The 50,603-nt window shown below is 69.7% G+C and carries 54 protein-coding genes; 46 read left to right on the plus strand and 8 right to left on the minus strand.

Annotation, left to right across the window (positions count from 1 at the left end; translation table 11 throughout):
• Positions 1-93 precede the first annotated feature (93 nt).
• Positions 94-1,152 (minus strand): tRNA (adenosine(37)-N6)-threonylcarbamoyltransferase complex transferase subunit TsaD, encoded by a 1,059-nt coding sequence (gene tsaD, locus ACE3OG_RS13945; protein ID WP_374309668.1) that lies wholly within the window; start codon positions 1,150-1,152, stop codon positions 94-96.
• Positions 1,153-1,329: 177 nt separating this feature from the next.
• Between tsaD and hemC the strand changes: the two genes are divergently transcribed.
• From hemC to ACE3OG_RS13975, 6 genes are all read left to right on the plus strand, one after another.
• Positions 1,330-2,250: a hydroxymethylbilane synthase gene (gene hemC, locus ACE3OG_RS13950; protein WP_374309670.1), complete on the plus strand. Its 921-nt coding sequence runs from the start codon at positions 1,330-1,332 to the stop codon at positions 2,248-2,250.
• 5 nt (positions 2,251-2,255) lie between these two features.
• The gene (locus ACE3OG_RS13955; RefSeq protein ID WP_374309672.1) at positions 2,256-3,026 is read left to right on the plus strand and encodes a uroporphyrinogen-III synthase; all 771 of its coding nucleotides are present in this window, start codon (positions 2,256-2,258) and stop codon (positions 3,024-3,026) included.
• Positions 3,027-3,094: 68 nt separating this feature from the next.
• Positions 3,095-4,357 (plus strand): ABC transporter substrate-binding protein, encoded by a 1,263-nt coding sequence (locus ACE3OG_RS13960; RefSeq protein ID WP_374309674.1) that lies wholly within the window; start codon positions 3,095-3,097, stop codon positions 4,355-4,357.
• Positions 4,354-5,364 (plus strand): YVTN family beta-propeller repeat protein, encoded by a 1,011-nt coding sequence (locus ACE3OG_RS13965; protein WP_374309676.1) that lies wholly within the window; start codon positions 4,354-4,356, stop codon positions 5,362-5,364. Before ACE3OG_RS13960 ends, ACE3OG_RS13965 begins: the two co-directional genes overlap by 4 nt.
• On the plus strand, positions 5,354-6,145 hold the full coding sequence (locus ACE3OG_RS13970; RefSeq protein WP_374309678.1) for an ABC transporter ATP-binding protein: 792 nt from the start codon (positions 5,354-5,356) through the stop codon (positions 6,143-6,145). The genes ACE3OG_RS13965 and ACE3OG_RS13970 overlap by 11 nt, the downstream gene beginning before the upstream one ends.
• The gene (locus ACE3OG_RS13975) at positions 6,142-7,005 is read left to right on the plus strand and encodes an ABC transporter permease (RefSeq protein ID WP_374309680.1); all 864 of its coding nucleotides are present in this window, start codon (positions 6,142-6,144) and stop codon (positions 7,003-7,005) included. The genes ACE3OG_RS13970 and ACE3OG_RS13975 overlap by 4 nt, the downstream gene beginning before the upstream one ends.
• Positions 7,006-7,032: 27 nt before the next feature.
• Here ACE3OG_RS13975 and ACE3OG_RS13980 read toward each other — a convergent pair whose 3' ends face one another.
• A complete protein-coding gene (locus ACE3OG_RS13980) occupies positions 7,033-7,431 on the minus strand; it encodes a cytochrome c family protein (RefSeq protein WP_374309682.1) in 399 nt (132 codons plus the stop codon).
• Between the two features lie 167 nt (positions 7,432-7,598).
• On the opposite strand from ACE3OG_RS13980, the gene ACE3OG_RS13985 reads away from it, so the two are divergent.
• Genes ACE3OG_RS13985 through ggt form a run of 5 tightly spaced genes read left to right on the plus strand, consistent with a single transcriptional unit; the run spans position 7,599 to position 13,837 of the window.
• Entirely contained in the window at positions 7,599-8,630 is a 1,032-nt protein-coding gene (locus ACE3OG_RS13985) for an ABC transporter substrate-binding protein (RefSeq protein ID WP_374309684.1), read from the plus strand.
• Positions 8,631-8,635: 5 nt separating this feature from the next.
• Positions 8,636-9,376 (plus strand): ABC transporter permease, encoded by a 741-nt coding sequence (locus ACE3OG_RS13990; RefSeq protein ID WP_374309686.1) that lies wholly within the window; start codon positions 8,636-8,638, stop codon positions 9,374-9,376.
• Positions 9,369-10,100, plus strand: a complete 732-nt coding sequence (locus tag ACE3OG_RS13995; RefSeq protein ID WP_374309688.1) for an ABC transporter ATP-binding protein — start codon at positions 9,369-9,371, stop codon at positions 10,098-10,100. Before ACE3OG_RS13990 ends, ACE3OG_RS13995 begins: the two co-directional genes overlap by 8 nt.
• 48 nt (positions 10,101-10,148) lie before the next feature.
• Positions 10,149-12,086: a DNA helicase RecQ gene (recQ, locus tag ACE3OG_RS14000; protein WP_374309690.1), complete on the plus strand. Its 1,938-nt coding sequence runs from the start codon at positions 10,149-10,151 to the stop codon at positions 12,084-12,086.
• A complete protein-coding gene (gene ggt, locus ACE3OG_RS14005; protein ID WP_374309692.1) occupies positions 12,083-13,837 on the plus strand; it encodes a gamma-glutamyltransferase in 1,755 nt (584 codons plus the stop codon). Before recQ ends, ggt begins: the two co-directional genes overlap by 4 nt.
• 113 nt (positions 13,838-13,950) lie before the next feature.
• On the opposite strand, the gene ACE3OG_RS14010 is transcribed toward ggt, so the two are convergent.
• The 3 genes from ACE3OG_RS14010 to ACE3OG_RS14020 all read right to left on the minus strand — a co-directional run bounded on the left by ACE3OG_RS14010 (position 13,951) and on the right by ACE3OG_RS14020 (position 17,601).
• Positions 13,951-15,477 carry an FAD-dependent oxidoreductase gene (locus ACE3OG_RS14010; protein WP_374309694.1) on the minus strand — a complete coding sequence of 509 codons (1,527 nt, stop codon included), beginning with the start codon at positions 15,475-15,477 and terminating at the stop codon, positions 13,951-13,953.
• A gap of 214 nt (positions 15,478-15,691) precedes the next feature.
• On the minus strand, positions 15,692-17,041 hold the full coding sequence (locus ACE3OG_RS14015; RefSeq protein ID WP_374309695.1) for a radical SAM/SPASM domain-containing protein: 1,350 nt from the start codon (positions 17,039-17,041) through the stop codon (positions 15,692-15,694).
• A 122-nt stretch (positions 17,042-17,163) separates the two neighbouring features.
• Positions 17,164-17,601, minus strand: coding sequence for a lysozyme inhibitor LprI family protein (locus tag ACE3OG_RS14020; protein ID WP_374309696.1), 438 nt, complete (start codon positions 17,599-17,601; stop codon positions 17,164-17,166).
• Between the two features lie 11 nt (positions 17,602-17,612).
• Here ACE3OG_RS14020 and motA point away from each other — a divergent pair, with 11 nt between their 5' ends.
• From motA to ACE3OG_RS14180, 32 genes are all read left to right on the plus strand, one after another.
• On the plus strand, positions 17,613-18,494 hold the full coding sequence (gene motA / locus ACE3OG_RS14025; protein ID WP_374309697.1) for a flagellar motor stator protein MotA: 882 nt from the start codon (positions 17,613-17,615) through the stop codon (positions 18,492-18,494).
• A gap of 3 nt (positions 18,495-18,497) precedes the next feature.
• Complete coding sequence (locus ACE3OG_RS14030) at positions 18,498-19,436, plus strand: flagellar motor switch protein FliM (RefSeq protein ID WP_374309699.1); 939 nt, start codon at positions 18,498-18,500, stop codon at positions 19,434-19,436.
• 28 nt (positions 19,437-19,464) lie between these two features.
• Positions 19,465-19,791: a flagellar motor switch protein FliN gene (gene fliN, locus ACE3OG_RS14035; protein WP_374309701.1), complete on the plus strand. Its 327-nt coding sequence runs from the start codon at positions 19,465-19,467 to the stop codon at positions 19,789-19,791.
• Position 19,792: 1 nt separating this feature from the next.
• Positions 19,793-20,821 (plus strand): flagellar motor switch protein FliG, encoded by a 1,029-nt coding sequence (locus ACE3OG_RS14040; protein WP_374309703.1) that lies wholly within the window; start codon positions 19,793-19,795, stop codon positions 20,819-20,821.
• Between the two features lie 15 nt (positions 20,822-20,836).
• A complete protein-coding gene (locus ACE3OG_RS14045; protein ID WP_374309705.1) occupies positions 20,837-21,916 on the plus strand; it encodes an EscU/YscU/HrcU family type III secretion system export apparatus switch protein in 1,080 nt (359 codons plus the stop codon).
• Between the two features lie 56 nt (positions 21,917-21,972).
• Entirely contained in the window at positions 21,973-22,338 is a 366-nt protein-coding gene (locus ACE3OG_RS14050) for a hypothetical protein (RefSeq protein WP_374309707.1), read from the plus strand.
• A gap of 62 nt (positions 22,339-22,400) precedes the next feature.
• The gene (flgB, locus tag ACE3OG_RS14055) at positions 22,401-22,781 is read left to right on the plus strand and encodes a flagellar basal body rod protein FlgB (RefSeq protein ID WP_374309709.1); all 381 of its coding nucleotides are present in this window, start codon (positions 22,401-22,403) and stop codon (positions 22,779-22,781) included.
• Positions 22,782-22,783: 2 nt separating this feature from the next.
• Complete coding sequence (gene flgC, locus ACE3OG_RS14060; RefSeq protein WP_374309711.1) at positions 22,784-23,206, plus strand: flagellar basal body rod protein FlgC; 423 nt, start codon at positions 22,784-22,786, stop codon at positions 23,204-23,206.
• Positions 23,203-23,505, plus strand: coding sequence for a flagellar hook-basal body complex protein FliE (locus ACE3OG_RS14065; RefSeq protein WP_374309713.1), 303 nt, complete (start codon positions 23,203-23,205; stop codon positions 23,503-23,505). The genes flgC and ACE3OG_RS14065 overlap by 4 nt, the downstream gene beginning before the upstream one ends.
• A gap of 19 nt (positions 23,506-23,524) precedes the next feature.
• Positions 23,525-24,313, plus strand: a complete 789-nt coding sequence (gene flgG / locus ACE3OG_RS14070) for a flagellar basal-body rod protein FlgG (protein ID WP_374309715.1) — start codon at positions 23,525-23,527, stop codon at positions 24,311-24,313.
• Between the two features lie 4 nt (positions 24,314-24,317).
• Complete coding sequence (flgA, locus tag ACE3OG_RS14075) at positions 24,318-24,776, plus strand: flagellar basal body P-ring formation chaperone FlgA (protein WP_374309717.1); 459 nt, start codon at positions 24,318-24,320, stop codon at positions 24,774-24,776.
• Entirely contained in the window at positions 24,773-25,894 is a 1,122-nt protein-coding gene (gene flgI / locus ACE3OG_RS14080) for a flagellar basal body P-ring protein FlgI (protein ID WP_374309719.1), read from the plus strand. The genes flgA and flgI overlap by 4 nt, the downstream gene beginning before the upstream one ends.
• Positions 25,895-25,981: 87 nt before the next feature.
• Complete coding sequence (locus tag ACE3OG_RS14085) at positions 25,982-26,539, plus strand: MotE family protein (RefSeq protein ID WP_374309721.1); 558 nt, start codon at positions 25,982-25,984, stop codon at positions 26,537-26,539.
• Positions 26,523-27,242 (plus strand): flagellar basal body L-ring protein FlgH, encoded by a 720-nt coding sequence (flgH, locus tag ACE3OG_RS14090; RefSeq protein ID WP_374309723.1) that lies wholly within the window; start codon positions 26,523-26,525, stop codon positions 27,240-27,242. Before ACE3OG_RS14085 ends, flgH begins: the two co-directional genes overlap by 17 nt.
• A gap of 50 nt (positions 27,243-27,292) precedes the next feature.
• On the plus strand, positions 27,293-27,787 hold the full coding sequence (locus ACE3OG_RS14095) for a flagellar basal body-associated FliL family protein (protein WP_374309725.1): 495 nt from the start codon (positions 27,293-27,295) through the stop codon (positions 27,785-27,787).
• A 2-nt stretch (positions 27,788-27,789) separates the two neighbouring features.
• A complete protein-coding gene (gene fliP / locus ACE3OG_RS14100; RefSeq protein ID WP_374309727.1) occupies positions 27,790-28,530 on the plus strand; it encodes a flagellar type III secretion system pore protein FliP in 741 nt (246 codons plus the stop codon).
• Positions 28,531-28,707: 177 nt separating this feature from the next.
• Positions 28,708-29,586 carry a flagellin gene (locus ACE3OG_RS14105; RefSeq protein WP_374309729.1) on the plus strand — a complete coding sequence of 293 codons (879 nt, stop codon included), beginning with the start codon at positions 28,708-28,710 and terminating at the stop codon, positions 29,584-29,586.
• 118 nt (positions 29,587-29,704) lie between these two features.
• Positions 29,705-31,351 carry a flagellar basal-body MS-ring/collar protein FliF gene (fliF, locus tag ACE3OG_RS14110; RefSeq protein ID WP_374309731.1) on the plus strand — a complete coding sequence of 549 codons (1,647 nt, stop codon included), beginning with the start codon at positions 29,705-29,707 and terminating at the stop codon, positions 31,349-31,351.
• Entirely contained in the window at positions 31,348-31,965 is a 618-nt protein-coding gene (locus ACE3OG_RS14115; RefSeq protein WP_374309733.1) for a hypothetical protein, read from the plus strand. Before fliF ends, ACE3OG_RS14115 begins: the two co-directional genes overlap by 4 nt.
• Before the next feature lie 3 nt (positions 31,966-31,968).
• Complete coding sequence (locus ACE3OG_RS14120) at positions 31,969-33,090, plus strand: flagellar motor protein MotB (RefSeq protein WP_374309735.1); 1,122 nt, start codon at positions 31,969-31,971, stop codon at positions 33,088-33,090.
• Positions 33,087-34,271, plus strand: coding sequence for a chemotaxis protein MotC (locus tag ACE3OG_RS14125; RefSeq protein WP_374309737.1), 1,185 nt, complete (start codon positions 33,087-33,089; stop codon positions 34,269-34,271). Before ACE3OG_RS14120 ends, ACE3OG_RS14125 begins: the two co-directional genes overlap by 4 nt.
• Positions 34,268-35,683, plus strand: a complete 1,416-nt coding sequence (locus ACE3OG_RS14130; RefSeq protein ID WP_374309739.1) for a flagellar hook-length control protein FliK — start codon at positions 34,268-34,270, stop codon at positions 35,681-35,683. The genes ACE3OG_RS14125 and ACE3OG_RS14130 overlap by 4 nt, the downstream gene beginning before the upstream one ends.
• Positions 35,684-35,732: 49 nt before the next feature.
• Positions 35,733-36,200 (plus strand): transglycosylase SLT domain-containing protein, encoded by a 468-nt coding sequence (locus ACE3OG_RS14135; protein ID WP_374309741.1) that lies wholly within the window; start codon positions 35,733-35,735, stop codon positions 36,198-36,200.
• Positions 36,201-36,362: 162 nt separating this feature from the next.
• Positions 36,363-37,037 (plus strand): response regulator transcription factor, encoded by a 675-nt coding sequence (locus tag ACE3OG_RS14140; RefSeq protein WP_374309743.1) that lies wholly within the window; start codon positions 36,363-36,365, stop codon positions 37,035-37,037.
• A 235-nt stretch (positions 37,038-37,272) separates the two neighbouring features.
• A complete protein-coding gene (locus tag ACE3OG_RS14145; protein ID WP_374309745.1) occupies positions 37,273-38,517 on the plus strand; it encodes a flagellar hook protein FlgE in 1,245 nt (414 codons plus the stop codon).
• A gap of 25 nt (positions 38,518-38,542) precedes the next feature.
• Positions 38,543-40,018 (plus strand): flagellar hook-associated protein FlgK, encoded by a 1,476-nt coding sequence (flgK, locus tag ACE3OG_RS14150; RefSeq protein WP_374309747.1) that lies wholly within the window; start codon positions 38,543-38,545, stop codon positions 40,016-40,018.
• A 10-nt stretch (positions 40,019-40,028) separates the two neighbouring features.
• Positions 40,029-41,069, plus strand: a complete 1,041-nt coding sequence (locus ACE3OG_RS14155; RefSeq protein ID WP_374309749.1) for a flagellar hook-associated family protein — start codon at positions 40,029-40,031, stop codon at positions 41,067-41,069.
• A 60-nt stretch (positions 41,070-41,129) separates the two neighbouring features.
• A complete protein-coding gene (flaF, locus tag ACE3OG_RS14160) occupies positions 41,130-41,477 on the plus strand; it encodes a flagellar biosynthesis regulator FlaF (protein ID WP_374309751.1) in 348 nt (115 codons plus the stop codon).
• Between the two features lie 9 nt (positions 41,478-41,486).
• A complete protein-coding gene (flbT, locus tag ACE3OG_RS14165) occupies positions 41,487-41,897 on the plus strand; it encodes a flagellar biosynthesis repressor FlbT (protein WP_374309753.1) in 411 nt (136 codons plus the stop codon).
• Positions 41,898-41,915: 18 nt separating this feature from the next.
• On the plus strand, positions 41,916-42,317 hold the full coding sequence (flgD, locus tag ACE3OG_RS14170; protein ID WP_374309755.1) for a flagellar hook assembly protein FlgD: 402 nt from the start codon (positions 41,916-41,918) through the stop codon (positions 42,315-42,317).
• Positions 42,314-42,580, plus strand: a complete 267-nt coding sequence (gene fliQ / locus ACE3OG_RS14175; protein ID WP_374309757.1) for a flagellar biosynthesis protein FliQ — start codon at positions 42,314-42,316, stop codon at positions 42,578-42,580. Before flgD ends, fliQ begins: the two co-directional genes overlap by 4 nt.
• Before the next feature lie 176 nt (positions 42,581-42,756).
• The gene (locus ACE3OG_RS14180; protein WP_374309759.1) at positions 42,757-43,071 is read left to right on the plus strand and encodes a hypothetical protein; all 315 of its coding nucleotides are present in this window, start codon (positions 42,757-42,759) and stop codon (positions 43,069-43,071) included.
• Between the two features lie 18 nt (positions 43,072-43,089).
• Here ACE3OG_RS14180 and ACE3OG_RS14185 read toward each other — a convergent pair whose 3' ends face one another.
• The 3 genes from ACE3OG_RS14185 to folE all read right to left on the minus strand — a co-directional run bounded on the left by ACE3OG_RS14185 (position 43,090) and on the right by folE (position 48,100).
• The gene (locus ACE3OG_RS14185; protein ID WP_374309761.1) at positions 43,090-44,835 is read right to left on the minus strand and encodes an MFS transporter; all 1,746 of its coding nucleotides are present in this window, start codon (positions 44,833-44,835) and stop codon (positions 43,090-43,092) included.
• A 113-nt stretch (positions 44,836-44,948) separates the two neighbouring features.
• Positions 44,949-47,297 carry a hypothetical protein gene (locus ACE3OG_RS14190; protein WP_374309763.1) on the minus strand — a complete coding sequence of 783 codons (2,349 nt, stop codon included), beginning with the start codon at positions 47,295-47,297 and terminating at the stop codon, positions 44,949-44,951.
• 230 nt (positions 47,298-47,527) lie between these two features.
• A complete protein-coding gene (gene folE, locus ACE3OG_RS14195; protein WP_374309765.1) occupies positions 47,528-48,100 on the minus strand; it encodes a GTP cyclohydrolase I FolE in 573 nt (190 codons plus the stop codon).
• Positions 48,101-48,271: 171 nt separating this feature from the next.
• On the opposite strand from folE, the gene ACE3OG_RS14200 reads away from it, so the two are divergent.
• The 3 genes from ACE3OG_RS14200 to rnhA all read left to right on the plus strand — a co-directional run.
• Positions 48,272-48,658 (plus strand): hypothetical protein, encoded by a 387-nt coding sequence (locus tag ACE3OG_RS14200; protein WP_374309767.1) that lies wholly within the window; start codon positions 48,272-48,274, stop codon positions 48,656-48,658.
• Between the two features lie 521 nt (positions 48,659-49,179).
• Positions 49,180-50,145 (plus strand): homoserine kinase, encoded by a 966-nt coding sequence (gene thrB, locus ACE3OG_RS14205; protein WP_374309769.1) that lies wholly within the window; start codon positions 49,180-49,182, stop codon positions 50,143-50,145.
• Positions 50,146-50,171: 26 nt separating this feature from the next.
• On the plus strand, positions 50,172-50,603 hold a 432-nt coding region (gene rnhA, locus ACE3OG_RS14210), incomplete at its 3' end, for a ribonuclease HI (RefSeq protein ID WP_374309771.1).

Genomic DNA, 50,603 nt, shown 5'->3' on the forward strand with positions numbered 1-50,603 from the left:
ATTCAGCGAAATCCAATTCGCTGAATGCGCTCTAACTATTTGTTTAAACGCATTCTCTCGACGCAAAAGTCTGCAACTTTTGCTGAAAATGCTCTAGGCCTTGCCGTGATGCGCCGCCTCCGCGTCGGCGTCGAGCGGCCAGCGCGCCCGCGCGGCGAAGGTCATGTCGTCGGAAAGGCCGAGAGACAGCCGCTCGATCCCGGCCCAGGCGATCATCGCCGCGTTGTCCGAGCACAGCTGCGGCGGCGGCAGCACGAGCTTCAGACCGGCCTCGCCGCAGAAGCGCGCCAGCGCGCGGCGGATCGCGCCATTGGCCGCGGCGCCGCCGGCGGCGACCATGGCGTTGGCCTCGCCGACGCGCTCGCGGAACAGCCGCAGGCCGGCGCGGCTGCGGTCGATCAGCGAATCGACCACCGCCGCCTGGAACGAGGCGCACAGGTCGGCGACGTCGCCGCGCGTCGGCGAGGCGATGCGCTGCGCCTCGATCCGCACCGCCGTCTTGAGGCCGGAGAGCGAGAAGTCCGGCTTGGCTCTGCCCAGCATGGGACGCGGAAAGGCGAAGCGGGTCGGATCGCCCTCCTCGGCGCGCCGCTCGATCTCCGGGCCGCCAGGATAGGGCAGGCCGAGCGTCTTGGCCACCTTGTCGAAGGCTTCGCCGACGGCGTCGTCGACCGTCGAGCCGAGGCGCAGATAGTCGCCGACGCCCCTGACCGCGACGAGCTGGGTGTGGCCGCCCGAGACGAGCAGCAGCAGGAAGGGAAATTCGACGCCGTCGGTGAGGCGCGCGGTCAGCGCGTGCGCCTCGAGATGGTTGACGGCGACGAAGGGCTTGCGGCTCGCGAGCGCCAGCGCCTTGCCCGTGGTGAGGCCGACGATGACGCCGCCGATGAGGCCCGGCCCGGCGGCGGCGGCGATCCCGTCGAGGTCGGACAGGGCGGTCCCGGCGCGCTCGAGCGCGCGCGCGACGAGGCGGTCGAGCACCTCGACATGCGCGCGCGCGGCGATCTCGGGCACGACGCCGCCATAGGCGGCGTGCTCGGCGATCTGGCTCATCACCTCGTTCGAGAGGATTTCGCCGGCGCCGCCCGGCTCGAGCCGCACGACCGCCGCGGCGGTTTCGTCGCAAGTGGTCTCGATGCCGAGAACGCGCATGGCGAGGTCCTGACGCGGGTGTGAAATCTGGCGGGAGGCGCGCGCGCCGTCGCCGCGTCGTTCCGCGCCGCCGGCGGCCTTGGCGGGCGTCCTCGACCAAGCTAAGGTGGCGCGCTTATAGAACCATAAGTTCCGGCAAGGAAACACGCGATTCTCAGTTCGAGCCGCCCGGGCGCCATGGACCTCAAACTCAGAATCGGCACGCGCGGCAGCCCCCTCGCGCTCGCCCAGGCGCGCGAGCTCAAGAGCCGTCTGCTCAAGGCTCACGGCGGCTGCGGCGAGGCGATCGAGACGGCGGTCATCCGCACCACCGGCGACGCGATCGTCGACCGCGCCCTCAGCGAGGCCGGCGGCAAGGGCCTGTTCACCAAGGAGCTCGACCTCGCGCTGATGCGCGGCGACATCGAGGCCGCCGTCCATTCGGCGAAGGACCTGCCGACCCACCTGCCAGACGAGATCGTCATCCTCGGCTACCTCCCGCGCGAGGACGTGCGCGACGCCTGGATCTCGCACAAGGCGATCCATCCTTCGGCCCTGCCGGAGGGCAGCGTCGTCGGCACCGCCTCGCTGCGCCGCGGCGCGATGATCCGGCGCCTGCGCCCCGACCTCTCCGTCACGCTGCTGCGCGGCAATGTCGAGACGCGCCTCGCCAAGCTCGCCGCCGGCGAGGTCGACGCGACGATGCTGGCGCTCGCCGGGCTGAAGCGGCTCGGCCTCGCCGATTCGGCGACCGCCGTGCTCGACACCGAGCAGTTCGTGCCGGCCGCCGGGCAAGGCGCGATCGCGGTGACCGCGCGGCGCGGCGACGAGGCGGCGGCCGCGGCCTTCGCGCCCGTCCTCGACCGCGACGCCGCCTTCGCCCTCGAGGCCGAGCGCGCCTTCCTCGCCGTGCTCGACGGCTCCTGCCGCACGCCGATCGGCGCCTATGCGCGCCTCGAAGACGACACGCTCTCCTTCCACGCGCTGGTGCTGAAGCCGGACGGCTCTTCCTGCTTCGAGGCCCGCGTGAGCGGCGACCCGAAGCATGCGGCGGCGCTCGGCGAAGGCGCGGGACGCGACCTCCTCGCGCGGATCCCCGCCGATCTCTTCGAGTTCTGATCTTCATGCTTGTGCTGCTGACGAGAGCCCTCGACGAAGCGATGCGCACGGCGGCGAAGCTGTTCGCCGTCGGCCATCACGCGATCCTGTCGCCCGTCCTTGAAATGACGCCCACCGGCGCGCCCTGGCCGCCGGGCGCGGTCGACGGGATCATCGCCACCTCGACGCAGGCGTTCGAGCTGCTCTCGGACGGCGAGGGCGCCCTCTCGCCCGAGGCGCGCCGCCTCGTCCCGGTCTATGTCGTCGGCGAGCGGACCGAGGCCGCCGCGCGCGAGCGCGGCTTCCTCGGGCGGATCGTCGTCGAGCAGGACGCGCGCGACCTCGCCGCCAATCTCGTCGCGGCGCTGGCCGTTTCTCCCGCCGCCCCGCCCGCGCGTTTCGTCTACCTCGCCGGGCGCGACCGCAAGCCCGACCTCGAGGCGGCCGTGCGCGCCGCGGGCCATGAAGTCGCGACCGTCGAGGTCTATGTCGCGCAGGCCGCCGAGGAGCTCGACGAGGAGGCGGCCGCCCTGCTCGAGGTCGACCGCATCGGCGCGGCGCTGCACTACTCGCGGCGCAGCGTCGAGATATTCCTGAAGCTCGCGGCGCAGGCGGAAATCGACGTCTCCGGCGCGCATCACGTCGCTATCTCGCCGGACGCCGCCGCGCCGCTCGAGGCTGCGGGCCTGCCGCATGTCCATGTCGCGGCGGCGCCCAGGGAGCAGGCGATGCTCGACCTCCTCGTGACGCTCGCGCCTCGCGAAAGCGTCAGCGGCGGGCGGAGCGGGGCGGCTTGATGCCGGCGGTCCGCCGCTCCATCATGGCGCCAAGGCGCGCCGCGACGCGCGCAGGACAGGGAGGCGCAATGGGGCCGCCGCAAGGGCCGCTGGCGCGCGCGCTGCGCGCGGCCGTCTGCGCGCTTTCGCTCGCGGGAGCGGCGCAGGCCGTCGCCGCGCAGGACGCAGCGCCCGCGCAGGGAGCGCAAGGGTCGTCGGCGCAGGAGGCGCAGCCGCTCGTCGTCAGGATCGGCTTCATCCGCCAGCGGCATTCGCGCGACGTGATCTCGATCCTTGACATTCCGGCCGAGGACGACGGGATCGCCGGCGCGCGCCTAGGCGTCGAGGACGACAACACCACCGGCGGCTTCCTTGGCCAGAGCTTCACGATCGAGGACGTCGTCGTCCGCGACGACGAGGACCCCGTCAAGGCGCTCGACGCGCTTCTCGCCAAGGGGATCGGCCTGATCCTCGCCGATCTGCCGCCCGAAAAGCTGCTCGCGCTCGCCGACGCCGCCAAGGCCAGGAACGCGCTGATCTTCAACACCTTCGCGCCCGACGACGAGCTGCGCGAGGAGAATTGCCGGGCCAACGTCGTGCATGTCGCGCCGAGCCGGTCGATGCTCGCCGACGGCCTCGCGCAATATCTCGTCTGGAAGCGCTGGCCGCGCTGGCTCCTCGTCAAGGGCTCGCATCCGCAGGACGAGGCCTTCGCGCAGGCGCTGCGCCGGTCGGCGAAGAAATTCGGCGCCAAGATCGTCGACGAGCGCACGTACGAGGACACGGGCGGCGGCCGGCGCTCCGATTCGGGCAGCGTGCAGACGCAGCGCCTGATACCGGCGGCGACGCAGAGCGCGCCCGCCTACGACGTGCTGGTCGCCGCGGACGAATCCAACGTCTTCGCCGGCTATCTGCCCTATCGCGCCTTCGATCCGCGCCCCGTGGCCGGCTCGGCCGGCCTGAAGCCGACGAGCTGGGACCCGACCCATGAGCAATGGGGAGCGATCCAGCTGCAGAACCGCTTCCACAAGCTCGCCGCGCGCGGCATGAACGACCGCGACAATCAGGCGTGGGTGGCCGTCCGCATGATCGGCGAGGCGGCGACGCGCGCGAACTCGGCCGACCCTGCGGCGCTGCGCGCCTATATCGTCGGCCCCGAATTCTCCATCGCCGCCTTCAAGGGGCAGAAGCAGACGGTGCGGCGCTGGAACCAGCAGCTGCGCCAGCCGATCCTCCTCGGCGACGGGCGGATGATCGTCTCGGTTTCGCCGCAGGAGGGCTTCCTGCACCAGACCTCGGAGCTCGACACGCTGGGCTTCGACCAACCTGAAACGAAATGCAGGCTGCCATGAGTTCTTCGCGGAGTTTTTGCAGTTCTTCGCGGAATTTTTCGCGCGCGCTGCGCCTTGCCGCCCTCTCGGGCGCGCTCCTGGCGAGCCTTGGCCCGGCGTTCGCCGCCACCGCTTACGTCTCGAACGAGAAGGGCAATTCGATCAGCGTGATCGACGTCGAGAAGCTCGCCGTCACCGACACCGTGAAGGTCGGACGCCGCCCGCGCGGCATCGTGCTCAACGGCGACAAGACGCAGCTGTTCATCTGCGCCGGCGACGACGACACGGTGCAGATCCTCGACCTCAAGACGCTGAAGGTCGTCGGCGACCTGCCCTCGGGCGCCGACCCCGAGCTGCTCGTGCTCGCGCCCGACGGCAAGCTGCTCTACGTGGCGAACGAGAACGACAATCTCGTCACGGTCATCGACGTCGCGAGCCGCAAGATCGTCGCGCAGATCCCCGTCGGCGTCGAGCCGGAGGGCATGACGCTTTCCCCGGACGGCAAGATCCTCGTCAACACCTCCGAAACCACCAACATGGCGCATCTGATCGACGTGGCGAGCCAAAAGATCTTCGCCAACGTGCTCGTCGACGCGCGCCCGCGCTCCGCCGCCTTCACGCCCGACGGCAAGGAGCTGTGGGTCACGGCGGAGGTCGGCGGCACGGTCAGCGTGATCGACGTCGCCGCGAAGAAGGTCGTGCAGAAGATCACGTTCGAGATCCCCGGCCTCGCGCGCGAGGCGATCCAGCCGGTCGGCATCCGCTTCTCGCAGGACGGCGCGCGCGCCTTCGTCGCCCTCGGCCCGGCGAACCGCGTCGCCGCGATCGACGCCAAGACCCGCAAGGTGGAGAAATACATGCTGACCGGCCAGCGGGTCTGGCAGCTCGCCTTCACGCCTGACTATGCGCGGCTGTTCGCCACCAACGGCGTCTCCAACGACGTCTCCGTCATTGACGTCGCCGCGCTCAAGGTGGTGAAGTCCATCCCCGTCGGCTCCTTCCCGTGGGGAGTGGCGATTGCGCCCTGAGCCCGCGCGGGGGGGCGCCGTCGCGGACGGCGCCGGGCCCGCGGCGCTCGCGGTTTCGCGCGTCAGCCATTCCTACGGCAAGCGCAAGGCGCTCGACGAAGTCTCCTTCGACGTGCCGCAGGGCCGCTTCGCGGTGCTGCTCGGGCTGAACGGGGCGGGCAAGAGCACGCTGTTCTCGCTGATCACCCGGCTTTTCGCCGTGACCCACGGATCGATCTCGATCTTCGGCTTCGACGTCTCGCGCGACCCCGGCGAGGCGCTGCGCCGGCTCGGCGTGGTGTTCCAGGCGCGCACGCTCGACCTCGACCTCACCGTCGCGCAGAACCTTTCCTATCACGCCGCGCTGCACGGGATCGGCGCGCGCGAGGCGAAGGCGCGGGCGCGCGACGCGCTGGCGCGAGTCGACATGCTCGACCGCCTCGAGGACAAGGCGCGCGCGCTGTCCGGCGGGCAGATGCGGCGCGTCGAGATCGCGCGCGCCCTGCTGCATCGCCCGCGCCTCCTGTTGCTCGACGAGCCGACCGTCGGCCTCGACATCAAGGCGCGCGCCGACATCCTCGCCCATGTGCGCGCGCTGGTGGCGGGCGAGGGGCTCGGCGTGTTGTGGGCGACGCATCTCATCGACGAGATCGAGCCGGGCGACGAAACGCTGGTGCTGCATCGCGGCAAGCTGCTCGCGTGCGGGACCGCGGAGGACGTGCGCGCGCAGGCGGGCGGCGACGACCTCACCGCCGCCTTCCGCCGGCTGACCGGCGAAAACGCAGGGGAGGCGAGGGGATGAGCCTGACGCCGACGCTCGACGTGCGGGAGGGCGGCCCGCAGGCGCCGCGCCGCGGCTTCGCGCTGCGCCAGTACGCCGTCTGCCTCAGGGGAATCGTGTGGCGCGAGGCGCTGCGCTTCCTGCATCAGCGCGAGCGCTTCGTCTCCGCGCTGGTGCGCCCGCTCGTCTGGCTGTTCATCTTCGCCGCCGGCTTCCGCTCGGTGCTCGGCGTGTCGATCATCCCGCCCTACGACACCTATGTGTTGTATGACGTCTACATCACGCCCGGCCTCGTGGCGATGATCCAGCTGTTCAACGGCATGCAATCCTCGCTGTCGATGGTCTACGACCGCGAGATGGGCAACATGCGCACGCTGCTGGTCAGTCCCCTGCCGCGCTGGTTCCTGTTGTCGTCGAAGCTCGTCGCCGGCGCGTCCGTGTCGATCCTGCAGGTCTACGCGTTCCTGGCGATCGCATGGTTCTGGGAGATCGAGCCGCCGACGCTCTGGGGCTATGTCACGATCCTGCCGGCGCTCGTGCTTTCGGGGCTGATGTTCGGCGCGCTCGGAATGCTGCTCTCCTCGCTCATCCGCCAGCTCGAGAACTTCGCCGGCGTCATGAACTTCGTCATCTTCCCGATGTTCTTCGCCTCGTCGGCGCTCTACCCGCTGTGGCGCGTGCGGGAGGCCAATCCGACGCTCGCCTTCGTCTGCGAGCTCAATCCGTTCACCCACGCCACCGAACTGATTCGCTTCGCCTTCTGGGGACAGGTCGAGCCGTTCTCGCTGCTCGTCGTCGCCGGCTGCGCGGCCGTGTTCCTCGGCGCGGCGATCATCGCCTACGATCCCTCGCGCGGCATGTTGATGCGGCGCGAGGGGTAGCTCGTGGCGGGCCTGTTTCTGGAAAGCCTACTTCTTCTTGCCGTCCGCGTCGAAGGACTCGACATAGGCGAGGACGTTGTCGCGGTCGTCCGCCTTCGGCAGGCCGGGGAAGATCATCTTGGTTCCGGGAACGAGCGCCTTGGGATCGGTCAGCCAGGCGTGCAGCTTTTCGTCCTCCCAGGTGATGCCGGAGTCTTTCAAAGCCTGCGAATAGTTGAAGCCGGCGACGCTGGCGGACTTGCGGCCGACGATGCCGTTGAGCTCGGGGCCGACCATGTTCTTGGCGCCTTCGCCGATCTTGTGGCAGACGGAGCACTTCTGCTTGAACAGGGTTTCGCCGGCCGCCGCGTCGCCGGCGGCGGAAGCGCCGGCCGTCTGACCGATGAAAGCGAGCGCGGCGATGAGCGGAACATATTTCAACGTCATAATGTGGTTTCCTTCCCCTTGGGCCACGTTAAGCTCCGGCGTCGCAGACAGAGCCTGGCTTCGCGGTCTTGATGCGCGCGATCCTGGAAAAGTGTCGCCCGCCCGCGAAAGCATGTATCCTCATGGCGCAAAAAAACACAACCGGCCAGATGAGAGCGGATGTAAAGTTGACGCAGGGCAAACGCGCTGGTGACGACGCCGCGCCGCGGCGCCTCGGCGGGGCGCTCGCGGCGGCGCTCCTCGTCGTTTGCTTCGTTCTGTCCGCCGCCGGCGCGCAAGCCGCGGCGACCTTGCGCATCGGCGCGCAGAAGACCGGCACGCTCGCCTGGGAGCTCGCCGTCATCAAGGCCGAGAAGCTCGACGCCGCCGCCGGCCTCGATCTCTCCGTCTCGTGGCTCGCTTCGCCCGAGGCCGGCAAGATCGCCCTGCTCGGCGGTTCGGTCGACGTGATTCTCGCCGACTGGCTCTGGGCGGCGCGCGAGCGGGCGCTCTCCGCCCCTCTCGCTTTCTCGCCGTATTCAACCGCGCTCGGCGCGGTCATGGTCGGCGCCGATTCGCCGGTCCAGAGCCTCGACGACCTCGCCGGCCGCACTCTCGCCGTCGCGGGCGGGCCGATCGACAAGAGCTGGCTGCTCCTGCGCGCCTATGCGCAACGCCGGGGCCTCGACCTCAAGGAGAAGGCGCGCGTGGTCTTCGGCGCGCCGGCGCTGCTCTACGAGAAGACGCTTTCCGGCGAAGTCGAGGCTTCGCTCGCCTACTGGAACTACGCCGCGCGGCTCGAAGCCAGGGGTTTCCGCCGCCTCGTCGACATGGGCGAGGTCGAGCGCGCGCTGGGCGCGGCGGGTCCGATCGCCATGCTCGGCTATGTCTTCGACGACGCTTTCGCCGCCGCCAACGGCGAGGCGCTGGAGCGCTTCTTCGCGATCGCCCGGCAGGCGCGCGAGAAGCTCGCCGCCTCGGACGCCGACTGGGCGCGAATCGGCAAGGAGATCGGCGTCAGCGACCAGAAGGAGCTCGACCTGTTCCGGCGGCGCTATGTCGAAGGCTTCCCGACGCGCCCGGCCGCGCAGGAGGAGGCGGACGCGGCGCGCCTCTACCTGGCGCTGCGCGAGATCGGCGGCGCCGAGCTCGTCGGGCCGGCGGCGAGCCTTGATCCCGGCGTCTTCTACAAGGGCGCGCCCGCCCCGGCGCAGCGCTAGAGCGGATGCCGCTGCGGCTTCTCTCCGTCCTCTTCCTGCTGCTCGCCTGGGCGGTCGCCGCGGCGCTCGCGAAATCGCGGATGCTGCCGTCGCCGCAGGAGGTGGCGCTCGTCGCCGTCGGGCTCGCGCGCTCGGGCGAGCTGTTCGTCAATCTCGGCGCGACGCTGGCGCGGGTCGTCGCCGCCTTCGTCCTCGCCATGACGCTCGGGACGGCGCTCGGCGTCGCGATGGGCCGCCATCGCGCCGTCGACCGCGTCTGCGACCCGTGGCTGATCGTGCTCCTCAACCTGCCGGCGCTCGTCGTCATCGTGCTCGCCTATATCTGGATCGGGCTCAACGAGGCGGCGGCGGTCGGCGCGGTGGCGCTGAACAAGCTGCCGAACACGGCCGCCACGGTGCGCGAGGGCGCGCGCGCGCTCGACCGCAGCCTCGACGAGGTGGCGCAGGTCTACGCCATGCCGTGGCGCGTGCGAATCCTCGACATCCTGCTGCCGCAGCTCGCGCCCTATCTCGCCGCGGCGACGCGCTCCGGCCTCTCGCTGGTGTGGAAGATCGTGCTGGTCGTCGAGCTGCTCGGGCGCTCGAACGGCGTCGGCTTCGAGATCGGCGTCGCCTTCCAGCTGTTCGACGTCGCGCGGCTCCTCGCCTATGCGCTGCCCTTCGTCGCCCTCATGCTGGCCATCGAGACTTTTCTCGTCCAGCCCCTCGAGCGGCGCGCGACGCGCTGGCGCCCCGGCCATGCTTGAGGTCGCGGTCAGGCGCAAGATGGTCCGTGCCGCCTCCGGCGAGGTCCGCCCCGCGCTGGGCGAGGTCGCCTTTCGCCTCGAGGACGGCGAGGTCGGCGCGGTCGTCGGCCCGTCCGGCTGCGGCAAGACCACGCTGCTGCGCATCGTCAGCGGCCTCGAGGCGGATTTCGAAGGCGAGGTCCGCTTGCCCGAGCCGCGCGGGATCGGCCAGAAGATTGGAATGGTGTTCCAGGAGCCGCGCCTGCTGCCGTGGCGCAGCGTGCGGCGCAACCTGATCCTCGCCGGCGCCGAGCCCGGCGCTCGCCTCGACGAGATCGCGGCGGCGCTCGGCCTCTCCGGCCATCTCGACTATTATCCCGGCGAATTGTCGCTTGGCCTCGCGCGGCGCGCGGCCATCGCGCGGGCCTTCGCCGTCGAGCCGACGCTGCTGCTGCTCGACGAGCCGTTCGTGTCGCTCGACGCGGCGCTCGCGCTCAAGTTGCGCGAACAGCTCGCGGCGCTCGTCGAGGCGCGGCGCGCGACGACGCTGATCGTCACCCACGACCTCGACGAGGCGGTCGCGCTCGCCGACCGCGTCTTCGTCCTTTCCCCGGCGCCCGGCCGCCTCGTCGCCGATGTGCCGATCGCGGCTTCGCGCGCGCGCATGCCGCCCGAGGAGGCGGTCAGGACGCGCGCCCGGCTCGAGGCGATCATCGCGCAGGCGGCGCATGACGCCGCGCGCTAAACCAGCCATAGTCGCCGCGCCCGACCCGGACCGAGCCCCGCCCAGCCGATGACTTCGACCGACGCCGCCCGCCGCCTGCTTGATCTTGATCCCGATCCGCTCGCCGAGGCGCGCGAGGCGCTGCGGCGCGTGTTCGGCTTTTCCGATTTCCGGCCCGGCCAGGGAGAAGTCGTCGAGGCCGCGCTCGAGGGCGCGGACCTTCTCGCGGTGATGCCGACGGGCTCGGGCAAGTCGCTGATCTACCAGCTTCCCGCGCTCGTGCGCCCCGGCCTCGTCGTCGTCGTCTCGCCGCTGATCGCGCTGATGCGCGACCAGGTCGGCGCGCTCGAGGCGAAGGGGATCTCCGCCGCCGCGCTCAATTCCGGCAACGACGGCGCCGAGAACGCGGCGCTCGAGGCGCGCGTGAGGTCGGGGCGATGCCGCCTCGTCTATGTCGCGCCCGAGCGGCTCGCGCGGCGCGAGACGCAGGCGCTGCTGCGCGAGGCGGGCGTCTCCATGCTCGCCATCGACGAGGCCCATTGCGTGTCGCAATGGGGGCACGACTTCCGCCCCGAATATTCCGCGCTCGGCGACGCCGCGCAGGCGATCGCCGGCGAGGGACGGCGCCTTCAGGTCGTCGCGGTGACGGCGACGGCCGACGCGCCGACGCGCGCCGAGATCGTCGAGAAGCTGTTTCCCACCCCGCCGCGCGTCTTCGTGCGCAGCTTCGACCGACCGAACATCCACCTTTCCATGCGCCGGCGCGCCGACGCGGCGCGGCAGGTCGCCGCCGAGATCGCGCGCCACAAGGGCCGGAGCGGCGTCGTCTATTGCGCCTCGCGCAAGGGCGTCGAGCGGCTCGCCGAGACGCTGCGCGAGGCGGGCGTTCATGCGCTGCCCTACCACGCCGGCCTGCCGGCGCAGACGCGCACCGCCCACCAGGACGAGTTCCTCTCCCGCCAGGGCGTCGTCATCGTCGCCACCATCGCCTTCGGCATGGGCGTCGACAAGCCGGACGTGCGCTTCGTCATCCACGCCGACCTGCCGCAGAGCGTCGAATCCTATTATCAGGAGATCGGCCGCGCCGGCCGCGACGGCCTGCCCGCTGATGCGCTGCTGCTGTTCGGCGAGGCCGACGCGCGCCTGCGCGAGCGCCAGATCGAGGACGGCGACGCGCCGCAGGAGAGGAAGCGCCTCGAGCGGCGCAAGCTCAACGCCCTGCTCGCCCTGTGCGAGACGCCGCGCTGCCGGCGCAAGACCCTGCTCGCCGCCTTCGGCGAGGAGGCCGGCGATTGCGGCAATTGCGACATCTGCGAGGGGCGCTGGCCCTTCTTCAACGGCGCGCTCGCCGCGAAGAAGGCGCTCTCGGCCATCCACCGCACCTCGGGGCGGTTCTTTTCCGGCCATCTCGCCAAGCTGCTCGTCGGCGAGGCGACCGCCGCCATGACGCGCCACGGCCATCACCTGCTGCCGACTTTCGGCGTCGGGAAGGAATTCTCGGCGGCGCAATGGCGCTCGATCTTCCGCCAGCTGCAGGCCGCCTCGCTCATCGACCAGGATCCGGAGGACCGCGACCGCTGGATCATCACGCCGCAGGGGCGCGAGGTGCTGCGCGGCGAGGCGCAGATCGAGCTGCGCGGCGACATCGCCGTGGGCGGCGGACGGCGGGTCGGCGTGGCGCAGGCGCTGGCGCGGATCGAGGAGACGCGCGAGGGGGAGGCGGAGCCGGCGCCGTTCGAGCCGCCCGCGCGCGCCGGCGCCTCAGACCTCACCGTCGCGCAGGCGCGCCTCTTCGCCGCGCTGAAGGCGAAGCGGCTCGAACTGGCGCGGGCGCAGAAGAACGCGCCCTTCGTCATCTTCCATGACAGCGTGCTGATCGCCATGGCGATCGCCGCGCCGCAAAGCCTCGCCGAGATGGCGCGCATTCCCGGAATCGGCCCGGCCAAGCTCGAGCGCTATGGCGCGATCTTTCTCGACGTCGTCGAGAAAAGCCGAGCCGACTCATGAGCCGCGGGCGCTCGGCCCTTGCGGCGCTGGCGCTCGTCTGCGCCTGCCTCTTCTCCGTCTCTCCCGTCCGCGCCGACGCCGCGCCGCCGCCCGAGCCGCCGATCATCTCCCAAGGCGCGCGCTTCCTGCCCGTTCTCGCCAGGGGCGGCATGGTCGTCGCGCAGGAGGGCGCGGCGGCGCGCGTCGGGAAGGACGTGCTGGCGCGCGGCGGCAACGCGGTCGACGCCGCGGTCGCGACGGCGCTGGCGCTCGCCGTCACGCTGCCCCGCGCGGGAAATCTCGGCGGCGGCGGCTTCATGCTGATCCATCTCGCCGCCTCGGGGAAGACGGCGGCGATCGACTATCGCGAGACGGCGCCCGCCGCCGCGACGAGGGAGATGTTCCTCGACGCCGCCGGCGAGGCGGACCCGGAGAAATCTCGCCGCTCCGGCCTTGCGGTGGGAACGCCCGGCACGGTCGCCGGCCTCGCGCTCGCCCTGCGCCGCTACGGCTCAGGCAAGATGAGCCTCGCCGAGCTCGCCGCGCCGGCCGTCCGCCTCGCGCGCGAGGGAATCGCCGTCGAGGACGATCTCGCCGATTCGCTCGCCGAGGCGCGCCGGCTCGCCCGCTATCCGTCCTCCGCGCGCATCTTCCTGCGCCCGGACGGCGCGCCGCTCGGGCGCGGCGACGCGCTGCGCCAGAGCGACCTCGCCGACGTGCTCGAGGCGATCGGGCGCGGGGGCGAGGACGCCTTCTATCGCGGCCCGGTCGCCGAAAAGATCGTCGCGAGCGTGCGCGCGGCGGGCGGCGTCATGACGCTTGACGATCTTGCCTCCTATCGCGCGCTCGAGCGCGAGCCGGCGCGCGGGACCTATCGCGGCTATGAGATCGTCTCCATGCCGCCGCCCTCCTCGGGCGGGACGCATGTGATCGAGCTCCTGAACATCCTGGAGGGCTTTCCGCTCTCAAAACTCGGCGCGGGCTCGGCGGCGACGATCCATCTCTTCGCCGAGTCCATGAAGCGCGTCTACGCCGACCGCGCGCGCTATCTGGGCGATCCCGATTTCGTCGACGTTCCACTCGCCGCGCTCACCTCGAAGGAATACGCCGCGAGGCTGCGCGCTGAGATCGACCCCGCCCGGGCGCGGCCGGCGGCCGAGATCGGGCCGGTCGATCCCGTCCCTTACGAAAGCGCGCAGACGACGCATTTCTCGATCGTCGACGGGCAGGGGAACGCCGTCGCCAACACCTACACGCTCAATTTCTCGTATGGACTCGGCCTCGTCGCCGAGGGGACGGGCGTGCTGCTCAACAATGAGCTCGACGATTTCGCGGCCAAGCCCGGCGCGCCCAACGCCTTCGGGCTTCTCGGCGGTGAGGCGAACGCGCCGGGCCCGCGCAAGCGGCCGCTTTCCTCCATGGCCCCGCTCATGGCCTTCAAGGACGGCGAGCTTCGCCTCGTCACGGGCTCGCCCGGCGGCTCGCGCATCATCACCATCGTCGCCGGAATCGTCTCCGACATGATCGATTTCGGCATGAACGTCGCGGAGGCGACGGCGGCGCCGCGCGTCCATCATCAGGGCAGCCCCGACGTGCTCCGCCTCGAACGCGGCGCCTCGCCCGACGCCGTCGAGCGCCTGCGGGCGCTTGGCCATGCGGTCGTCGTCGGCGGCGCCTGGGGCTCGGCGCAAACCATCGCGCGCGACCCCGACGGGACGCTGGAGGGCGCGGCGGATACGCGCCAGCGCGGAACGCTCGCGGTCGGGCGCTAGGGTGCCTTCAGCAAAAGTTGCAGACTTTTGCGTTGAGAAAACGCGTTTAAACAAATAGCTGGAGCGCGTTCAGAGAACCGGACTCCGCTGAACGCGCTCCAGCGCGCCGGACTTCACGTCGGCAGGCTGACGATCGCCCCATAGCCTTTCAGGACGTCCCCGACGTCGGCGCGCAGATCGAGGGAATGGACGTCTCTCCTGGCGATCAGCCCGGCGGCGCAGCCCGCCGCCTCTCCCATGATCATGTATTGCGGCTCCAGCCGGATCGATGAAAACGCCATATGGCTGGCGCTCACGCAGACCGACACGAGGAGATTGTCGTATTCGACCGGAACGAGGCTCTCGTACGGTATCTCGTAAGGGACGGTTCCCCTCGTATCCAGGGTTGGTCCGAAGGTGCCCTCGGAATCGAACGTGTCGCCGCTGATCGCGAACAGGGCCGTCGCGTGGCTGTCGAAGCTGTACGACCCCATGCCGATCGAATGGACTTTCGTCACGCTCGTCGTGCAGTCTTTCGCCGTCATCACGTAATGGCCGCGAAGCCGGCGCGCTTCGCGGACGTAAAGCTGTCGCGGCCAGTTGTCGTTGTCGGTGAACTCGTCCCTTGCGAGCCCGAAGACGTTGACCTGATCGCTGAACGACTTCGGCACGCGCGGATCGGTCGAATAAAAGTGGAGCAGCCCGGCCTGATAGTCGCGGTGGGCCTTCCAGATGGCGTCGCGTTCGGCCAGCGAGGCCAGCGGCCATCGCCAGGACGCGCCGAAGTAGTCTCCGTTCAAGTCATATTTGGTCTTGTTCTGCAGCTGCCCGGGCCTGAACACCGTCGTATCGTTCACTTGGGAAAGCTCGAACAGATAGCGGTCGGCCTCATAGCCCGCCGGCGCCTCGAACGCGCGCATGTTGGCCGGGTCGTCGCTGAGGCACAGGCGGAAGGTGTAGGACTGAATTCGCGCGTCGGCGGAATAGCGCTCCTGCTGCGCTGGATAGGGCAGCAGGGCGGCGAACAGCCGGCCCTGCGCGTTTCTCGTCGCGGCGGGGTTGACGAGGGGAAGCGCGTCGAACCCGGCGTAAGGCTCCTCGAATTCCGCCCGGCTTTCCCTTCCCACGCGATAGGAGCAACCCGCAAGGGCGAGCAGGTCGCCTTCGTAGGACGCGTCGACGAAAGCTTTCGCCCTGATGACGGCGCCGTTGGTCAGCCTGACCGCCGTCAGCTTCCTGCCCTCCCGCAGAATGTCGGAAAGATAGGCGCCGTTGACGATCGCGACGTCCGCTTCGTCAAGAAATTTACGAAAGACCGCCCACGCCGCCTGCGGCTCGAAATTCTTCACCGGCGTCGTCAGGCCGTAATAGGCGCCGATCTCCTGGAAAAAGCGCGCCGCGAGTCCGCCGATGACGTAGCGCTTGCCGGTGTCGCTCCAGCCGAGCCCCTGAGCCGGCATGCCGCCGAGCGGGCCGGCGAGCACGATGGCGACGCGGGCGCCCTCGCGCGCCGCGGCGTAGGCCGCCATGATTCCGCCGGCTGCGCCGCCATAGACCAGCACATCCACGGAGAGCGCCGTCGTCGCCTCGGCGCGACTTCCAAAACTTCCGCCGAGCAGCAGAAGGCCGCCCTGAACGACGCCGCGTCTTGTGAATTCCATTCCGGGCCCGCGCTGAACGTCTCGATTTCAACCGATCCGTGCGAAATCAATGGGGAGAAATAAAGTCGACGACGCTGAACGGGAGTTGAACGGTTCAGGCCGGCGCGTCTCGCCGGCTGGATTTGCGGGAGGAAAACGGAGTTTCGACGTTCGCGATCGCCGCGGGCGCTGCGCCCATGCAGGACGTCATGGCGGCGGCGACGCGCCCGCCGTCTCAGCCCGCGCAGGCGCATTCCATCTGCGCGCTCGCGAGCGGGACGGGCTGCGCGGGCGCCGCGGAGAGCGCCGTCTTCATCTGCGCGGCGTCGCTCAGGAGGCAGAGGCGACAGGACTTGAAGCGGCTCCACTCCTGCCGGCCGAACGCCTCGTAAACGGCCCGGCGCCCGTCGTTGCGCAGCAGCTGCGCGACGTCTTCGGCTTTGAGGTCGCCGATCGGCTCGCGCCGCGAGAAGTCGTGGCAGCAGGTGAGGACCGCGCCGTCGAAATCGACGATCAGATCCTCGGCGACCTCCTGATGGCAGTCGCCGGGCGCGGGCCACAGCAGCAACGAGGTCGAGGCCGGGCTCCAGGCGCAGCGGCTGCTGTATTGCAGCGCGATCGCCTCGCCGCCGCCGAGCGAGGCCCACCAGTCGCGCAGGCGGGCAAGCTCGTCGAGGTTGCGGGCGTGGATCGGAACGGCGAGCTTGGCGCGCCGGCCCCACAGCCGCGCGATCTCGGCGAGGCGCGGAAACACGCGCGAGGCCCTGAGCGGCGGCATGAGCGCCTCGTAGAGCGCGTCGTCGAAGGCCTCGATATGGATCGAGACGGCGGTGACGGTCTCGGTCAGGGCCGAATGGACGCGCGGATCGAAGGGGCCGCCGTTGGTGTTGACGATGATGCGCTGGCCTGGCAGCGCGGCGCGCGCGGCCTGCGTCTTCTCCATGAGGGTCGGATCGAGCAGCGGCTCGCCGAACAGGCCGTAGGCGAGCTGGCCGGCGATCGGCGGCCCGAGGCCGGCGAGGCCGTCGACGAGCTTCTGGTGCAGCTCCATCGGCATCAGCTGGCGCCGCGCGTCGGCGAGGCTCGTCGGGCAATGCGGGCAGCGGGCGTTGCAGGCGGACGAGTTGCCGACGATCACGTTGCGCAGCCGCTCGATCGGCCAGCGCGTCGAGCCATGCGTGTAGGACCAGTCCTCGAGATGGCCGCGGTCGGCGCGCTTCACCTTCAGCGCGCGCAAATGCGTATCGGCGCAGCGGCGCGAGGCGTAGCAGCGGTATTCGACCTCGACGTCCTCCTGCGTCGAAAAGGCGAGGAGGATATTGTCGGCGCCCTCGATGAGCTCGCGCGTCCACGCGCGCTGCGTGCGCCCGAGGAAGGCCGCGCGGCCGCCCGCCCAGGCGAGCGCCTCGAAGGCGAAGAAGGCGTCGGCCGGCGGCTCCTCGGGCGGCGGCGCGAACTGGAAGCGCGCCACGTAAAATCCGCGGGAAAGGCGCGAACGCGCCGAGAAGAAGTAACCCTGCTCCTGATCCTGCGCGCGGGGCCGAAGGCAGCGGCCGGAGGTCTCGAAAACAATGTCCTGCGACATCGCGACGGTCCCGCGCCTGGCGCCGCCGCCGCCTGGCGCCGCGCGTTAGGCATCACGTCAATGTGACGACGTCGCGACGGGCGGTCAAGGGCGGACGGCGCCTGGCCGGGTTGGACAAACGGCTATGGCGCGTCGCACATGCGGCCATAGGTGAGGCCGAGGCTCTTGCCGATGGTCGAGGACAATTCTTCGATGCGCCGGTCATAGGCCTGCTCGAGGCAGGAGACGTCCGCTCCGCAGGCGTCGCGCGTCTTGGCCGCCCAGGTCGCCTGAAGATCGCGCTGGGCGTCGCGGAACTCGCGCCAGGCCATGCCGCTCCATGCGCTCGGCGCGCCCTGCAGCACCTGGTAGAGCGCGGCCATCTTCACGTCGCGCGCCCCGAGCGCGTCGACCTTGCAGACCGTCTTTTCGGCGTCGAGCTCGACCTTGGCGCAGTCGAAGCTCGCGAACTCGGCGCGCGCGGGCCCGCCCAGGGCGAGCGCGGCCGCGAGCGCGACGGCGGCGTCCAGCCAGGGACAAGGCCGGCTCGTTAAGAATTTTCCCAAGATTGTCGGGGGCATCGGGGGCTGCCTTGGCCTTTTTGATTGGAACGATCGTGGCGCTGGGCTGCATGCTCGGCGGCTTCGCCGCGATGGGCGGGCATCTCGCGGTGATCTTTCAGCCGTGGGAGTTCGTCATCATCCTCGGCGTCTCGCTCGGCACCTTCATCATCGCCAATTCGCTCGCCGTCATCAAGGACACGGGCGCGGCGATCCGCGACGCCGTGCTGAGCCGGGAGCCCGCGCAGCGCGACTATCTCGACGTGCTCGGCGTGCTCTACACGCTGATGCGCGAGATGCGCGGCAAGGCGCGCAGCGAGGTCGAGCAGCACATCGACACGCCCGCCGAATCGGCGATCTTCAAGAATTTTCCCAAGGTCCTCGCCGACGCCGAGCTCACCACCTTCATCTGCGACTACTGCCGCCTGATCATCATCGGCAACGCGCGCGCCCATGAGATCGAGGCGCTGATGGACGAGGAGCTCGAAACCGTCATGCACGACAAGCTGAAGCCCTATCATGCGCTGACCGCGGTCGCGGACGGGCTTCCGGCGATCGGCATCGTCGCCGCCGTGCTCGGCGTCGTGAAGGCGATGGGCGCGCTCGACCAGTCTCCGGAGATTCTCGGCGGGCTCATCGGCGCGGCGCTGATCGGCACCTTCGCCGGCATCTTCGTGTCCTACGGAATCGTCGCCCCGCTCGCCCACAAGGTCAAGGTGAACCGCGCGGTGCGCGGGCGCCTCTACGTCATCGTCAAGCAGACCCTGCTCGCCTTCATGAACGGCGCGATGCCGCAGATCGCGCTGGAGCACGGGCGAAAGACCATCGCCGCGCATGACCGGCCCTCGATCGACATGGTCGAAAACGAAACCGTGTCCGGCGGCTCGCGGGCCGCGCAGCGGGAGGCGGCCTGACCCATGACCACGCTGAAAGGCGCGCAGGGCGTCGTCAACGGCTCCGAGCGCCTGCTCGACGCGCCCGGCATCTCGATCGACCGCATGCCGATGCTGCATGTCGTGCTCGACCGCTTCGCCGCGCAATGTTCGGAGGCGCTGCGCCCGCTCTGCGCGCCGCCGGCCTATTTCTCGGTCGACTCCGTGCTCGCCCGCCGCGTCGGCGACGTGCTCGACGCGCACGAGAACAACGCCGCGATCGGCGTCTTTCACGCGCAGGCCTGGGACGCGCGCATCCTCATCGGCCTCGACCACGCTTTTCTCTTCACCCTGGCCGAAGCGCTGTTCGGCGGCGACGGCGGCGAGCCGCCCTACGCCGAGGCGCGCAAGCTCTCGAGCCTCGAGCTGCGCCTCGCGCAGAAAATTCTGGAGCTGTTCGGGCGGGGCCTGCAGTCGGCCTTCGCCGCCGTCAACGACGCCGCGCTCAAGCTCGAACGCGTCGAGACGCGGCTCGATTTCGCGGCGATCGCGCCGCGCAACGCCTTCGGCGTCGTCGCGCGGGTCAGGCTGCGCGTGCTCGGCCGGCATGGCGAGATGTTCGTGCTGATCCCGCAGGCCGCGCTGAACTCGGTGCGCCAGCAGCTCGGACGCAGCCTGTCCGAGGAGACGGCGGTGCGCGATCCGGCCTGGACGCGCCAGATCGAGGAGGAGATCGGCCGCGCCGAGGTCGAGGTGCGCGGCCTGATCGAGGAGCGCCACTTCACCCTCGCCGACATCGCCGAGCTGAAGGTCGGCGGCATCCTGCGCCTCAAGGCGACGGCGGGAACGCGCATCAGGCTCGAATGCAACTGCGAGCCGCTGTTCTGGTGCGATCTCGGCCAGGACGAGGGATTCTACACGCTGCGGGTCGACGAATCGGTGAGCCGCGAGCAGCAGCTCATCGACGAGGCGATCTCGCGCTGAGGCGGGCCGGCGATCGGGGAGGGGGCGTATGTCGGAGAGTGAAATTTCGGCCCATGAGGCGGATGGGGAACGTCCCGCGGCCGGGCGGACGGGGGGGCCCAATCTCGAGACGATCCTGCGCATTCCGGTGGTCGTGCAGGTGGTGCTCGGCTCCGCCTCGATGCCGGTCTCGCAACTTCTCAAGCTCGGGCGCGGCGCCGTCGTTCCGCTCGACCACAGGGTCGGCGAGCCGGTCGACGTCGTGGTCAACGGCAGGGTCATCGCGCGCGGCGAGATCGTCGTGGTCGAGGACGACAACTCGCGTTTCGGCGTCTCGCTGACGGAGATCGTCGGTCCCGCCGGGGCCGGCGACTGACATGGCCGCCGCGATCGCTCAGGGGCAGGGCCAGCGGCTGCTGCGCGGGCCGGAGAGGGTGGCGGCGCTTCTGCTCGCCATGGGCAAGCCGCTCGCCGGCCGCCTGCTGAAGCATTTCGACGTCGACGAGCTGAAGCAGATCACCCGCTCGGTCGCCGATCTCGGCGTCGTCCCCTCGCCGACGCTCGAGGCGCTGGTCGAGGCGTTCGCCGCGCAGTTCGCGCGCGGCGTCGACCTGCTCGGCTCGCCCGCCGAGGTCGAGCAGATGCTCGACGGCGTGCTGCCCCCCGAGCAGATCGCCGACGTCATGTCGGACGTCACCGGCGCCTCCAACGAGGCGGTGTGGGAGCGTCTGTCGAACGCGCCCGAATCGGTCCTTTCCGCCTATCTGGCGAAGGAGCATCCGCAGACCGCGGCGCTCGTCCTGTCGCGCGTGGCGCCGGCTTGCGCGGCCAAGGCGATGGGCCTGTTTCCGCGCGACCTGCGCAACGAGGTCGCCCGCCGCCTGCTCGGCGTCTCGCCGGTCTCGGAGGGGGCCCTGCGGCTCGTGCAGGCGCAGCTGCAGGAGGATCTGCTCTCCAACGTGTCGCGCCAGAGCGGGAGCGAGCACAACGTCAGGGTCGCCAACATCATCAACAAGATGGAGCGCGACCAGATGGAGGACGTCATGCAGGCCCTCGCGACGGCGCGGCCCAAGGCGGCCGAGACGCTGCGCGGCCTGATGTTCACCTTCGACGACATCGTGAAGCTGCAGCCCAAGGCGCGCAGCGTGCTGTTCGACAAGATTCCGACCGAGCTCGTGGTGCTGGCGCTCAAGGGCACCGACGCAGGGTTCCGCGACGCCATCCTCTCGAGCCTTGCGACGCGCGCGCGGCGCATCGTCGACAGCGAGCTCGCGAGCGGCGGCCCGGCCTTGCAGCGCGACGTGCTGAAGGCGCGGCGCATGATCGCCGACACCGCCCTCGAGCTCTCCAATTCCGGCGAGATCGAGCTCGCCTCGGCGGAGGACGAGGACGAGCTTTACGAGTGAGGGCGTTGAGGGCGCATGTCAGACGATTCGCGCGAGAGCCGCACGGAGGAGCCGACCGAGAAGAAGATCAACGACGCGCTGGAGCGCGGCGAGACGCCCCTCTCGCGCGAGGCGGCGCTGTTCTCCTGCGCGGCGGCGGCGCTGCTCGTCTGCGTCTTTCTGGGCAGGAGCATGATCGCCTCCGCCGACCTGCTGCTGCGCCGCCTGCTCGACGGGGCCGGCGGCTTCGCGCTGCGCGGCGGCGCGGACGCCGCGACGCTGCTCGCCCTCGTCTCCTGGGAGACGTTCAAGATTCTTATTCCGCCGCTCGCCGTCTTCGCCGCGGCGGGGATTCTCGCCGGCGCGCTGCAGAATTCGCCGCGCGTCGTGTTCGCTCGAATTGAACCGAAGTTCAGCCGCGTTTCCTTAAAGGAAGGCTGGCAACGTCTCGTCAGCGCGCGCAGCCTCGCGGAGTTTCTGAAGGGCGTATTCAAATTGGGTTCGATCGGCGCCATCGCGGCATCCGTCCTGAACTGGGGCAGGAACAAGATCGTCGACGCCATGGGCGTTTCGCAGGAGGCCCTGCCCGAGCTCATCCTCTCCGTCGCGACGAAGCTCCTGTCCGTCGTCTGCGCGGCGAGCGTCGTCCTTCTCGTCGCCGATCTCGTCTGGACGCGCGTGCAATGGCGGCGCGGCATGCGGATGACCAAGCAGGAGATCAAGGACGAGTTCAAGGAGGCCGAAGGCGATCCAATCCGCAAGGCCAAGCTGCGCTCGCTCGCCCAGGACCGCCTGCGCAAGAGCATGATCGCCGCCGTGCCGAAGGCGACGCTGGTGATCGCCAATCCGACCCATTACGCCATCGCCCTGCGCTATGTGAAGGAGGAGGGCGGCGCGCCATTGGTCCTCTCCAAGGGCCAGGACCTCATCGCGCTGAAGATCCGCGAGACGGCGGAGCGCCATTCGATTCCGGTCGTCGAGGACAAGGCGCTGGCGCGCTCCATGTATGACGCGGTCGAGGTCGACCAGCCGATCCCGCCGCAGTTCTACAAGGCCGTGGCGGAGCTGATCCATTATCTCTATGCGAGGAGCGCCGCGCGGACGGCGGCGAGATGAGAGGCGAGGCGATGGCGGGCGGGAGCTCTGGGGCGGCGAGGCAGGCGGAGCAGATATTGGCCGAGGCGCTCGAACCGCTCGCCGCCGAGCTGCGTCTCGTCGATCCCGCCGATTATGTCGCCTTCATCCGGCTTGAGCGCTTCGCCAATCTGCGCGACGTCGTCGAATCCTCGATCGAGCCGTTTTTCACGCCGGGCGCCATGGCCTACGCCTTCGACGCCGGCTACAGCCTCGACTGGGGCGCGCCGCCCACGGTTTCGCTCGACCTGAAATTCGAGTTCGACGGCTTGCGCGCCGCCTTCACGCTTCGCCTCGACGGCGCCGGCCATCGCGTCGCCCTGCGCCGCCTCGAGCCGCAGGGCGAGGACGCCGACTGCGCCGCGCTTCTTCGCGCCGCGCTGAACAAGGCGCGCGTCGGCTGAGCCAGCCCGGAGCAAGGCGGGGCGCGTAAACCTGAGCCGTCAGACCTACTGGGGCTCCGGCGATGGAACCGATCCACCTGTTCGAACTCTCCTCGCAGCAGGCGCGCTGGCTCGTCGCGCGCCAGTCGACGCTCGCCGCCAACGTCGCCAACGCCAACACGCCCGGCTACAGGGCGGCCGACGTGACGCCCTTCGAGGACGTGTTCAACGACGCCTCGATCCATATGGCGGCGACCGATCCGGGGCACATAGGCCTCGATCCGCTCGCGCTCGACCAGATCGCCGTCAAGGACGAGTCCCCTTGGGAGATCGCGCATTCGGGCAACAGCGTGAGCCTCGAGCGGGAGATGATGAAGGCCGGCGAGGTCAACCGCGCCTATTCGCTCAACGCCGGCGTCGCCAGGGCCTTCCACCAGATGCTGATGAGCAGCGTGAAGGGTTGAGCATGATCGATCCACTGGAGGCCTCCCTGAGAATCGCGGGCTCGGGGCTCGCGGCGCAGTCGGCGCGGCTTCGCGTCGTTTCCGAGAACCTCGCCAACGCGCAGTCGACGGGCTCGACGCCGGGCGCCGACCCTTACGCCCGCAAGACGATCACCTTCGCGAGCGAGCTCGACCGCGCCTCGGGAGTCGACCTCGTGAAGGTGCAGGGGATCGACGTCGATTCCTCGCCGTTCCGCGTCGAGCAGGATCCGGGCAATCCGGCGGCCGACGAAAAGGGCTTCGTCAAGCTTCCCAACGTCAACATGATCATGGAGATGGCCGACCTGCGCGAGGCCAACCGATCCTATGAGGCTGATCTGCAGATCGTCCGCCAGACGCGCGATCTCGCCTCGATGACCATCGACCTTCTGAGGAGTTCGTCATGATTGAGGCCCTGTCCCTCGCCGGCGCGCTGCTGGCGCCCGTCTCGCGTCCGGCGCCCGCCGCGCCTTCTTCCGCCCTCTCCGGCGCAAGCTTCTCCGACGCGCTCGCCGGCGTCGCGAATTCGGCCGCCGACGGCCTCAGGACGGCGGAGGCGACCTCGATCCTCGGCCTGCAGGGCAAGGCCTCGGTCCAGGAGGTCGTCGAATCGGTGATGAACGCGCAGCAGTCGCTGCAGACGGCGATCGCCATCCGCGACAAGGCGGTCGCCGCCTACCAGTCCCTGACCCAGATGGCCATCTGACGCCGCGCGAGGAGACGACATGAAGGCCCTTTCCATCGCCGCGACCGGCATGGCCGCGCAAGACCTCAACGTGTCGGTGATCGCCAACAACATCGCCAACATCAACACCACCGGCTTCAAGCGCGCGCGCGCCGAATTCACCGACCTGCTCTATCAGACCGAACGGCTGAAGGGCGTGTCGAGCCGCGGCGCCAGCAACACGATCCCCGAGGGCGCCCAGCTCGGCCTTGGCGTGCGCACCGCCTCCATCCGCAACCTGCATATCCAGGGCTCGCTCGCCAACACCGGCAACAAGCTCGACTGGGCGCTGAACGGGCGAGGCTGGTTCCAGGTGACCGACGCCAACGGCGAGACGGTCTATACGCGCGCCGGCGCCTTCAACACCAACGCGACGGGCCAGATCGTCACGTCCGACGGCTATGTGGTCAGCCCGACGATGATCGTCCCGACCAACGCCCTCGACGTGACGGTGAGCCAGTCCGGCCTCGTCTCGGCGACGATCGCCGGCCAGACCGCCCCGCAGCAGCTCGGCCAGATCAGCCTCGCCAATTTCGCCAATGAGGCGGGCCTCAATCCGGTCGGCAATAATCTCTACCGCCAGACCGAGGCGTCGGGCGCGCCCGTCGTCGGCGTGCCGGGCGATCCGGGCTTCGCGACGATCAGCCAGTACTATCTCGAAAGCTCGAACGTCGATCCGGTGAAGGAGATCACCGACCTCATCTCCGCCCAGCGCGCCTATGAGATGAACTCGAAGGTCATTCAGGCGGCTTCCGAGATGGAGGCGACCGTCTCCAAGAACATGGGGTAGAACCATGGCCAGCGACAAGGTTTCCGCGCTGTTCGCCGCCGTCTTCGCGGCAGCGGGTCCGGCGGTCGCCGAGCCCTATCTTTTGCCGACGCCGAACGTCACCGTCTATCCGGGCGAGGTCGTGAAGGACGAGATGCTCGGCGAGCGCGACTTCGGCTCTCCGGCGCTGGTCAGGATCAAGCCGGCGACGAGCAGGGCGGCGCTCGTCGGCAAGGTCGCGCGGCGCACCCTGCTTCCGGGCGCGGCGATCCCCGCGAACGCCGTCGCCGAGCCGAAGGTCGTCGCCAACGGCGCGAAGGTCCGCGTCGTCTACGAGCAGGGCGGGCTTTCGATCGCGGCCTATGCGCTCGCGCTGCAGGACGGCGGCGTCGGCGACGTCGTGTCGCTGCGCAATATCGAGACCGGCCTCGTCATCTCGGGCGCGGCGCAGGCCGACGGCTCCGTCCGGATCGGCGGCGAATGACGCCGCGCGCCCTTCTCGTTCTCCTCGCCGCGCTCGTCCTCGCCTGCGGCGCGCCGCCCTGTCCGCGCGCCCTCGCCGGGGTGCGCATCAAGGACGTCTCGAATCTTCAGGACGTGCGCGAGAACCAGCTCGTCGGCTACGGCCTCGTCGTCGGGCTGCAGGGCTCCGGCGACACGTTGCGCAATTCCGTGTTCACCGAACAGGCGCTGCAGTCGATGCTCGACCGCCTCGGCGTCAACGTGCGCCAGATCGCGCTGCGCACGCGCAACGTCGCCGCGGTGCTGGTGACCGCCGAGCTGCCGGCCTTCGCGCAGCCCGGGGCGCGTCTCGACGTGGCCGTCTCCTCGCTCGGCGACGCGACGTCCCTTTACGGCGGAACGCTGGTGCTCACCGCGCTGAACGGGATCGACGGGCAGACCTACGCCATGGCGCAGGGACAGGTGTCCGTGGCCGGCTTCGCGGTGCAGGGCCAGGCGGAGACGATCACCCAGAACGTCGCCACCGCGGGCCATATTCCGAACGGCGCCCTCCTCGAGCGCGAGGCGCCGATAAAGCTGCGCGACATCGGGGAGCTGACCCTCGTCCTGAAGAACCCCGACTTCAACACCGCGGCGCGGATGGCCGACGTCATCAACCGGTTCGCCATGCGCCGCTACGGGCGGCGCGCGGCGCAGGAGAAAGACCAGACGGCGGTCACGCTGTTGAAGCCGCCGGGCCTCGGAACGACGCGCTTCATGGCCGAAATCGGCGATCTCGCCGTCGAGCCGGACGCGCCCGCCCGCGTCGTCGTCGATTCGCGCAGCGGCACGATCGTCATCGGGCAGGACGTGCGGATCTCGACCGTCGCGGTGACGCACGGAAACCTCAACGTCCGCGTCGCCGAGACGCCGCAGGTGTCGCAGCCCGCGCCCTTCTCGAACGGGCGCACCGTCGTCGTCCCGCGCACCGACATCGACACCTTCCAGCAGGGCGGGCACATCGGCGTCGTGAACGGCGCGAGCCTGCGCGAGCTGATCGGCGGGCTGAACCGCATCGGCCTCAAGCCGATGGGCGTCATCGCCATCCTGCAGGCGATCAAGGCGGCGGGCGCGCTGCAAGCCGAGCTCGTCGTCCAGTAGCGTCGGCCAGCCCCGGGCAAGCGCGAGCGGCCAAGCTCGGCCATTGAGGCATCAGGCGGGACGTCTTCCGCAAACGCAGGTGACAGCATGGGCCGAACAGGCGCCGTCGGACATTCGAAGCGCGAGGGCGCGCCCGCGCCTTCTCTCGGGCGAGGCGTCGTCGTCCTCGGCGCTCTCCTCGCCTTCGCGCCGGCCGCCGCGGAGCCGAAGAAGCCGGAGCCCGCGCGCGCCGAGCAGCCAGGCGTGGGAGCCGACATCCAGCAGTTCTGCGGGGCGAACGCCGCGGCGCTCGGCGACGCGCGCGTCGCCTGGCAGACGCGCCGCCTCGCCGAGCTCGAGGAGCGGATCCGCCGCCGCATCGCCGAGCTCGACGCCAAAAAGGCGGAGTATGAAGCCTGGCTGCGCAAGCGCGACGACATGCTGAAGCAGGCGGCCGACGGCGTGGTGACGATCTACGCCAAGATGCGCCCGGAGGCCGCCGCCGCGCAGCTCGCGGCGATGGACGAGCCGGCCGCCGCGGCGATCCTCGCGCGGCTCGCGCCGCGCGCCTCGGGGGCGATCCTCAACGAGATGGAGGCCGGCCGCGCCGCCCGCCTCGTCCGCTCGCTGTCCGGGCCGGAGGCGATGGATGAGAAGAAATCCTGACATGCGCCGCGTCTTCGCGATCTTCGCTCCGCTCTGCCTTGGCGCCTGCGCCGGCGACATCCGCGAGATCGGCCGCGAACCGCTGATGAGCCCTGTCGGAACCGGCCTCATGACCGAGGTGCAGCCGACCGCGAGCGCCCTGTTCCTGCCCTCGCCGAAACTGCCGACGGGCTCGATCTGGAGCGGCGCGCGCGCCGACATCTTCAGCGATCCGCGCGCCGCCAAGATCGGCGACGTGCTGACCGTCAACATCCAGATCAACGACCGCGCCACCTTCGGCGCCGCCACGGACCGTTCGCTGGACGCCGCGGTCAAGGGCGACGTCGACTGGAAGTTCAACGTCAACAGCCACAGCTGGGAGTGGAAGCCCGAATATGAGGCGAACTCCTCCACCTCGGCCGCGGGCAAGGGCGGCACAGACCGTTCCGAGAAGATCAACCTGTCCGTCGCCGCGGTGGTCACCGACGTGCTGCCGAACGGCAACCTGATCATCAGCGGCTCGCAGGAGGTGCGGGTAAATTTTGAGCTGCGCCTGCTCAACGTCGCCGGCATCGTGCGCCCGCGCGACATCTCGAAGGAGAACGCCATCTCCTACGACAGGATCGCGGAGGCGCGCATCTCCTACGGCGGCCGCGGCCGGATCATGGAAGTGCAGCAGCCGGCCTGGGGCCAGCAGCTGTTCGACCGCTTCAAGCCGCTCTAGAGCCTCCGGCCCGACGGGCCGCGCGGCCAGCGCAACATCCGGAGAGCGTCATGGGCGCGGATCTCGAGCGGATCGAATCGCAGTCCCCGCCGCGGCGGGAGCCGTCGCTCGCCGTCTTCGCCGCCGCGCTCGCCGGGCTGACGCTCGCCGCGGCGGCGGGCGGCGGCGCCCTCGGCGGATGGCTGCGCGCTCGGGAGGCGACGCGCGCGCAGGCGGCGGGCGAAAGCGCCGCGAAGCCCGCGCCGGCGCCGACCGCCGCGCTCTACGACCTGCCGCCGATCATCGCCAATCTCGCCGATCCGCCGACCGCGTGGGCGCGCATCCAGGCGTCGATCGTGATCGACGGCCCCGGCGAGGCGAGGCCCGACGTCCTCGCGGCGCAGATCGCCGAAGACGTCCTCGGCTTCGTGCGCACGCTTTCGCTCGCGGAGCTCGCAGGCGCGGACGGTCTGCGGCATCTGCGCGAGGACCTCAACGAGCGGGCCGCGGTGCGCTCGAACGGGCGCGTGCGCGAGCTCGTCCTTCAGACTCTGGTGGTGCAGTGAAGATGCGGCTTGCTTTCATCATCCTGCTTGCGGCCGTCGCGGCGGCGGCGCCCGAGGCGGCCCGCGCGCAGGCGGTCGACCTCAACGCCCTCCTGCCGGCCGGCGGCCAGGCGGCGAGCGGGCGCGTCATCCAGCTCGTCGGCCTCCTGACGGTGCTGTCCGTCGCGCCGGGGCTGCTCATCATGACGACGAGCTTCACGCGCTTCGTCGTCGCGCTGTCGTTCCTGCGTTCGGGCGTCGGCTTGCAGAGCACGCCGGCCAATCTGATCCTCGTCAGCCTGTCCCTGTTCATGACCTTCTACGTCATGGCGCCGACCTTCGAGCGGTCGTGGGAGGACGGGCTGCGGCCGTTGATGGAGAACAGGATCTCCGAGCAGGAGGCGGTCGGCAAGATCGTCGAGCCGTTCCGCGAGTTCATGCTGACGCATGTGCGCGAGAAGGATCTGAAGCTGTTCGAGGATCTCGCCGGCGGCGCGTCGAAGAGCCCGCCGGCCGCTCCCGGCGAGCTGCGCAGCCTCGTTCCCGCCTTCATGATCTCCGAGCTGCGGCGCGGCTTCGAGATCGGCTTCCTGATCGCGCTGCCGTTCCTCGTCATCGACATGATCGTCTCCACCCTTACGATGTCGATGGGCATGATGATGCTGCCGCCGTCGGTGATCGCGCTGCCGGTCAAGGTCCTTTTCTTCATTCTGGTCGACGGCTGGAACCTTCTGATCGGCAGCCTCGTCAGATCCTACGTCTGAAGCGCGTCGCGCGGCTTTTTAGCCGATTGGCTTAAGCCTTGCGCAAGCTTGCGGCGCTACAAGAGACGTCACGACAGGTTGGATCTTTCACAGACATCTAAAGGCATCAGGCCGCCCTGTCGTACCGGCGCAAATCCGGTATGTCCCCCCGATGACGCAAACTCCAAGGGACATCCCATGTCGAGCCTTCTGACCAACACCTCCGCGATGACGGCGCTCGCCTCCCTGACGCAGACGCAGGAATCCCTCTCCAAGACGGAGAACCAGATCTCCACCGGCCTGCGCATCAGCACCGCCGCCGACAACGCCGCCTATTGGTCGATCGCGACCAAGATGAAGTCGAACGTCGGCGCGCTCGGCGCGGTGTCCGACGCGCTGTCCGAGAGCTCCTCGCTCGTGTCGACCATGACGAGCGCCATCAACAGCGCGATCACGGTGGTTCAGAACATCAAGAACAATCTCGTCTCCGCCTCTTCCGCGGACGCGGATCTCGCCAAGATCCAGACGGCCATCGCCTCCCAGCAGGCCTCGCTCATCAGCATCGGCGGCTCGTCGACGTTCAACGGCGTCAACTTCCTCGAGACGACCGGCGGAACGGTCAATCTCGTGGCGTCCTACGACACGACGAACGGCGTGAGCTTCCTCAGCGTCGACACGACCAAGACGGCGCTCTTCGACGCCACGACCGGCGCGACCTCGGGCATCCTCGGCGCCAACGGAACGAATTACGCGACGGCCTCGATCCTCACCCTCGACGTGAGCACGGCGACGGCCGGCGACATCGCCAACATGCTGAAGGACGTCGAAGCGGCGATCAGCGCGATGACCACCGCGGCGAGCGAACTCGGCGCGACGACCACCAACCTGTCGACCCAGCAGACCTACATCTCGAATCTCAGCGACTCGCTGACGACCGGCGTCGGCTCGCTCGTCGACGCCAACATGAACGAGGCCGCGACCAAGCTCGCCGCCCTGCAGGTGCAGCAGCAGCTCGGCATCCAGGCTCTCAGCATCTCGAACTCGAACTCGCAGCTGATCCTGAAGCTCTTCCAGTAAGGGGATCCGCTTCGTCCGGCGAGGGGCCGCGTCCGTGAGGGCGCGGCCTTTCCATTTGCAACGCTGAAGCAAGCTCGGACGGCTAGGCTCCTCCGAAGGATAGCGTTTGGGGCGCCGCATGATCGGACAGAAGAACGTCGAACAGATCTGGGCGAACCTGCTCAAGCTCGGCTCGCGGCGGCTCGCGGCCCTCGCGATGATCGGCGTCACGATCTTCGCCATGACCGGCCTCGCCGGCTATTTCCTCAGCCGGCCGGCGCTCGAGACGCTCTACACCGGCCTCGACCGCCAGGACGTCGGCCGCATAGCGGCGGCGCTGCGCGAGGCGGACATGCCGTTCGACGTCAACGCCGAGGGCGACGCCGTCCTCGTGCGCTACGGCGAGACGGCGCGCGCCCGCATGCTGCTCGCCGAGAAGGGTCTGCCCAACGGCTCGAACGCCGGCAACGAGCTTTACGACAAGCTCGGCTCGCTCGGCCTCACCACCTTCATGCAGGAGGTGACGCGGGTGCGGGCGCTCGAAGGCGAGCTCGCCCGCACGATCCAGCTGATGCGCGGGGTCAAGGCCGCGCGCGTGCATGTGGTGATGCCGGACGAGGGCTCGTTCCGGCGCACGCGCGAGCCGCCCTCCGCCTCGGTGGTGATCCGCGCGGAGTCCGCCGACGACGTCGGCGCGGCCAGGGCGATTCGCCATCTCGTCGCCTCGGCCGTGCCCGGAATGCCGATGGAGCAGGTGACGGTCCTCAACACGGAAGGCGTGCTGCTGGCCTCGGGCGCCGACCTCGCCGAATCCGGGCCGAGCGGCATGCTGACGCTCGAGCGCACCGTGTCGCAGGAGATCGTCGGCAACATTCGCAAGACGCTGACGCCCTATCTCGGCCTGCGCAATTTCCAGGTCAGCGTCGCCGCCCGCCTCAACACGGACAAGAAGCAGACCAACGAGACGATCTACAACCCGGACCAGCGCGTCGAGCGCTCGGTGAAGGTCACGAAGCAGAACCAGTCCTCGCAGAACAGCGTCAACCAGTCGCCGGCGACGGTCGAGCGCAACCTGCCGCAGGAGAACGTCAAGGCCGACGACGGCAAGCAGTCGAGCGAGGAGTCGAAGAAGAGCGAGGAGCTGACGAATTACGAGGTCTCCTCCAAGACGATCAACACCGTCAGCGGCGGCTACGCGCTCGAGAACATCTCCGTCGCCGTGCTGGTCAACCGGGCGAGCCTCGCGCCGCCGGCGGGCGGGGCTCCCGCGCCGGAGGCGCTCGAACGGCAGATCGAGGAGCTGCGCCAGCTCGTCGCCTCCGCCGCCGGGGCCAATCTCGCGCGCGGCGACGCGATCAAGATCTCCGCCGTCGACTTCATCGACGCCGGCCGCGACCTCGAACCGCAGCCGCCGCCGGCGCTTTCCGAGATGCTGCTAAGGCAGTCGGGCAACGTGCTCAACGCCGGCGCCATTCTGGTCGTCGCGCTGCTGCTCATCTGGTTCGGGCTTCGTCCCGCCGCGCGGGCGATCATGGCGAGCCCCGCCCCCGCCGAAACCTCGGAGCTCGCGGCGCTTGAAAGCTTCTCCGTTCCCGAGCCCGCAGCGGCGCCGGCCGATCCGCAGCTTCCCGGCTGGAGCGGGCAGCCTGAGGTCAATCTGATCGAGGATCTGACCAGCGCGCCGCGCCGTTCGCCGCAACGACGGCTCGAGCAGATCGTCGAATTCGACGAAGAGCAGGCCGCCGCCATTCTCAAGCAGTGGATGCATCAGGGAGATTTCGTGTGAGGCCGCGCCCCGTCTCCCATTATCTCGCGCGCTTCGGCGCGCCGCTTCGCAGCGCGCCGGCCGAGGCCGCGGCGCCGGCGGAACTTCCCGAGGAGGCGGTTGAGGAGAAAGACGTCGCCGCCGACCTCGACGAGGCGCGCGAAGCCGGGCGCGCGGCGGGGCGCGAGGAAGCCGCGCGCGAGCATGAGGCGGCCCTGCTCGCGCGCGAGCAGGCGTTCGAGCGCCGGCTCGCCGAGGCGCGCGCGACATGGGTCCTTGAGCAGGGGGAGCGGCTCGCCGCGCGGCTCGAGGCGGCGCTGGCGCGAATCGAGGATGATTTGCGCGAAAGCGTCGCTGCGTCGCTGCGTCCGGCGCTCGACGCCGCGATCGCCGCGCGCGTGGCGGACGAGCTCTCCGGCGCCGCGCGCGCCGCCTTGCGTCGGGGAAGCCCGCTCATTACGGCGTCCGGGCCGGCCGATCTTCTCGAGGCGCTGCGGGTTGCGCTCGGCGAGGACGCCGCCGGCCTGGATTTCGTTCCTGACGCGACGGCCGAGGCACGCGTCGTCTGCGGCCGAACGCTGATTGAATCGCGGTTTGAGGCGTTTCGGCGCAGCCTGGCGCAGGCGACGGAGTGAGGCGTGGCCGAAAACGAGCGCTCCGAGATCATCGTCGTCAAGCGCCGCGCCGCGCATGAGGACGCCCATCATGGCGGCGCCTGGAAGATCGCCTTCGCGGATTTCATGACGGCGATGATGGCGCTGTTTCTGGTGCTATGGCTCATCAGCTCGACGAGCGACAAGACGAAGCACGCGGTCGCGCAATATTTCAATCCGGTCAAACTCGTCGACGTGACGACCCTGAAAAGGGGATTGCGCGATCCGAAGAAGACGGAGACGCCTTCGGCGTCGAAGAAAGCCGAGGCGAAGGAGGACGCGCAGGCGGGCCACGACGCCGCCGAGGCGCCGCAGGCGCAGGAGCGGCCCGCCGTCGCGGCGCGCGGGGTGAGCGACGCGACGCTGTTCCGCGACCCTTACGCCGCGCTCGAGGAAATCGCCGCGAGCGCGCCCGGGCCCGCGCCGCGGCCGGCCGCCGCGGAGCGCGCGCCGGACGGCGCGTCCGCGACCGAAGACTCCGAAGCCTTTCTCGATCCCTTCACGACCGCGCCGCGGCTCGTCCGGGCGAGCGGACAGGCGCCGGATAAGCCGCCGGCTGAAGCCGACCGCAAGGCGGCGGAGCCGGCGCCTGCGGAAGCCGGACCCCTTGAGGCGAGGCGCGCCGGCGCCGAGGCGAAGCCGCGCGAAGACCATGCGGGCGCCCTCAAGGCGGAGATCGCCGGAAAGCTCGCCGCGCTGGGCGCGCAGGCGCCGCGCGTCGACGTCGAGGCGACAGGCGAGGGCCTGCTCGTCAGCCTGACGGACGACCGTAATTTCGCGATGTTCAAGGTCGGTTCGGCCGTTCCGGAGCCGCAGACGATCAAGGCGATGGGCGTGGTCGGCGCGCTCCTCAAGGAGCGTCCCGGCGCGCTCGTCCTGCGCGGCCACACCGACGCGCGCCCCTACAAGAGCGGCGACTACGACAACTGGCGGCTCTCCGCCGCGCGCGCCCATATGGCGCATTACATGCTCGTGCGCGGCGGGCTCGACGACAAGCGCGTCGAGCGGATCGAGGGCTACGCCGACCGGCGCCTGAAGGTTCCCGCCGATCCGCTCGCGCCCACGAACCGCCGCATCGAAATTCTCGTGCGAAAGGAGAAGCCGTGAAAAGGCGCAGAAATGCGATCGTCCTGCTCGCGCTGTCGTGCCTCGCCGCGGCTCCGGGCCGATGCCAGACGACGGACGCGCCGGCGTCCGTCCGCGCGGGAAGGCCGAGCGATCTGATCCGCGCGCTCGGCGAGACGCAGGACCGGCTCGCGATGGGCGACGCGGGCGCGAAGGCGCGGCTGCCCGCGCTGATCGCCCGGCTCGCGGACGAGTTCCGCGCCTTCGATCCGCAACTCTACGCGCAGCCGCGCAACCTTCAGGCCGCGGTCGCCTATACGCTCGGCGGCGGCCAGCCGCGGGTGATGCGCCGCATCCTGCAGTCGGGCGTCGCGCCTCAGGATCAGACCGATCTCGCCGTCGGCGCGCTCGCCTACGCCGAGGGGCGCGAAGACGAGGCGCGCGACCTGCTCGGCAAGGTCGACCCCCTCGCGGCGCCGCCGTCGGTCGCGGGCCTTCTGGCCCTGGCCAAGGCGGCGCTGACCGCGAAGACCGATCCCGCGGGCGCCGCGCGCCTTCTCGACCAGGCGCGCGTTCTCGCCCCCGGCGGGCTCGTCGAGGAGACCGCGTTGCGGCGCTCGGTGGTGCTCGCCTACGCCGCTTCGGACTTCAGCCGCTTCGTCTCCGCCTCGAGTCAGTATTTCCGCCGCTACGCCAGATCGCTTTACGCGGAGGACTTCCGCCGCAGCTTCGCGGCGGCGGTCGCGCGCTTCGGCCTCGCCGACGAGCCGGAGCGGCGCAGCCGCCTCGCCGAACTGCTCGGAGAGATGGACGAGTCCTATCGCGTCGATCTCTATCTCAACATGGCCCGCGTCGGCCTCCTGATGGGACGGGCCGCCTCGGCGCGAGCCGCCGCCGAAAAGGCGCTGGACGTCGCCAGGGACGGCGCGGCCGGGGCGCGCGCGCGCCTCTACGCGGGGGCGGCGAAAATCGTCGGCGGCGACTTCGAGGAAGGCGCGGCCGATCTCGCCGCGGCCGACGACGCGAAGCTCGGCCGCGACGACCGCGCCCTGCGCGCCTTCGTCATCCGCCTCGCCAGCCAGATGAGTTCGCAACCGCGAGCGTCGGAGCGCGACGAGGCGCAAGGCGCCGCGTCGGACGACTCGCCGGCCTCGAAGCTGATCGGCGCCGCGGAGCTCTCCCTGTCGCAGACGGCGGGGCTACTGAAGGGAGCACGGCCATGACGACGGTCGCAGCGTCCGCGGCCAGCTCCAGCCTGCGCGGGGTGGACGGCGCGGCGGCGCGGACGACGAAGGACGAATCGGCGGCGGACCGGCGCGGCGCGGCGCCGTTCGACGCCTTGATCGCCGAGCTCGGCGACCGGGCGGCGCGGAACGCCGAGGCCTATGACGGCGCAGGGACGGCCGAGCGGACGGTCCGCGTCGCCGGCCTCGCCGATCTGCAGGCGGCGCTCGGACGGGTGAGCGGCGAGGCCGCGCAAGGGGAGGGCGCGCAAGCCGGGGATGCGCCTCTCGCGGCGCATGGGCGCGGCGCGGTGGTCGCGCGGACCGCTGTGCGCGAGCCCGCGTCCGGCGATGCGGCGCAGGCGTCTGGCGGAGGACCGCCCGTCCCTGCGCGCTCGACCGGGCAGGCGGAGAAAGTCGGGCTTCTTCACGGGCGGACGCGGCCCGCGGAGGCGGAGCGTGCGCGTCTTTCCGGCGCGCCGCGCCAAGCCTTGGATGAAGACGAAACGCGGCGCGCCGCCGACGATCCCGGGATGGCGCATCGCGAAATGGCTGCGCGAACCGTCGCGGAGCTCTCAGCTCTCGGCGCCTCTCCCGTGTCCGCAGCCGCCGCGGCGATTCCCCTCGCGAATCCGGCGCAGCCGGCGCAAGGGAGCGCTCCTGCGCCGCCGGGGGCGGCGCCAGCCGGCGTCGGAGCGTTGCGCCAGCCGCCCGGCGAGAGCTCTGCGTCGTCGCCCGCCGCAGTCGGCAAGGCCGCCAGGGCGCCGGAGCAAAGGCGCGCGCCTTCCATCGAGGTCAAGGCTGTCGTGCTCGACAGGCGCACGCATCTTCCTCCGGCCGGCGCGACGCTCAAGGACGCGCTCTCGATCGGCGAGGCGATCGCCGCGGAAGCTTCGACGATGACGGGCGGCCCGTCCGTCCCGGCCCCGGCGCCCGCGGCGGCCGAAGAGGCTGCGTCGGCGTCGCCGGCGCAGCCGCGACCGGGCGCCTATGGGGTGGCGCGAAGCCTCGACCTGCAGCTCGAGCCCGAGGCGCTCGGCAGGATCACGATCAGGCTGCGCCTCTCCGCGGGCCGGCTCGACGTCGAGATCGAGGCCGCGCAGGCGGACGCCGCCAAGCTCATCCATGGCGACGCGGCGCAACTCGCGCGCAAGCTGCGCGGCTCAGGATATGTCGTAGATCATCTCGTCGTCAAAACGCTGGAGGGCGCCGCGCCGGCGCTCCAGGCCGGGACCGCTTCGACGCATGCTCAGGACTCTCGACACGCCGATTTCGCGCAGACTGGGGGCGAGGCGCCGGGCGGCGACGCGGGCGCAGGAGAGCGGCGCCGCCGGCCCTCCGGCGAGGAACAAACGGGCGCGGCGCAGCGGCGCGGCGGCGACGGCGCTGCTGGCGGCGATCTGTATCTTTGACGCCGCGAGGGCCGCCGCCGCGTCCGCTCTCGGCGCGTGCGAGCGGGAGATGGCGCAGGCCTCGCGTAAATATGACGTGCCGCTCAGCGTACTCTACGCAGTGGCGATGACGGAGTCGGGCGATGGCGGCGCGCTCCATCCGTTCGCGCTCAACATCGAGGGCCGGCCCTATCTGGCGCCGACCTTCGAGGACGCCCTTCGCCGATTCGCGGCGGCGAAAAGCGAGGGCGCGCGGCTGATCGACGTCGGCTGCATGCAGATCAACCATCATTTTCATGGCGCGCAGTTCGCCTCGATCGGCGAGATGTTCGGGGCGCATGAGAACGTCGACTACGGCGCCCGCTTCCTCAAGCGGCTTCACGAGCAGGAGGGAAGCTGGACGCTGGCGGCGGCGCGCTACCACGCCGGTCCCGGCAATGTTCCGGCGCAGAAACGTTACGTCTGCCAGGTCGCGGCGAACATGGTGCGTTCGGGATTCGGCGCCTGGACCGAGGGCGCGAAGGCGTTTTGCCGCTGAAGGGGCGAAGTCCGCCGGGTCCGAAAATCGCTCTATACAACCAATGGTTGTAAAATTGCATTTTATTGCGAAATTTGCGCGCGACACGCGCGAATTTGATTGACGAATAACGAACTTTCATTAACACTCAGTTAATATACAGAGTTATTTGAGGGGGCTCAAGTGCTTGTCATCGTTGATGAACGTGAGATTGTCACTTCAGGTTACGCCAGCCGTTTCGTCAGCGAGGGCGTCGCGTCGGCGTCCTTCCGGCCCGACGACTTTCGCGATTGGGTTGCAACGGTCGGCGACAACGACATCGACGCCGTCGAGGCGTTTCTTCTCGGCGACTGTCATGAGCGGTCGCATTATCCGCGCATGATCCGGGAGAGGTCCCGCGCTCCGCTCATCGCGATGAACGACGCGCCATGCCTTGAGCAGACGCTCGACCTCTTCGCCGCCGGCGTCGACGACGTGGTGCGCAAGCCGATCCACGTGCGCGAGATTCTGGCGCGCGTCGGAGCGATCCGGCGCCGGCGGGAGAAGGACGCCGATTACGTGTCGATCGGCGATCTGCGCGTGTTCGCCGACGGGCGCGATCCGGAGCTTCACGGCCGCACGCTCGCCCTGCCGCGGAGGGAGCGGCGCATCCTCGAATATCTCGTCGAAAATCGCGGCCGGCGCGTGACCAAGTCGCAGATCTTCAATTCGATCTACGGCATCTACGACGAAAACGTCGAGGAGAACGTGGTCGAAAGCCACATCAGCAAGCTGCGCAAGAAGCTGCGGCGCCAGCTCGGCTACGATCCGATCGATTCGGTGCGCTACCTCGGCTATCGGCTCGAAGGCGCGGTCTGACCGCCGCGTTCTCCGCCGGGGCGCCGCCTCCTCCGTCAGGCGCCTGGCCTTGCGTCTTCAAGTCGAGGCGGATCATCCCAACGACTGGCGGGCAGGCTTCGCGCGGGCGCGCGCGCCGTCCGCTCGCAGGCTGAAACGTGGCCGGCGCCGCGCCCGGTCGGCGGCGGAAAATCGCGGACAGCCACGCGCAAGGATGGCGCTCCTAGGATCGCGCAACGTCGATGGAGCATTCCCCATGAGTCTTCTGACCGCCCTGAACGCCAGCGTGTCCGGCATGAACGCGCAATCCGTGAAGCTCGCGACCGTGTCCGACAACATCGCCAACGCCGACACGACGGGCTACAAGCAGGCCGAGACGGAATTCATGAGCCTGCTCAACCAGCGCGGCCGCTGGAGCTACGAGGCTTCGGGCGTCACGACGCGCGTGCGCTACGACATCTCGGAGCAGGGCGCGCTGCAATCCGCGTCGTCGACGACCGATCTCGCCGTGCAGGGCTCCGGCTACTTTCTGGTCAGCGACTCGAGCGGGGCGATCTTCCTGACGCGCGCCGGCGATTTCCAGCCCGACGCGAAAGGCAATCTCGTCAATTCCGCCGGCTTCACGCTGATGGGCTACAGCGCGGCGTCCGGCGCGACGGGCGACTCGGGGCTCGCCGCGCTTGAGCCGGTCAATGTGGCGGGGGAGGGGCTCAAGGCGGTTCCCTCGACGACGGGAACGCTCAAGGTCAACCTCAACGCGAGCGCGACCGCCATCTCCGGCTCGCCGCCGAGCGCGAACGTCGCCGGCTCCGTCTACACGTCCAAGACGTCCATGGTGACCTACGACAATCTCGGCGCCGCGAAGACGCTCGACGTCTACTACGCGAAGACCGGCGCGAACACCTGGGAGATGAGCGTCTACGACGCGTCGGCCGCGAGCTCGGGCGGCGGCTTTCCCTATTCGTCCGCGGCTCTGTCGACACAGACTCTCACCTTCAGCGCGGCCGACGGCTCTCTGACGACGACGCCGGCTACGACCATCCTGACCGTGCCGGGCGGCCAGAGCCTGACGCTCGACCTTTCGGGATCGACCCAGCTCGCCACGGACTTCTCGGCGAAGCCGTCGACCAACGGCGGCGCCCCAAGCGCCATCCAGAGCGTCGCGATCGGAACGAACGGCGCGCTGTCCTACGTCTACGCCAACGGCGCGCAGAAAGTCGCCTACACCATTCCGCTCGGCACGGTGACGAGCCCGGACAATCTCACGCCCCTCACCGGCGACGTGTTCGCGCAGAACCAGTACTCCGGCGAGATCGCCGTCGGCGAGGCGGGCTCGAACGGCTTCGGGTCGATCCAGTCGCAGCAGCTCGAGGCTTCGACGGTGGATCTCGCCACGCAGCTGACCGACATGATCGTGGCGCAGCGCGCCTATGAATCGAACTCGAAGGTGTTCCAGACCGGCTCCGAGCTTCTTCAGCAGCTCAACAACATGTTGAAGTGACCCGCGCACGTCCGGAGCCGCCGCGATGAGCCTCTCGACCGCCGCTTCCGCCACGCAGTCCGGCCTCGCCGCCGTGACGACCGGGATCGCGACCCTGTCGCGCAATATCTCGGGCGCGTCGGACACATCCTATTTCTCGCGCAAGACCGCCAATGTCGTCTCGACGGGCTACGGGTCGCAGGTGACTTCGATCACCCGCGCCTCCGCGCAGGCGGTGTTCGAGAAGCTGTTGTCGTCGACGGCGGCGAGCGCGGGGCAGGACGCGCTGACCGCCGGCCTCAAGCGGTTGTCGCAGACGCTCGGCGACGTGTCGAGCGACTCCGATTCGGCGAATTCGCCCTCCGCCCTGATCAGCGCCCTCTCGACCGCGCTGCAGACCTACGAGGGTTCGCCGAGCGACGCCAGCGCGGCGGCGGGGGTCGTCTCGGCGGCGGTCACGCTGGCGCAAGGCCTCAATCAGGCCGCGGCCGAAACGCAGCAGGTCCGCCAGGACGCCGACGACCAGATCGCCGCCGACGTCGCGTCGGTCAACAATCTGCTCGGCAAGCTCGAGCCGCTGAACGCGCGGATCATGTCGGGCCTCGCCGCCTCGCGCGACGTCACCGATCTCGAGGACCAGCGCGACGAGATCGTCAAGCAGCTCTCCGCCAAGATCGGCGTGACGACGAGCGTCGCGGGCGACGGCGACATGTCGGTCTACACGGACAGCGGCGTCGTCCTTTTTCAAGGCGGGCGCGCGAGGACGGTCGCCTTCGAGGCGACGCAATCCTACACGGCCTCGACAGTCGGCAAGGCGGTCTATGTCGACGGCGTCGCCGTCACCGGCGCCTCTTCGCCGATGCCTCTCGCGACGGGGGAGATCGCCGGGCTCGCGAGCCTGCGCGACCTGGAGGCGCCGACCTATCAGGCGCAGCTCGACGGCATGGCGCTGGCGCTCGTCCAGACGTTCAAGGAAAGCGCGCAATCGGGCGCCGGCCCCGATCTGCCGGGGCTTTTCACGACCTCCGGCGCGAACGCCATGCCGACGAGCGCGAGCGGCCTCGCCGCGCAGATCGTCGTCAATCCCGCCGTCGATCCGAGCCAGGGCGGGAACGCCTTCCTGTTGCGCGACGGCGGGATCGCCGACGGCGGCGCGGGCGCCTACGACTACAACACGACGGGCGCGGCGAGCTTCGCGGCGCGCCTTGTCGAGCTTCGGGGCAAGCTCGCCGGCGTGCAGAGCTTCTCCTCCGCCGGCGGCCTGTCGACCTCGGCGACGCTCGGCGCCTACGCCTCGGCCTCGGCGAGCTGGATCGAGTCGAAATATGCGTCTGCGACCGACGCCTCGAGCTATCAGGACGCCGTGGCGAGCGCGGCCTCGACGGCGCTGTCCAACGACATGGGCGTCAACATCAACGACGAAATGTCGAAGATGCTCGACCTCGAGCAATCCTTCTCCGCCTCCGCCAAGATGCTCTCCGCCATTAACGACATGTTCAACGCGCTGTTGAACGGCATATAGGCCGCCCGTCATGAGCTCCTACATCTCGACGCAATCCATCTCGGCCTCGCTGCGGCGGACGGTCCTGACGCAGCAGGCCGAACTCGCCTCCGCCCAGATCGAAGTGACGGGCAAGCGCGCCGACATGGGCCTTCACCTCGCCGGCGAGACGGGCCGAAGCCTCTCGCTGCAGGCGCAGACGTCGCAGCTTGCGGCGTACTCGGACGCGAATGCGGCGGCGCTCTCGCGGATGAGCCTCGCCCAGACGCAGCTCGACGCGATCAGCTCGTCGGCGCAGTCCATGCTCGACCAGCTGTTGTCGACGAACAATTCGACGACCAACGCGGAGACGATCAAGGATTCCGCCGTCGACAAGCTCAAGGGCCTGATCAGCGCGCTCAACTCGACGATGAACGGCGACGCGCTGTTTGGCGGAATCAACACCGCGCAGGCGCCGGTCGCGGATTACTATGCGTCCGGCGCGACGAACAAGGCCGCTGTGGACGGGGCGTTCTCCATGGCGTTCGGCATGAGCCAGACCGACGCCTCCGTCTCGACGATCGGCGCGAGCGACATGGCCGCCTTTCTCGACGGTCCGTTCGCGAGCCTCTTTCAGGGCGCCTCATGGAGCGCCGATTGGTCGTCGGCCTCGAACGAGGAGATCACGAGCGCGATCTCGCCCGGCCGCACGGTCTCGACCTCGGCGACGGCCAACGAAACCGCTTTCAGGAATCTGGCGCAGGCCTACACGATGCTCGCCGACCTCGGCGCGCAGAACATGGGCGCGGACGCCTACAATGTCGTGGTCGCGAAGGCCCGCACGTTGATCGCCGCCGGCATGTCGGCGTTGACGGACGTTCAGGCGAGGCTCGGCGTCGCGCAGGCGACGACGACGTCAGCCAACTCGCTGCTGAGCAGCCAGAAGGACATATTGACGAGTCAGATCGGCGATCTCGAGAACGTCGACGTCTATGCGGCGCAGACGCGGGTCAGCGAGCTGCAGACCGGAATCGAAACCGCCTACGCCCTGACCTCGCAGCTGCAGGATCTGAGCCTCGTCAAATATCTGTAGCGCGCGCGACGTCGCGCGCCATCCGGCGCGGGACGGCGCGGCCTCAACATGCGGACGGTCATGTATCAGGCAAGCTATGCGGAAACCCTCGAGACCGCGCCCGGCGAATGCCGCGAGCGGGAGCGCCTCGCCTTCGGCCGCGCGATCGAGCTGATGAGGCTCGCCGAGGCGGCCGGGCCAGGCTCGCCGGAGTCGGCGCGGGCGATCGATTTCCTGTGTAGATTGTGGAGGGTTCTGCTCGACGACCTGACGAGCCCCGACAATGATCTGCCCGAAACGCTGCGCGGCGACCTCGTGTCGATCGGCATCTGGGTGCTGCGCCAGGCGGACGACCTCCGGGCCGGCCGATCGTCGAGCTTTGGCGGCCTCGTCGAGGTTTGCGCCATGATCCGCGACGGGTTGAAATAGGGATCGGCCATGCATGTCTCCCTGAGGGCCGGAGAGAAGATCTACGTCAACGGCGCCGTCCTGCGCGTCGACCGCAAGGTGTCGCTGGAGCTCATGAACGACGTGACCTTCCTTCTCGAAGCGCATGTCATGAAGGTCGAGGACGCGACGACGCCGCTGCGTCAGCTCTATTTCATCGTCCAGATCATGCTGATGAACCCGACCGGCGGCGAAGCCGCCCGCGACATGTTCGACCAGTCCATGCGCAGCCTGCTGTCGATCTCGAAAGACGCGCCGCTCGCCGCGGGGCTGCGCGCCGTCGAGGGCCTCGTCGACGCCGACCGCGCGTTCGAGGCGCTGAAGGCGATCCGCGCCCTGTTCAGCCTCGAGGACGAAATTCTTCGCGGCGTCCTGCCCGCCAAGCCGACGCAGGCCGCCTGAACCACATGGGAGCCACAGATGTCGATCAGCGCCGTAAGCGCACTTTCCGCGTCGGCCTCGGCCGTCAGCACGAATTCGGCCAAGGCTTCGGCCACGGTGGACTACAACCAGTATCTCAACCTGCTCGTCACCCAGCTCAAGAACCAGGATCCGACGAGCCCGACCGATCCGACGCAGTACATGAGCCAGCTCGCCTCCTTCTCGGCGGTCGAGCAGCAGATCAAGACCAATTCCTCGCTCGACTCGCTGATCGCCACGCAGGCCGGGACGCTGATCGGGCGCACGGCGACGTCGGCCGACGGATCGATCTCGGGGATCATCGTCGCGGTGACGACCGGCGAGGGCGGGGCCGCGGTCGCGACGCTCGCCAACGGCTCGAAGATCGCGCTCGGCTCCGGCGTCACGATCAGCATCGCATGAACGAGGCCGACGCCCTCGAGATCCTGCGCGCGGCGATCTGGACGATCCTCGTCGGCTGCGGCCCCGCCGTCGCCGCCGCGATGATCGTCGGCCTCGTGATCGCGCTGCTGCAGGCGTTGACGCAGATCCAGGAGACGACGCTCACTTTCGTCCCCAAGATCGTCGCCGTCTTCGTCGCCCTGGCGCTCGGCGCCCCGTTCATGGGGGCGCAGCTCTACGCCTTCGCCGAACAGGTCTACGCCCGCATCGAGAAAGGGTTCTGACGCGCAGCCGCACGTTTCCGGCGCGCTACGATTTCTTAGCGCCTTCGACCTAATCTCGCCGGAAACGGGCGCGAAAAGCGCCGCAGGCGAATGCGGGCGCGCTCGAGCGAGCCTGCGCGTTTCGCGTCCGGCGTTGATCTTGAAGGCCGTTCGTCGGCGGCGCCATGGAGGAGCTGATGCAGGGTTTCAGAACGAAGGCGCTGAGCGCGGCGCTTGCGGCGGGCCTCTCCGCCGGCGCGATGGCGGCGACGAGCGCGCCGGCGGCGGCCGACGACGCCGGCGCCGTCGCGGCGGGGATGATCGGCGGCCTCGCGCTGGGAGCCATCGCCGGGAGCGCGATCGCGAGCCAGAACGCCTATCCGCCGCCTCCGCCGCCCTATTACGGCCCGGCCTATTATCCGCCGCCGCCTCCGCCGCGCTGCTGGCTTGAGCCGCAGGCGGTTTGGAACGGCTACGCCTACGTCTACCACCGGGTGCGCGTCTGCCAGTAGCGTCGCGGCGCGGCGGCCTCAGGCCGCCTCGGCGCCGGCGTCCTTCGAGTCCGGGGCCCTGGAGTCGGGCAGCAGAAAGACGCCGATGACGAAGGTCGTCGCCGCGACGGCGATCGGATACCACAGGCCGGACAGAAGATTTCCGGTGTGCGCCATGATCGCGAAGGCGACCGCCGGGGTCACGCCGCCGAACCAGCCGTTGCCGATGTGGTAGGGCAGCGACACCGACGTGTAGCGCACGCGCGCGGGGAACATCTCGACGAGGGCGGCGGCGAGCGGCCCGTAGACCATCGCCACGAACAGGACGAGCAGGAATAAAAGCCCGATGATCTCGGCGGGCTGCGCCCGCAGCACGTCGAATGGATGGGCGACGCGGACGGCCGTCTGCGCGTCTAGCGGCGGATAGCCGGCCGCCTCCAGCGCGGCGAAGATCTTGTCGAGGAGCGCCGCGCGGGCCGCCGGCGGGTCTTCGACCGCCGCGGCGTCGAAGGCGGCGATCTCCACCGGCTTTTCCTTCGCGTCGGGCTGCCTGGCGGCGATCCTGACGACGGCGGGAACGCCGGGCGGACCGGCGACGCGCCGGAACTCGACCGAATGGCTCGACAGGAGCTCGCGCGCCACGTCGCAGGAGGTGGTGGGCCGCTTGGCGTCGGCGAGGCTCAGCAATTCGCCGCAGCCCGCGGGATCGGCGACGACCGTGACGGCGACGGCCCGATGGGCGTGGGCCAGCGCCGGATTGGCGATCTCGGCGATTTGCGCGAACACCGGCGCAGCGCCAAGGGCGAAGGCGAGGCAGCCGAACATCAGGATCGGCTTGCGGCCAATGTGGTCCGAGGCGACGCCGAACGCCACGAAGAATCCGCTGGCGAGGGCCATCGCCCAGGCCATCAGGACCATCGCGGTGAAGGCGTCGACCCGCAGCGTCGACTGCATGTAGCTCAGCGCATAGACTTGGCCCGCGTACCAGACGACGCCCTGGCCCATGGTGAGGCCGAACAGCGCGACGAGCACGCGACGCAGATTGCGCCAGTTTCCGAAGGCGTCGCGCAGCGGCCGGCGCGAGGCGCGCCCCTCCGCCTTCATGCGCGCGAACACGGGCGATTCATTGAGGCTGAGGCGGATGAACAGCGAGAGGCCGAGCAGGCCCGCCGACAAAAGGAACGGCGCGCGCCAGCCGAAGCTCGCGAAGGCGGCCTCGCCGAAGAGCCAGCGCGTCGTCAGCACGACGACGATCGAGACGAACAGGCCGAGCGTCGCCGTGGCCTGGATGAAGGAGGTGAACAGCCCGCGCCGCCCTTCCGGCGCATGCTCGGCGACGAACACCGCCGCCCCGCCGTATTCGCCGCCGATGGCGAGGCCCTGCAGCAGCCGCGCGACGATGAGCAACGTGGGCGCGGCCGTTCCGATGAACGCGTAGCCGGGCAGCAGGCCGACGAGGAAGGTCGCGCCGCCCATGATCAGGATGGTCAGCAGGAATGTGTATTTGCGGCCGACGAGGTCGCCGAGCCGGCCGAAGACAAGCGCGCCGACCGGGCGCACCAGAAAGCTGCAGACGGCGGCGAGGAGGATGAAGAGCTCGGCCTTCCACGCCGGCAAGTGGCCGAAGAAATGCGGGCCCATGACGCCGGCGAGCGTCAGATAGAGGTAGAAGTCGTACCATTCGAAGACCGTGCCGAGGCCGGAGGCGAAGATCAGCCTCTTCTCGTCGCGCGTCATGCTGCGCGGGGCGGCCCCCTTCTGCGTGGGGATGGACGCGATCGCCATGTCAGCCCTGGCCGTTGGCGCCGTCTGGCGCTGCGCCGGCGAGGAGCCGGACGCCGCCAGCAAATGGCGGCGGCGAAGGTTTGTCAATCGGCGCGGGCTGCGCGCCGCCCGCTTCAGGGCGCGGCGCCGCTCTCCTCGCGCCGCGCCCGCGCGCCGGGGAAGCGCGCCGCGAGGCCGTCGAGAATCTTCTGGCGAACCGTGCGGTAGGCGTTGACGATCCCGAGGCGCGGCGGGCGCGCGGCGAGCGCATAGAGCTCTTCCTCCCACGCCCGCCATGGGGCGCGCATGATAGCGTAGCGCCGCCCTGCGCAGTCCGGCTGCGTCAGCCGGTCGAGCGCGTCCTTGACGCTCTGATAGACGAAGGCCGGATCGCCCTTGAGGTCGTTCAGGACCATGGATGCGCTGCGCGGCTGGTTGCTTGGATGGACGATCGCGGCGAGGATGGCGCGCATCCGGTCCCTGTCGAGGACGACGCGGGTCGCTCCGTCCTTCGTCTCGACGAGGCAGGGGACGTCGGCGAAGCCTTCGATCTGGTCGCGCCGGATGAGGTCGGAAAGGATCGCCGCGTCCACGAAGTCGAGCGCCAGGCGCTTGGCGCCGATGAGTGGAAAGGAGGTGGCGAGCAGCCTGAACGCCCAGTATTGGACGAAGTTCGTGATGTTCGCCTCGATGAGGGCGGTCGTCGTCTTGTCGTAGCGCCGCGCGATGCGCGGGCGCAGCCGATCGAAGGCGTCCTGGCTGATGCGCGGCCACTGCGGCGCCGCGACCTCCTCCTGCGCCGAGCCGACGAGGGGGATGAGGCAGACGCGCGCGGCTTTCGTCGCCGCGTGCGGCGCGGCGTCCGTTTGCGGGAGGGCGAGCGCCCTGAAGGCGGTTTTCGCCGCGTCGGACGATGCGGCGATCAGCGGATTGACGCCGGGAAGCGCGAAATAGGTTTGCAGAAAACGCTGGCAGTTGCGCCGGCCGAGCTGGAAGTCATGGTCGCGGAACTCGCGCGCGACGAAGCCGCCGAAGCCGCCGAGAAGCCCGCTGGCGATGGCGTAGCGGGCGTCCAGCTCTTTTTCTCTTCCCGTTTCGTCGAGCATGCGGTCGCCGGCCGCGTCGCGCGCGATCTCGATGCGGCTCGGGGCGATCAGATAGCGGCTCGCATGATCCGGCTTCAGCGCGAGCGCGAGCTCGCCGGGCTTGAAGCGCGCCTGATCGATCAGCGATGGCATCAGGCGCCGGAAGACGCTGACGACATCCGGCGCGGGCATGCCCTGCGCCAGCGGCGGCTTGGGCTCGGCGAAGGGCGAGATCATGATCACCGCCCGGTCGGCGCTTGCGGGATCGGGATCGTTGCGCGGCTTGAGGTCAGCCTTCACCCCGAAGCGCGCATATTCGAACGGGTCGTTGTCGATCGTCCCGCCGTCCGCCGTCATGAACGGAAAGTCGCCCTTCGCCGCCCAGTTCGGCTCGATGATCGGCGTGTCGGCGAGCGCCTCGTCCGGATAGCGGCGGAACCTGCCCTGCGCGTCGACGCCGTAGTCGGCCGTCGTCGCGAAAACGTGGCGCGCGCTGAGGCCGACGGGGAATGCGGCCGAGGCCAGCGCGCATATGGTGAAATCCTTCCAGGCGTCGCGTTTCGCCGCCGCGTCCGCGACGGCCGCGGCGATCTGCGCGTCGGAGGCCGGCGGCGCCGGCGGGGGAGGAGGCGCGAGCCAGGCCGCCGCGAGCCCGGCGCCGAGGTCGCCGTCGCAGAAGACGCTCTGCGTCCTCCAGCCGCCGAGCCCCGTCACGATGAAATGCGCCCGGTCGCCATGCGAGAGCATGTGATAGTCGCCGCCGGTGAAGGCGAGGCGGTAGGGCACGCCGCGCAGATTGGTCAGCGTGAAATAAAGATGCAGGTTCTCGGACAGATACGCGCGCGGGGCGCGCACGGCCGCGACCTTCAGCGCGTCATGGGCGATGGCGTCGAGCAGGCGCGAATTCAGAAGCGACATCGCCGGAGGACCCTTCTTGTCCTGCTCCTGCCTGATTTTGCTCGATGCGAAATAATCCTCGTCGGGCTTCGGCCAGGCGCCGTCGAGGTCGCCGGTCGAGAGGAAGTCGACTTCGCCGGCGGCGTCGGCGCAGAGCTGCACCTTCTCGACCCAGGCTTCGTAAAGCTTGGGCAGCCAGCACTGGATCCCGCCGTTGGGAAAAAGGCGCGGCGTCCGCCCCTCGTCGGCCAGGGCGACGGCGCCGATCGCCCCCGTGATCGCTCCCGCCGAGGCGCCCGAGATCACCTTGATTCCGAGAAAATGATCGGGCAGCGCCGCCGCGTCGAGGCCGGGAATCCCGCCCCGCTTCGCGCGCTCCCATTCGTCGAGCGCCTGGATGAGGAAATCGAATACGCCGGCCGTGTAGGCGCCGGCGGAGATGGCCCCCGACATGGTCAGGCCGAGATGGAATTCGCGCGTCGGCGCGGCGTCGGACGTCATGGGGTCCTCCGGAAATCGAACTTGAAAGGAAATCGCTTTCGTCGAAATGCGGTCTTGGCCGCATAAACGTCCGGCGGCCGATTCGACTATCCTCCCGCTCGCCCCGGCGCGCAAGATCGGACGGCGCCTGGCGGCCTCGCGGCGGCCTGGCGCGCCGCGCGCTCCGACCTCGCCCCCTCGCGCTCGCCGGGGGTCTTATCGGGTTCGTCGCCTTCGCCCCGCGGGGCCGGTTAGCCGCCGCGCACCAGCCGCAGGAACTCCTCGCGCGTGCGCAGGTCGTCGCGCAGCACGCCGCGCAGGCGGCTCGTCGTCAGCGTCGACCCGGTGGTCTTGACGCCGCGCAGCGACATGCAGCTATGCTCCGCCTCGATCACGACGCCGACGCCCTGCGGCTGCAGAATGTCGGAGATTGCGTCGGCGATCTCGGCCGTCAGCTTCTCTTGGATCTGCAGGCGGCGCGCGAAGCCGTTGACGACGCGCGCGAGCTTCGAGATGCCGACGACGCGGTCGTTCGGCAAATAGCCGATATGGGCGCGCCCGATCACCGGCAGCATGTGATGCTCGCAGAAGCTGACGATGCGGATGTCGCGCAGCACGATGAGCTCGTCATAGCCGCCGACCTCCTCGAACGTGCGCTCGAGATAGTCGCGCGGGTTTTCGTCGTAGCCCGAGAACAGCTCCTTGTACGAGCGCGCGACGCGCTTCGGCGTGTCGACGAGGCCCTCGCGGTCCGGATCGTCGCCGGCCCATTCGATCAGCAGGCGCACGGCGGCTTCGGCTTCGGCGTCCGTCGGCTTTCCCATTTTGCGCTCTCCTCAGGTCTGCTGCGCGATTCGGCGGTCTTTGCGCCATCTTGCCTGAAACGGCGCCTTAAGCCAGACGGGCGCCTTGCGCGCGCCGGCGGCGCGGTCCAGATTGCCGCCGTCGTCGCGCAGGCGATTTTCGCCGCAGGCCGGGGCGCACGGGAGAACGGGATGAATCATCAAGGCGTCGTGCGGGGCGTCGTCCTATTGGGCGCGGCGCTGGCGCTGTCCTGCGCGCGCTCCCCGGCGTGGGCCGCGGCGGACGAGGCGCCGAGGTTCGACGTCGCGAAAACCTGCCGCGCGGCGGCCGATCTCGGCGGCGGCGTCGACGCCAAGCTCGCCTACCAGGGCTGCATGCAGGACGAGAACGACGCGCGGGCGACGTTGCAGCGCAACTGGTCGCGCTACAAGCGGGAGAACCGCGACACCTGCCTCGCGCAGGGCCTTGAGCCGATCCCGAGCTATGTCGAAATCCTCACCTGCATCGAGATGTACGACGAGGCCGGCGCGCTGAACCGGCGCACCGGCGGGACGCCAGCCCCGACGCCGGCGCGCTGAGCGCAGGCGTCGCCCGATGGGGCGGCCATTCCGCGGCGCAAGCGTTGCAGGAGCGGGACGTTTCAGGAGAGAGACGCGCAACAGGCAAAGGCGAGGATGCGACGCATCTCGCCTTCGCCCGGCTTTAGATCCATCCTCGCCGCGCCCCGTGTCCGTCCGCTCGACGCAGGAACAAACGCCGCCTCGACTGGCGCGGCCGTGTGGTCGACGTCCTCCCGGACTTGGACAATGCGCCGCAGGAATGCGCCGCAGGAAAGCGACGCGCGCGTTGGGCGCAAAAACGAGATAAACGACCTGCGCGCGATTGTCACGCCGATTTTAGGTGGAAATTCATGAATTGGAGGCAATTTGGCAAGAATTTATGTTGCGTCGCAATACGATGCGGGAGCCGCGCCTTGAGGCAAATTGACCTCGCCCGCGCATGTCTCTAACAGCATGACGCGGCCGCGGACGCTACGCCTCAGGCGCCGGCGCGCCTTCCCGAGCGCCGCGCCGGCGCCCCTCCTGCCCATCGACCTCGCATGGCCGTCTACACCGAAGTCTCGCAGACCGACCTCGCCGCCTTCCTCGCCGAGTACGACATCGGTCCGGCGCGCGCGCTGAAGGGCATCGCCGAAGGCGTCGAGAACTCCAATTTCCTGCTCACCACGCCGGTCGGAGCCTTCATCCTCACGCTCTACGAAAAGCGGGTGGACGAAGAGAGCCTGCCCTTCTTCCTCGGCCTCATGAATCACCTCGCCGCGCGAAAAATCACCTGCCCGGAGCCCGTGCGGATGCGCTCCGGAGCGGCGCTCGGCCGGTTGATGGGGCGGCCGGCGGCGATCGTCACCTTCCTCGAGGGCGTGTGCCGCGACCGCCCGTCGAGCGCCGACTGCGCCGAGCTCGGCGCGACGCTGGCGCGGCTCCATCTCGCCGCGGCCGACTTCAAGGGGGCGCGCGCCAACGCGCTCGGGGTCGAGGCCTGGGGGCCGCTGTTCGCGCCGGTCGCCGCGCGGGCGGACGGCTTGCGCCCGGGGCTCAAGGCGGCGATCTCGGCCGAGCTCGCCTTCCTTGAAGCGAACTGGCCGTCGGGTCTGCCGCGCGGAATCATCCACGCCGACCTCTTTCCCGACAACGCCCTGTTCCTCGGCGACCTTCTGTCCGGGGTGATCGACTTCTATTTCGCCTGCGTCGACTTTCTCGCCTATGACCTTGCGATCTGCCTCAACGCCTGGTGCTTCGAGCCGGACGGCGCCCTCGACGTCTCCCGCGCGCGCGCCATGTTCGAGGCCTATCGCGCGCTGCGTCCGCTGACGGGCGAGGAGGCGGCGGCGCTGCCGACGCTTGCGCGCGGCGCCGCGCTGCGCTTCGCCCTGACGCGCCTCGTCGACTGGCTGAACGTGCCGCCCGGAGCGCTCGTCACGCCGAAGAATCCGCTCGAATATGTCGGCAAGCTCGAATTTTTGCAGCGCGTGCGCGGGGCGCGCGAGCTGGGGCTTGGCGCGTGAGCGAGGCGCGGAAAGAGGGAGCGCCCGTGGTCGTCTTCACCGACGGCGCCTGCTCGGGCAATCCCGGTCCTGGCGGCTGGGGCGCGGTGATGACCTGCGGCGTCCGCCGCAAGGAGATTTCGGGAGGGGAGCCGTTCACCACCAACAACCGCATGGAGCTGACGGCGGCGATCATGGCGCTCGAGGCGCTGACGCGGCCGGCGCGCGTCGCGATGCACACCGACTCGAACTATGTGAAAGGCGGCGTCACGTCATGGCTCGCCGGCTGGAAGCGCAACGGCTGGCGCACCGCCGACAAGAAGCCGGTGAAGAACGCCGAGCTCTGGCTGCGGCTCGAGGCGGCCGCCGCGCCGCATGAGGTCGAATGGCGCTGGGTCAAGGGCCACGCCGGGAACGAGTTGAACGAGCGCGCCGACGAGCTCGCCCGCCTCGGCATGGCGCCGTTCAAGCCGGGCCGG

The sequence above is a fragment of the Methylocella sp. genome, from assembly GCF_041905455.1.
In the GTDB taxonomy this organism is placed as follows: Bacteria; Pseudomonadota; Alphaproteobacteria; order Rhizobiales; family Beijerinckiaceae; genus Methylocapsa.

What these genes read in the sequence shown, in the direction of transcription:
- tsaD (WP_374309668.1), bottom strand. Translation starts at nt 1,152, where the DNA reads ATGCGCGTTCTCGGCATCGAGACCACTTGCGACGAAACCGCCGCGGCG.
- hemC (WP_374309670.1), top strand. Translation starts at nt 1,330, where the DNA reads ATGGACCTCAAACTCAGAATCGGCACGCGCGGCAGCCCCCTCGCGCTC.
- ACE3OG_RS13955 (WP_374309672.1), top strand. Translation starts at nt 2,256, where the DNA reads ATGCTTGTGCTGCTGACGAGAGCCCTCGACGAAGCGATGCGCACGGCG.
- ACE3OG_RS13960 (WP_374309674.1), top strand. Translation starts at nt 3,095, where the DNA reads ATGGGGCCGCCGCAAGGGCCGCTGGCGCGCGCGCTGCGCGCGGCCGTC.
- ACE3OG_RS13965 (WP_374309676.1), top strand. Translation starts at nt 4,354, where the DNA reads ATGAGTTCTTCGCGGAGTTTTTGCAGTTCTTCGCGGAATTTTTCGCGC.
- ACE3OG_RS13975 (WP_374309680.1), top strand. Translation starts at nt 6,142, where the DNA reads ATGAGCCTGACGCCGACGCTCGACGTGCGGGAGGGCGGCCCGCAGGCG.
- ACE3OG_RS13980 (WP_374309682.1), bottom strand. Translation starts at nt 7,431, where the DNA reads ATGACGTTGAAATATGTTCCGCTCATCGCCGCGCTCGCTTTCATCGGT.
- ACE3OG_RS13990 (WP_374309686.1), top strand. Translation starts at nt 8,636, where the DNA reads ATGCCGCTGCGGCTTCTCTCCGTCCTCTTCCTGCTGCTCGCCTGGGCG.
- ACE3OG_RS13995 (WP_374309688.1), top strand. Translation starts at nt 9,369, where the DNA reads ATGCTTGAGGTCGCGGTCAGGCGCAAGATGGTCCGTGCCGCCTCCGGC.
- recQ (WP_374309690.1), top strand. Translation starts at nt 10,149, where the DNA reads ATGACTTCGACCGACGCCGCCCGCCGCCTGCTTGATCTTGATCCCGAT.
- ggt (WP_374309692.1), top strand. Translation starts at nt 12,083, where the DNA reads ATGAGCCGCGGGCGCTCGGCCCTTGCGGCGCTGGCGCTCGTCTGCGCC.
- ACE3OG_RS14010 (WP_374309694.1), bottom strand. Translation starts at nt 15,477, where the DNA reads ATGGAATTCACAAGACGCGGCGTCGTTCAGGGCGGCCTTCTGCTGCTC.
- ACE3OG_RS14015 (WP_374309695.1), bottom strand. Translation starts at nt 17,041, where the DNA reads ATGTCGCAGGACATTGTTTTCGAGACCTCCGGCCGCTGCCTTCGGCCC.
- ACE3OG_RS14020 (WP_374309696.1), bottom strand. Translation starts at nt 17,601, where the DNA reads ATGCCCCCGACAATCTTGGGAAAATTCTTAACGAGCCGGCCTTGTCCC.
- ACE3OG_RS14030 (WP_374309699.1), top strand. Translation starts at nt 18,498, where the DNA reads ATGACCACGCTGAAAGGCGCGCAGGGCGTCGTCAACGGCTCCGAGCGC.
- fliN (WP_374309701.1), top strand. Translation starts at nt 19,465, where the DNA reads ATGTCGGAGAGTGAAATTTCGGCCCATGAGGCGGATGGGGAACGTCCC.
- ACE3OG_RS14040 (WP_374309703.1), top strand. Translation starts at nt 19,793, where the DNA reads ATGGCCGCCGCGATCGCTCAGGGGCAGGGCCAGCGGCTGCTGCGCGGG.
- ACE3OG_RS14045 (WP_374309705.1), top strand. Translation starts at nt 20,837, where the DNA reads ATGTCAGACGATTCGCGCGAGAGCCGCACGGAGGAGCCGACCGAGAAG.
- flgB (WP_374309709.1), top strand. Translation starts at nt 22,401, where the DNA reads ATGGAACCGATCCACCTGTTCGAACTCTCCTCGCAGCAGGCGCGCTGG.
- flgC (WP_374309711.1), top strand. Translation starts at nt 22,784, where the DNA reads ATGATCGATCCACTGGAGGCCTCCCTGAGAATCGCGGGCTCGGGGCTC.
- ACE3OG_RS14065 (WP_374309713.1), top strand. Translation starts at nt 23,203, where the DNA reads ATGATTGAGGCCCTGTCCCTCGCCGGCGCGCTGCTGGCGCCCGTCTCG.
- flgG (WP_374309715.1), top strand. Translation starts at nt 23,525, where the DNA reads ATGAAGGCCCTTTCCATCGCCGCGACCGGCATGGCCGCGCAAGACCTC.
- flgA (WP_374309717.1), top strand. Translation starts at nt 24,318, where the DNA reads ATGGCCAGCGACAAGGTTTCCGCGCTGTTCGCCGCCGTCTTCGCGGCA.
- flgI (WP_374309719.1), top strand. Translation starts at nt 24,773, where the DNA reads ATGACGCCGCGCGCCCTTCTCGTTCTCCTCGCCGCGCTCGTCCTCGCC.
- ACE3OG_RS14085 (WP_374309721.1), top strand. Translation starts at nt 25,982, where the DNA reads ATGGGCCGAACAGGCGCCGTCGGACATTCGAAGCGCGAGGGCGCGCCC.
- flgH (WP_374309723.1), top strand. Translation starts at nt 26,523, where the DNA reads ATGAGAAGAAATCCTGACATGCGCCGCGTCTTCGCGATCTTCGCTCCG.
- ACE3OG_RS14095 (WP_374309725.1), top strand. Translation starts at nt 27,293, where the DNA reads ATGGGCGCGGATCTCGAGCGGATCGAATCGCAGTCCCCGCCGCGGCGG.
- fliP (WP_374309727.1), top strand. Translation starts at nt 27,790, where the DNA reads ATGCGGCTTGCTTTCATCATCCTGCTTGCGGCCGTCGCGGCGGCGGCG.
- ACE3OG_RS14105 (WP_374309729.1), top strand. Translation starts at nt 28,708, where the DNA reads ATGTCGAGCCTTCTGACCAACACCTCCGCGATGACGGCGCTCGCCTCC.
- fliF (WP_374309731.1), top strand. Translation starts at nt 29,705, where the DNA reads ATGATCGGACAGAAGAACGTCGAACAGATCTGGGCGAACCTGCTCAAG.
- ACE3OG_RS14130 (WP_374309739.1), top strand. Translation starts at nt 34,268, where the DNA reads ATGACGACGGTCGCAGCGTCCGCGGCCAGCTCCAGCCTGCGCGGGGTG.
- ACE3OG_RS14135 (WP_374309741.1), top strand. Translation starts at nt 35,733, where the DNA reads ATGGCGCAGGCCTCGCGTAAATATGACGTGCCGCTCAGCGTACTCTAC.
- ACE3OG_RS14145 (WP_374309745.1), top strand. Translation starts at nt 37,273, where the DNA reads ATGAGTCTTCTGACCGCCCTGAACGCCAGCGTGTCCGGCATGAACGCG.
- flgK (WP_374309747.1), top strand. Translation starts at nt 38,543, where the DNA reads ATGAGCCTCTCGACCGCCGCTTCCGCCACGCAGTCCGGCCTCGCCGCC.
- ACE3OG_RS14155 (WP_374309749.1), top strand. Translation starts at nt 40,029, where the DNA reads ATGAGCTCCTACATCTCGACGCAATCCATCTCGGCCTCGCTGCGGCGG.
- flaF (WP_374309751.1), top strand. Translation starts at nt 41,130, where the DNA reads ATGTATCAGGCAAGCTATGCGGAAACCCTCGAGACCGCGCCCGGCGAA.
- flbT (WP_374309753.1), top strand. Translation starts at nt 41,487, where the DNA reads ATGCATGTCTCCCTGAGGGCCGGAGAGAAGATCTACGTCAACGGCGCC.
- flgD (WP_374309755.1), top strand. Translation starts at nt 41,916, where the DNA reads ATGTCGATCAGCGCCGTAAGCGCACTTTCCGCGTCGGCCTCGGCCGTC.
- fliQ (WP_374309757.1), top strand. Translation starts at nt 42,314, where the DNA reads ATGAACGAGGCCGACGCCCTCGAGATCCTGCGCGCGGCGATCTGGACG.
- ACE3OG_RS14180 (WP_374309759.1), top strand. Translation starts at nt 42,757, where the DNA reads ATGCAGGGTTTCAGAACGAAGGCGCTGAGCGCGGCGCTTGCGGCGGGC.
- ACE3OG_RS14185 (WP_374309761.1), bottom strand. Translation starts at nt 44,835, where the DNA reads ATGGCGATCGCGTCCATCCCCACGCAGAAGGGGGCCGCCCCGCGCAGC.
- ACE3OG_RS14190 (WP_374309763.1), bottom strand. Translation starts at nt 47,297, where the DNA reads ATGACGTCCGACGCCGCGCCGACGCGCGAATTCCATCTCGGCCTGACC.
- folE (WP_374309765.1), bottom strand. Translation starts at nt 48,100, where the DNA reads ATGGGAAAGCCGACGGACGCCGAAGCCGAAGCCGCCGTGCGCCTGCTG.
- ACE3OG_RS14200 (WP_374309767.1), top strand. Translation starts at nt 48,272, where the DNA reads ATGAATCATCAAGGCGTCGTGCGGGGCGTCGTCCTATTGGGCGCGGCG.
- thrB (WP_374309769.1), top strand. Translation starts at nt 49,180, where the DNA reads ATGGCCGTCTACACCGAAGTCTCGCAGACCGACCTCGCCGCCTTCCTC.